General features: G+C 53.2%; 46 protein-coding genes (2 of these 46 cut by a window edge). 23 read left to right on the top strand and 23 right to left on the bottom strand.

Annotated features, from left to right (window positions below):
- A protein-coding gene (locus HPY30_13310; GenBank protein QYZ66880.1) for a virulence factor BrkB family protein crosses the window boundary here: on the bottom strand, window positions 1–1,094 show its 5' portion. 145 nt of this gene lie to the left of the window's left edge; the window shows 1,094 of its 1,239 coding nt (coding positions 1–1,094); it begins with the start codon at window positions 1,092–1,094; its stop codon lies beyond the left edge, outside the window.
- A gap of 112 nt (window positions 1,095–1,206) precedes the next feature.
- Here HPY30_13310 and arsC point away from each other — a divergent pair, with 112 nt between their 5' ends.
- From arsC to hda, 3 genes are read left to right on the top strand one after another with little or no spacing between them, the layout of a single operon-like run.
- Complete coding sequence (gene arsC, locus HPY30_13305; protein ID QYZ66879.1) at window positions 1,207–1,554, top strand: arsenate reductase (glutaredoxin); 348 nt, start codon at window positions 1,207–1,209, stop codon at window positions 1,552–1,554.
- Between the two features lies 1 nt (window position 1,555).
- Window positions 1,556–2,155: an NAD(P)H:quinone oxidoreductase gene (gene wrbA / locus HPY30_13300; GenBank protein QYZ66878.1), complete on the top strand. Its 600-nt coding sequence runs from the start codon at window positions 1,556–1,558 to the stop codon at window positions 2,153–2,155.
- 10 nt (window positions 2,156–2,165) lie between these two features.
- The gene (gene hda, locus HPY30_13295; GenBank protein ID QYZ68040.1) at window positions 2,166–2,849 is read left to right on the top strand and encodes a DnaA regulatory inactivator Hda; all 684 of its coding nucleotides are present in this window, start codon (window positions 2,166–2,168) and stop codon (window positions 2,847–2,849) included.
- 51 nt (window positions 2,850–2,900) lie between these two features.
- Here hda and HPY30_13290 read toward each other — a convergent pair whose 3' ends face one another.
- Window positions 2,901–3,455 carry a CDP-alcohol phosphatidyltransferase family protein gene (locus tag HPY30_13290; GenBank protein QYZ66877.1) on the bottom strand — a complete coding sequence of 185 codons (555 nt, stop codon included), beginning with the start codon at window positions 3,453–3,455 and terminating at the stop codon, window positions 2,901–2,903.
- 200 nt (window positions 3,456–3,655) lie between these two features.
- Window positions 3,656–4,780, bottom strand: coding sequence for a DUF2066 domain-containing protein (locus HPY30_13285; protein QYZ66876.1), 1,125 nt, complete (start codon window positions 4,778–4,780; stop codon window positions 3,656–3,658).
- Window positions 4,781–4,983: 203 nt separating this feature from the next.
- Here HPY30_13285 and purM point away from each other — a divergent pair, with 203 nt between their 5' ends.
- Genes purM through HPY30_13270 form a run of 3 tightly spaced genes read left to right on the top strand, consistent with a single transcriptional unit; the run spans window position 4,984 to window position 7,454 of the window.
- Window positions 4,984–6,057 carry a phosphoribosylformylglycinamidine cyclo-ligase gene (gene purM / locus HPY30_13280; GenBank protein QYZ66875.1) on the top strand — a complete coding sequence of 358 codons (1,074 nt, stop codon included), beginning with the start codon at window positions 4,984–4,986 and terminating at the stop codon, window positions 6,055–6,057.
- Window positions 6,054–6,722 (top strand): phosphoribosylglycinamide formyltransferase, encoded by a 669-nt coding sequence (purN, locus tag HPY30_13275; protein ID QYZ66874.1) that lies wholly within the window; start codon window positions 6,054–6,056, stop codon window positions 6,720–6,722. Before purM ends, purN begins: the two co-directional genes overlap by 4 nt.
- A gap of 3 nt (window positions 6,723–6,725) precedes the next feature.
- Window positions 6,726–7,454, top strand: coding sequence for a DUF3108 domain-containing protein (locus tag HPY30_13270; GenBank protein ID QYZ66873.1), 729 nt, complete (start codon window positions 6,726–6,728; stop codon window positions 7,452–7,454).
- 39 nt (window positions 7,455–7,493) lie between these two features.
- On the opposite strand, the gene HPY30_13265 is transcribed toward HPY30_13270, so the two are convergent.
- From HPY30_13265 to apbC, 5 genes are all read right to left on the bottom strand, one after another.
- Window positions 7,494–8,012, bottom strand: coding sequence for a dCMP deaminase family protein (locus HPY30_13265; GenBank protein QYZ66872.1), 519 nt, complete (start codon window positions 8,010–8,012; stop codon window positions 7,494–7,496).
- Window positions 8,013–8,057: 45 nt separating this feature from the next.
- Window positions 8,058–10,850: an EAL domain-containing protein gene (locus tag HPY30_13260; GenBank protein ID QYZ66871.1), complete on the bottom strand. Its 2,793-nt coding sequence runs from the start codon at window positions 10,848–10,850 to the stop codon at window positions 8,058–8,060.
- 302 nt (window positions 10,851–11,152) lie between these two features.
- On the bottom strand, window positions 11,153–14,518 hold the full coding sequence (locus HPY30_13255; protein QYZ66870.1) for a mechanosensitive ion channel: 3,366 nt from the start codon (window positions 14,516–14,518) through the stop codon (window positions 11,153–11,155).
- A 295-nt stretch (window positions 14,519–14,813) separates the two neighbouring features.
- The gene (locus tag HPY30_13250) at window positions 14,814–15,254 is read right to left on the bottom strand and encodes a hypothetical protein (protein QYZ66869.1); all 441 of its coding nucleotides are present in this window, start codon (window positions 15,252–15,254) and stop codon (window positions 14,814–14,816) included.
- Window positions 15,255–15,882: 628 nt separating this feature from the next.
- The gene (gene apbC, locus HPY30_13245; GenBank protein QYZ66868.1) at window positions 15,883–16,974 is read right to left on the bottom strand and encodes an iron-sulfur cluster carrier protein ApbC; all 1,092 of its coding nucleotides are present in this window, start codon (window positions 16,972–16,974) and stop codon (window positions 15,883–15,885) included.
- Between the two features lie 310 nt (window positions 16,975–17,284).
- On the opposite strand from apbC, the gene HPY30_13240 reads away from it, so the two are divergent.
- The 9 genes from HPY30_13240 to HPY30_13200 all read left to right on the top strand — a co-directional run bounded on the left by HPY30_13240 (window position 17,285) and on the right by HPY30_13200 (window position 28,203).
- Window positions 17,285–18,298, top strand: coding sequence for a fructose-bisphosphate aldolase class I (locus HPY30_13240; GenBank protein ID QYZ66867.1), 1,014 nt, complete (start codon window positions 17,285–17,287; stop codon window positions 18,296–18,298).
- A 266-nt stretch (window positions 18,299–18,564) separates the two neighbouring features.
- Window positions 18,565–20,031, top strand: a complete 1,467-nt coding sequence (locus HPY30_13235; protein ID QYZ66866.1) for a diguanylate cyclase — start codon at window positions 18,565–18,567, stop codon at window positions 20,029–20,031.
- A complete protein-coding gene (locus HPY30_13230) occupies window positions 20,028–21,719 on the top strand; it encodes a DUF3365 domain-containing protein (protein ID QYZ66865.1) in 1,692 nt (563 codons plus the stop codon). Before HPY30_13235 ends, HPY30_13230 begins: the two co-directional genes overlap by 4 nt.
- A complete protein-coding gene (locus HPY30_13225) occupies window positions 21,683–21,907 on the top strand; it encodes a HAMP domain-containing histidine kinase (protein ID QYZ66864.1) in 225 nt (74 codons plus the stop codon). Before HPY30_13230 ends, HPY30_13225 begins: the two co-directional genes overlap by 37 nt.
- Window positions 21,908–21,918: 11 nt before the next feature.
- Window positions 21,919–23,508, top strand: a complete 1,590-nt coding sequence (locus HPY30_13220) for a DUF3369 domain-containing protein (protein QYZ66863.1) — start codon at window positions 21,919–21,921, stop codon at window positions 23,506–23,508.
- 172 nt (window positions 23,509–23,680) lie between these two features.
- Window positions 23,681–24,001 (top strand): DUF4389 domain-containing protein, encoded by a 321-nt coding sequence (locus tag HPY30_13215; GenBank protein QYZ66862.1) that lies wholly within the window; start codon window positions 23,681–23,683, stop codon window positions 23,999–24,001.
- 61 nt (window positions 24,002–24,062) lie between these two features.
- Entirely contained in the window at window positions 24,063–25,073 is a 1,011-nt protein-coding gene (locus tag HPY30_13210) for a DUF2333 family protein (protein ID QYZ68039.1), read from the top strand.
- 251 nt (window positions 25,074–25,324) lie between these two features.
- Entirely contained in the window at window positions 25,325–26,476 is a 1,152-nt protein-coding gene (locus HPY30_13205) for a response regulator (GenBank protein ID QYZ66861.1), read from the top strand.
- Window positions 26,473–28,203 (top strand): EAL domain-containing protein, encoded by a 1,731-nt coding sequence (locus tag HPY30_13200; protein ID QYZ66860.1) that lies wholly within the window; start codon window positions 26,473–26,475, stop codon window positions 28,201–28,203. The genes HPY30_13205 and HPY30_13200 overlap by 4 nt, the downstream gene beginning before the upstream one ends.
- Window positions 28,204–28,251: 48 nt before the next feature.
- Here the strand turns inward: HPY30_13200 and HPY30_13195 are convergent, their stop codons facing one another.
- The 4 genes from HPY30_13195 to HPY30_13180 form a co-directional block, all read right to left on the bottom strand.
- The gene (locus HPY30_13195; protein ID QYZ66859.1) at window positions 28,252–29,436 is read right to left on the bottom strand and encodes an HDOD domain-containing protein; all 1,185 of its coding nucleotides are present in this window, start codon (window positions 29,434–29,436) and stop codon (window positions 28,252–28,254) included.
- 4 nt (window positions 29,437–29,440) lie between these two features.
- Window positions 29,441–30,811, bottom strand: coding sequence for a PAS domain S-box protein (locus tag HPY30_13190; protein QYZ66858.1), 1,371 nt, complete (start codon window positions 30,809–30,811; stop codon window positions 29,441–29,443).
- Between the two features lie 5 nt (window positions 30,812–30,816).
- Window positions 30,817–31,359 carry a heme NO-binding domain-containing protein gene (locus HPY30_13185; GenBank protein QYZ66857.1) on the bottom strand — a complete coding sequence of 181 codons (543 nt, stop codon included), beginning with the start codon at window positions 31,357–31,359 and terminating at the stop codon, window positions 30,817–30,819.
- 71 nt (window positions 31,360–31,430) lie between these two features.
- Complete coding sequence (locus HPY30_13180) at window positions 31,431–33,584, bottom strand: PAS domain S-box protein (protein ID QYZ66856.1); 2,154 nt, start codon at window positions 33,582–33,584, stop codon at window positions 31,431–31,433.
- A gap of 331 nt (window positions 33,585–33,915) precedes the next feature.
- Here HPY30_13180 and metG point away from each other — a divergent pair, with 331 nt between their 5' ends.
- From metG to HPY30_13140, 8 genes are all read left to right on the top strand, one after another.
- A complete protein-coding gene (metG, locus tag HPY30_13175; protein ID QYZ66855.1) occupies window positions 33,916–35,967 on the top strand; it encodes a methionine--tRNA ligase in 2,052 nt (683 codons plus the stop codon).
- A 349-nt stretch (window positions 35,968–36,316) separates the two neighbouring features.
- Entirely contained in the window at window positions 36,317–36,898 is a 582-nt protein-coding gene (rsxA, locus tag HPY30_13170) for an electron transport complex subunit RsxA (GenBank protein ID QYZ66854.1), read from the top strand.
- Between the two features lie 13 nt (window positions 36,899–36,911).
- Window positions 36,912–37,481, top strand: a complete 570-nt coding sequence (gene rsxB / locus HPY30_13165) for an electron transport complex subunit RsxB (protein ID QYZ66853.1) — start codon at window positions 36,912–36,914, stop codon at window positions 37,479–37,481.
- Window positions 37,482–37,490: 9 nt separating this feature from the next.
- Window positions 37,491–39,152: an electron transport complex subunit RsxC gene (gene rsxC / locus HPY30_13160; GenBank protein ID QYZ66852.1), complete on the top strand. Its 1,662-nt coding sequence runs from the start codon at window positions 37,491–37,493 to the stop codon at window positions 39,150–39,152.
- An 8-nt stretch (window positions 39,153–39,160) separates the two neighbouring features.
- On the top strand, window positions 39,161–40,201 hold the full coding sequence (gene rsxD / locus HPY30_13155) for an electron transport complex subunit RsxD (protein ID QYZ66851.1): 1,041 nt from the start codon (window positions 39,161–39,163) through the stop codon (window positions 40,199–40,201).
- Window positions 40,194–40,847, top strand: coding sequence for an electron transport complex subunit RsxG (gene rsxG, locus HPY30_13150; protein QYZ66850.1), 654 nt, complete (start codon window positions 40,194–40,196; stop codon window positions 40,845–40,847). Before rsxD ends, rsxG begins: the two co-directional genes overlap by 8 nt.
- The gene (locus HPY30_13145) at window positions 40,844–41,542 is read left to right on the top strand and encodes an electron transport complex subunit E (protein QYZ66849.1); all 699 of its coding nucleotides are present in this window, start codon (window positions 40,844–40,846) and stop codon (window positions 41,540–41,542) included. Before rsxG ends, HPY30_13145 begins: the two co-directional genes overlap by 4 nt.
- A 1-nt stretch (window position 41,543) precedes the next feature.
- Window positions 41,544–42,278 carry a 16S rRNA (uracil(1498)-N(3))-methyltransferase gene (locus tag HPY30_13140; GenBank protein ID QYZ66848.1) on the top strand — a complete coding sequence of 245 codons (735 nt, stop codon included), beginning with the start codon at window positions 41,544–41,546 and terminating at the stop codon, window positions 42,276–42,278.
- 388 nt (window positions 42,279–42,666) lie between these two features.
- Here HPY30_13140 and HPY30_13135 read toward each other — a convergent pair whose 3' ends face one another.
- The 11 genes from HPY30_13135 to HPY30_13085 all read right to left on the bottom strand — a co-directional run.
- Window positions 42,667–44,133 (bottom strand): M48 family metalloprotease, encoded by a 1,467-nt coding sequence (locus HPY30_13135; GenBank protein ID QYZ66847.1) that lies wholly within the window; start codon window positions 44,131–44,133, stop codon window positions 42,667–42,669.
- A 92-nt stretch (window positions 44,134–44,225) separates the two neighbouring features.
- On the bottom strand, window positions 44,226–44,612 hold the full coding sequence (locus tag HPY30_13130) for a hypothetical protein (protein ID QYZ66846.1): 387 nt from the start codon (window positions 44,610–44,612) through the stop codon (window positions 44,226–44,228).
- A gap of 29 nt (window positions 44,613–44,641) precedes the next feature.
- Window positions 44,642–46,015 (bottom strand): CHASE2 domain-containing protein, encoded by a 1,374-nt coding sequence (locus HPY30_13125; GenBank protein QYZ66845.1) that lies wholly within the window; start codon window positions 46,013–46,015, stop codon window positions 44,642–44,644.
- Between the two features lie 51 nt (window positions 46,016–46,066).
- On the bottom strand, window positions 46,067–46,753 hold the full coding sequence (locus tag HPY30_13120; GenBank protein ID QYZ66844.1) for a YqhA family protein: 687 nt from the start codon (window positions 46,751–46,753) through the stop codon (window positions 46,067–46,069).
- A 264-nt stretch (window positions 46,754–47,017) separates the two neighbouring features.
- A complete protein-coding gene (locus HPY30_13115) occupies window positions 47,018–47,488 on the bottom strand; it encodes a chemotaxis protein CheW (protein QYZ66843.1) in 471 nt (156 codons plus the stop codon).
- On the bottom strand, window positions 47,485–53,346 hold the full coding sequence (locus HPY30_13110) for a response regulator (GenBank protein QYZ66842.1): 5,862 nt from the start codon (window positions 53,344–53,346) through the stop codon (window positions 47,485–47,487). The genes HPY30_13115 and HPY30_13110 overlap by 4 nt, the downstream gene beginning before the upstream one ends.
- Before the next feature lie 108 nt (window positions 53,347–53,454).
- On the bottom strand, window positions 53,455–55,485 hold the full coding sequence (locus HPY30_13105) for a chemotaxis protein (protein ID QYZ66841.1): 2,031 nt from the start codon (window positions 55,483–55,485) through the stop codon (window positions 53,455–53,457).
- A 59-nt stretch (window positions 55,486–55,544) separates the two neighbouring features.
- Window positions 55,545–56,111, bottom strand: coding sequence for a purine-binding chemotaxis protein CheW (locus HPY30_13100; GenBank protein ID QYZ66840.1), 567 nt, complete (start codon window positions 56,109–56,111; stop codon window positions 55,545–55,547).
- The gene (locus tag HPY30_13095) at window positions 56,104–56,544 is read right to left on the bottom strand and encodes a response regulator (protein QYZ66839.1); all 441 of its coding nucleotides are present in this window, start codon (window positions 56,542–56,544) and stop codon (window positions 56,104–56,106) included. The genes HPY30_13100 and HPY30_13095 overlap by 8 nt, the downstream gene beginning before the upstream one ends.
- A 72-nt stretch (window positions 56,545–56,616) precedes the next feature.
- Complete coding sequence (locus HPY30_13090; protein ID QYZ68038.1) at window positions 56,617–56,976, bottom strand: response regulator; 360 nt, start codon at window positions 56,974–56,976, stop codon at window positions 56,617–56,619.
- 93 nt (window positions 56,977–57,069) lie between these two features.
- A protein-coding gene (locus HPY30_13085; protein QYZ66838.1) for a rhodanese-like domain-containing protein crosses the window boundary here: on the bottom strand, window positions 57,070–57,671 show its 3' portion. 130 nt of this gene lie beyond the right edge of the window; the window shows 602 of its 732 coding nt (coding positions 131–732); the start codon falls outside the window, past its right edge — the gene reads right to left on this strand; it ends in the stop codon at window positions 57,070–57,072.

The raw sequence follows: 57,671 nt of genomic DNA, 5'->3' as shown, positions 1-57,671 counted from the left end.
AGATCACTGAGTTTCACCTCCTGCAGGTTCCTGGCTAACGCCCAATTCTTCTCCTCTGTACGCAACACCAGTTTCGCCCCTTGCAGGATATACAGCGATGCCTCCAGGTGCTCTTCAGAGACTTCCGGTTCCCGCTTTGACAGGTCTTGGCATGAACGCTGCTCCCCCAGCATCTGCGCCTCCCGCAGATGGCCAATCAGACGAAGCGCCAACAGAAAGTTGCTACCGCGAGTGTTTAACCGCTCGTGCCAGTCGTCCCGAAAGATGCCGAGGCAGTAGGTAAACTCCGCCCCAAGCAGGGTCACCAGCCAAGAGAGGTATATCCAGATCAGAAATATCGGGATCACCGCCATAGCACCGTAGATTGCCTCGTAGGTGGGAAAATGGGTGACATATAGAGCAAAACCCCGCTTTGCACTCTCAAACAACAGGGCAGCGAGAATACCTCCTGCAAGGGCATGGCGCAGCGGCACCTTCCGATTCGGCACCACGGCATAGAGCAGGGTAAAAGCTAAGGCGGAGATAAGGACCGGGCTCATACTCAAAAAGCGTGAACGCAACTGCTGCACCGTCTCATCATCATTGAGAATCGGTATTGAAACCAGATAGGAAGTCACACCCACACTGACCACGATCAACACGGGTCCCAAAGAGAGGATTGCCCAGTAGACGATAAAGGTCGACATGGCCCCACGTTTCTTGCGCACATGCCAGATGGTGTTGAACGCCTTGTCGATATTGCCCATCAACATCAACGCCACCACCAGCAGGAAGACGAACCCCACACCAGAGAGCTTTGCCGCCTTGCTGCTAAAATTACTCAGATGCTCATGTACCACCTCTCCCGCTGCCGGAACAAAGTTCTTGAAGACAAAGTCCTCGATCTCCACTGCCACCCGCTCCGAGGCGGGAAAAACCGAAAACAGCGCCAGCATGACGGTCATCAGGGGAACCAGCGAGAGCAGCGTAGTGTAGGTCAGGGCTGCCGTATTCTGCACCCCCCCATCCTTGACGAAATGGTGCAACAGCAACGCACTGAACTGCCTGATGCGGTGCAGATAGAGACGGCCTCTTGCCGCAGGATCCATGCTCATGTCATTACCTTGCAAAGAGTAGATGAACAGTATGCCACCAACCTACGGCCGTGGGGAGACGTCGTCCTGAACGATGGTTACAATAGGCGTTTTTCAGCCAGAGAATAATCCAATGAGTGTGGAGATATTTCACAACCCCCGCTGCAGCAAATCCCGCCAGACCCTCCAGTTGCTGAAGGATAACGGCGTCGAACCTGAGATCGTGGAATATCTGAAAACCCCACCGAACCGGGATACCCTGGAACAGGTACTCGACATGCTCGGCATGGAACCCAGAGACCTGATGCGCAAGAAAGAGAGCGAATACAAAGAGAACAATCTCGCCGACGCTTCGCTGACCCGGGATCAGTTGATCGACGCCATGATCACCCACCCCAAACTGATCGAACGCCCCATCGTCATCAAAAACGGCAAGGCTGCCCTCGGCCGTCCCCCGGAACAGGTACTGGAGATCATCTGAGATGGCCGAGATTCTTATTCTCTACTACAGCCGCCACGGCTCCACCGCAGGGATGGCGCGGCAGATCGCCCGTGGCGTGGAGGATGTCTCCGGCGTGACAGCCCGCCTGCGCACCGTACCGGAAGTTTCCAGCGTCTGTGAGGCAACCGCCGAGGCCATTCCTGAGTCGGGGGCACCCTACGCCACTGACGCTGATCTGCAAGCGTGTGCTGGATTGATCCTCGGCAGTCCCACCCGTTTCGGTAATATGGCGGCACCACTGAAATACTTTCTCGACCAGACCAGTCGTCTCTGGATGACCGGCTCGCTGATCGACAAACCCGCAGCCGTTTTTACCTCCACATCGAGCATGCATGGTGTACAGGAGACCACACTGCTCTCGATGATGCTGCCGCTGATGCACCACGGCATGATCCTCATGGGACTGCCTTACAGTGAAACCGATCTGCTGCACACCAGAACCGGCGGTACTCCTTATGGTGCCAGCCACCTGGCCGGTGGAGAGAGCAATCTGCCCCTCAGCGATGAAGAAAAAACGCTCTGCCGCGCCTTGGGCAAACGAGTCGCGGCCAAGGCAGTGCAGCTCACATCCAACGATTGACCACGTCAACATCATGTCCAGTCAGCTTGCCTTGGGGATAGGGTTAAAACCTACGGTCAACTTCAGCGGCTTTATTTCCGGCCGTAATGGTGAGGCACTCTCGCGTCTGCTGACGGGAACCGATCCCTTCATCTATCTTTGGGGGGAGAGCGGTTCCGGAAAAACCCACCTGTTGCAGGCATCCTGTCACCAACAGGATGAGTCCGGCGGCACCTGCGCCTATATTCCCCTGGAACAAACCAGCGAGTTGGAACCCGGTATTCTGGAGGGACTGGAGACACTGGATCTGGTCTGTCTGGACGATGTGGAAAAAGTGGCCGGTGACCCGGCATGGGAGATCGCCCTCTTCAACCTCTTCAACCAGCTTCGGGAGCGTGATGCCCGACTGCTGATAACGGCAAACTCTGCGCCTGCCGGAGTGGACATCCATCTACCGGATCTCGCCTCCCGCCTCACTTGGGGCCCCTGCTACCACCTGCTGCCCCTGGACGATGATGGCCGCCTGATACTGCTGACCCAGCTCTCGCAGCAACGTGGCCTGGAACTTTCGAAAGACACCGCAAGCTACCTGCTGCACCGAATCCCCCGGGACATCGGTTCGATAACCGGTCTATTGGAACAGCTCGATCAGGCATCGCTCGCCGCGAAAAGAAAACTGACCATCCCGTTTGTCCGGGAAGTGCTTGGGTTATAGGGCCAACACCAAATACCCTGCACATCAGAAAACCAATGTGGGTGCCAACCATCAACTCCGCAACCCTTTCTCCTTCGCCTTGCGCGACCAGACCCAGACATAACCCACTCCGCTGGCTACCGTAGTGGCCAGCGTGCTCCAGACCAGGACTGAAACCAGCACTGCAGGAAGTGGATAGGGGCCTGCATCCGTCACCACGAAGATGACCAGCAATATCTGCAGCAGGGTGTTGAGTTTACTGATCAGACTTGGATCGGCCTGCAGTTCTTCGATACTGAAGTGGTAATAGAGCGCACCGCCAATAATCAGCAGGTCCCGGAATATCACCAGAATTACCAACCAGACAGGGACCAGTCCCAATGCACCGAGCACCAGAAATGAACTCATCAGCAGCGCCTTGTCCGCCAGGGGATCGAGCATCCCGCCGAGGCGGCTCTCCCAGCCGTAGTGTTTGGCCAGGAAACCATCCAGGCCATCGGAGATGCCCGCAATGGCAAATAACATCAGTGCCGCAGAAAACTCCCGCTCAAAAAGCAGCCACACGACTGGCACCGAGAGCAGTATGCGTAAAAAGCTGATGAGATTGGGTATGTCTCTGGGCTGCATTTTTTACAAATTATCAGGTGATACTGGACAGATTAATTTGTGCCCGTCCGAAAATTCATATCTAACCACAAAGAACACGAGAAGAGCACTAAGGTAAAGAGATTGATTAACCATAAATTTTCATCGTGTACTTCGTGCTCTTCGTAGCAAAAAACAGTGTTCTGGACGAATACTAATCAGTGAAGACAATCCAAACTGGCTCACTGCCGCAAACGGTAGTCGAGACTCTGCACATCGAAATCTTCCGGTGGCGACGCCTCTGCTTCCACCACCTCATCAGAGGTAACCACCGACTCCAACACACCGCCGAGTAGAATACCCCGCTCCAGTGCTTCACGCCCCCCCTGCACTCTGGCCAGAAAACTGACTTGTTCCGAACCCGCCGCCAACAGGTCCAGCTGCTCTATCATCACCAATGATCGCAGATAGTCTTTGACCAGAACATAGTCAGCCAGATTGAGCATACCTGAAACCCTTATCCGAAGTGCCTCAACTCCCTGAGAAGCACTCTGGGGTGCAAACCTGGCAGCCAACAGATCCACCGCCTGCTGCACTCCCTCGCGAGCCAGCGCCAGATCGCTCTTGCCTTGAATCTGCCACTGCTCCACTCCATCCGGCAGATAGAGCGTCCAGTCACCACTCCAGGCCTGGCCGCCCTGCCGGTGCAGACGGCCTGCCAGGATCACATCGGGCAGATAACGCTGGGAGGCACGACGAATGTTCTCTTCAAAATCGCCCCAGAGGTCACTTACCTGGAGGGCGTTTCTATCTTCGAGATCCATCAGCGGCATCACCACAGGTAGACCTCGCTGGTCCGCTGTTTCAGTCACCGTAGTTGCCAGTTCCGGCTCCATATCCTGCTGGTAGAGGGTGCGACGGCCTTTGGCATCACGAGTCAGCCAGACCAGCGTGGATGGCCGGGTGCCGCCCCAGACCGGCACGCTGGCCTCTCGCAGCAGGCGATTCACGGCTTTTTCATCAAAACGCACCCAAAGCAGCCGATCCGGCAGTGGGTTTTCCGGATCCACCACAGGTGCAGGATCATCCGATAGCGGCTGTTCCAGCATGCGGTAGCGGTACTGCTGAACATACCTGGGAGCCCTTTTCAGCCGCTTGGCAAGATCTTCCTGTTGTAACAGGTCGCGGTTGCCGGAGATCTTGATCAGCACCTGGCCAAAGGCCTCCCGCATGGCCGGTGCACGAGCTTGGGCACCCTGCCCCACCACCGGCACCGCCGCTTCGTAGAGTCCGGACACACGCTCCGCCACCGCTCCGGTACACCAGAGCAGAAGCAGTAATATCAGCCATGTCTGTTTAAAGATCATTGAAATATGGGTCCAGTTAAATTCATCTCAGCCGTTTTGACCGCTGGGATTCTATCGCGGAGCAGAAAGCCTGTCTAAGTCGTTAGTCTTCATCCGGAAACGGAAAAGCCGGACAAATCCTCCAACAGCAACTCTATCACGGTGTACCGGAAGATCTGCTAAAATCCCACGCCAACAGTAACCGCCCACCAGGGAGTCAACCTGTGGCCCAAGACAGTACCCGCAACAGCGAAACCCAACTCAGTTACCGGGATGCCGGTGTAGACATCGATGCCGGCAACAGCCTGATAGAACGCATCAAGCCTATCGTCAAAAAAACCTTCAGGCCCGGTGTGCTGTCCGGCCTCGGCGGATTTGGCGCGCTGTTCGAACTGCCCCTCGACCGCTATTCCGAGCCGGTACTGGTCTCCGGCACCGACGGGGTAGGCACCAAGTTGAAACTGGCGCTGGAACTCAAGCGCCACGACACCATCGGCATCGATCTGGTGGCCATGTGTGTCAACGACATCGTGGTGGCAGGTGCTGAGCCGCTCTTCTTTCTCGACTACTACGCCACCGGCAAGCTGGAGCTGGACGTGGCCACCGATGTGGTCAGTGGCATCGCCAAAGGGTGCGAACTGGCGGGCGCAGCCCTCACCGGCGGCGAAACCGCCGAGATGCCTGGCATGTATAGCGAAGGAGATTACGATCTGGCCGGTTTCTGCGTCGGCATCGCCGAGAAGCGCAAATTGATCCAGGGCGAACTGGTAAAGCCCGGCGACGTGCTGATCGGACTTGCCGCTTCCGGCCCACACTCCAACGGCTATTCGCTGATCCGCAAGATCCTCGAAGTGAGCGGCGCCGATCTTGCCGAGCCCATGGGTGAAGGGACGCTGGGCGAAGCACTGCTGGCGCCGACCCACATCTACGTCAAATCCCTGCTGGCGCTGATGGCTGAGGTTGAGATCCACGCCCTCGCCCACATCACCGGCGGCGGCCTACCGGAGAACCTTCCCCGCGTTCTGCCAGCCGGAAGCAAGGCAGTCATCGACAGTGACTCCTGGCAACTGCCGGAAGTTTTCAGCTGGCTGCAGTCGAAAGGCAGCGTGATCCAGTCGGAAATGCTGCGCACCTTCAACTGTGGCGTGGGTATGGTGGTCTGCATCGCTGCCGAAGATTCAGAACGTGCAATGCAGATGCTGAACGATTCCGGCGAGACCGCCTGGCGACTGGGACAGATCGAAACCAGCGACAGCGATGAACCGGTGGTCGAGATCAGCGGAAGCCTGGGTGCATGAGCGATAACCATAAACTGCCGCTGGTCGCCCTGATCTCAGGTGGCGGCACCAACCTGCAGGCGATCATCGACGGCGCAGTGGGCGATCTGCCGGTGGAGATCCGCGCCGTCATCAGCAACCGGCCCGATGTGTTAGGCCTGACCCGTGCAGAAAACGCCGGTATCCCTACCCGGGTACTGAACCACAAGACATTCCCTGACCGGGAGAGTTACGACCAGGCGCTGATCGAACTCATCGAAGAGTATCAGCCAGGGCTGGTAGTGCTGGCAGGTTTCATGCGCATCCTCACCCCCGGATTCGTGCGCCACTACGCCGGCCGGATGTTCAATATCCACCCTTCACTGCTACCGAAGTTCCGTGGCCTCAACACCCATCAGCAGGCCCTGGATGAAGGAGAGACCCTGCATGGCGCCAGTGTGCACTTCGTCACCGAGGAGCTGGATGGCGGCCCATTGATCGTGCAGGCCCAGGTACCCGTCCGGGATGGTGACGATGCCGGGACTTTAGCCAACCGTGTACTGCAGCGCGAGCACCTCATCTACCCGTTGGCAATACGCTGGTTTGCCCAGCAGAGACTGCGATTGGCGGAAAATGGCCAGGTTTATCTGGACAACCAACCGTTACAGCAGCCGGTCCTCTTCACGCCGGATCAGGAGATCGTCTGATCCATGAAGGCCACCGGATTCTTCCGCTACTGGCTGGCTGGTATCCCACTACTGTTGTGCAGTTCGCTACTCAGTGCGGAATCCCCCTTCCAGCTCAGATCCTTCGATGCCGGTTTTCAGGTCACCAACTACGGTGTACCCCTGGGAAGTCTGACGCTCCAACTCACCCTCACTGAGGATGGCAAATATCTCTATCATGCGCATACCCGTCCCGAACGACTGGTCGATTGGTTTCAGACCGACGAGGTTCAGGAGACCAGCGAAGGCGTGCTGAAAAACAGCGACATCGTACCCCACGCCTACGAATACCGGCTCGGCAACGGGGAGATCAGGAACCTGACCCGGCTCCAGTTCGATTGGCCCGAGCAAAGGGTCTGGACAGAGAGTGGCGGCACCCGCTGGTCTCAAGAGATCTCACCAGGCGTGCAGGACAAGTTCAGCCAACAGTTGGCGATCCGTTTCGATCTGGCCAAGGGCCGGCAACAGGTCAGTTACCAGGTGGCGGACGGCGGACGTCTGAAGCGCTATCAGTTCCGGGTGGTTGGCAGAGAGTGGATTCAGACCCCTCTGGGCCGGCTGAAGTGTCTCAAGGTCAACCGCAGCAAAGAGGGCCTGGCACCCGACTACACCATCTGGTTCGCCCCTTCACTCGACTACCTGCCGGTGCGCATCGAGCGGGATCGGTTCCTGGGCCGCTATCGCATGGAACTGAAGCAGCTGACGCTGAAATAATCTCCCGCAAATGACTTTCACTCCCAAGGCAAAGAAGACCTACAATCGCAGCAGCCGGCTCAATATCTTGGTAAAGAAGCCGCCAGGCGCCACGGTTATCTGCGCATCCTCAACATTGACCTGCCCCACTTCGTAACCTGTCATTTCGACTCCGGCTTCACCGTACATCTGTCGCGATAACTCGATATCATCGGCCCAGCGTGACAGAAAATCCTGGCTCGGATTGATAAACACAACCCGGCCAATCTCCTCCTGGATCAGCTTCGAGGCGCAGCGGGGACAGGGGGGATGCGTCACATAGACCGTGCAGCCGCGCAGATCACGCTTGGCGAAGATCATGGCGTTCTCTTCCGCATGAATGGTGAGATTCAGTTTGCACTCCCTGTCGGAGAGGCGAGTCTCCGCATCCACCACACCGGCCGCAAAGCCGTTGTAACCGAGAGAGATAATACGGTTGCCGTCCGTGATGACAGCACCCACCTGGGATGAAGGGTCTTTACTCCATCCGGAGATGTGAGCCGCCAGCCCGAGAAAACGGGTATCCCACTTCATACTCATGGATCATTTCTCCTGTTTTCTGTTGCTGTTTGGGGAGGGAAAGTATCACTCTCCGGACTCTTTCTTCTCCAGATATGCGACGTTGTCCGGCACCGGCTCTTCAGTCTGCCTATCTTCCTCCTGTTTGAAACGGCGGGCCACCCCCTCCTCCTCGCGCAACATTTCCAGCAACTCAGCGCCCGGCATGGGCGGGTAGAGCAGATACCCCTGCACCATGTGACACCCTCGCTGCTGCAGGAATGTCAGCTGCTCGAAGGTTTCCACCCCCTCGGCGATGACGATAAGTTGCAGGCTGTGCCCCATGGCGATAATGGTTTCAACGATGCTCTCATCATTGCGGTCGCGCCCCAGATCCTGCACGAAGCTGCGATCGATCTTGAGACTGTTGACCGGCATCTCCCGCAGCCGGGAGAGAGATGAGTGGCCAGTGCCAAAATCATCGATGGCGATCTCAATCCCCATTGCAGACAACTCAGCCAATTGACCCGAGGATTCTCCATGACTGTCCATCACCGTGGATTCAGTAATCTCCAGCACCAGGCGATCCGCCGGAAAATCACAGGCCTGTAACTCCGTACGCACCATCTGCACCAGTTCACGATGCCTGAATTGCCCCAGGGAGAGATTCACCGCCAGCTGAGGGCCGGAACCCTCTGAACTCAGCCACTCTTTTGCCTGTCGCAGTGCGGTTTTCAGCGCCCATGCGCCAAGGGGAATCACCAGCCCGGTCTCCTCTGCCAAAGAGACAAACTCATCTGGCGGGATCTCACCCGAGGCCAGATGCGGCCAACGCAACAACGCCTCCGCCACCTCAACGGAACGATTCGCCAGATCGATGCAGGGCTGGTAGTGCAGTGTCAGTTCATCCTGCTCCAGCGCCTTGCGCAGATCCCGCTCCATACGAAGACGCCGGTCCACCTCCGCATTCATGTGAGGTTCGTAGAATGCGACACGTCCACGCCCCTCCCCTTTGGCATGGTACATGGCAATATCGACATTGCTCATGAGCTGAACCGGATCGGTGCCGTCCTGCGGATACGCAGCCACGCCCACGCTCGCGGAGACATAGACTTCATAACCCTCCAGGTCGAATGGCTGATTCAGCTTATCGATAATCTTCCCTGCCACCTGGCTACCAAGGTTCATCACTTCAGCCCGGGAGGTCACTCCTTCCAGCAGTACAGTGAATTCGTCCCCACTCATTCGCGCAACCGTGTCCTCTTCGCGCAGACAGTCACGCAACCGCTCTCCCACTTGTTGCAGCAGCAGGTCACCCATCGCATGGCCGAGAGAATCATTCACCGGTTTGAAACGATCGAGATCGAGATAGAGCACCACCAGCTGCCGGTCCTTGCGCCCGGCGTTCTCCAGGGCCTTGTCGAGACGCTCATAGAACAGTACACGATTGGGCAGACTGGTCAGCACATCGTAATGGGCGAGGTGGTAGATGCGCTCATCAAACAGTTTCTTATCACTGACATCGTTACCGATGGAGAGGATCTCCACCACCCTCCCCTGATTATTGCGGACCGCCCGATTCGCCCAGGAGACCCAAACCCTGCGTCCATCCTTGCAGACATTCTCATTAATATTGCTGATATAGAAATCAGGATGCAGTGCGATATCCCGGATCAGGTCGGACAGATCCCGTCCTGACCCCGTCTCGGTATCAGGCACAATGCAATCCATTAAATGCCGGCCCACTACCTCCTGTTCGGAATAGCCGAAGAAACGCAGGGCATACTGATTGAAAAAGGTGATTTTCCCTTGGATATTCCAACGCAGAATGATGCTGTTGGCCGATTCAACCAGTTCTCGATAGTTCTCCTCACTGCGGCGCAACTCTTCGGTACGTTCCAGGAAACGCCACTCGAGTTTTTCATTGAGTTTTTCCAGTGCCTGTTGTGAAACCGTAAGTTGAGTACGGGTTCGTCGAGACTGATTTGTGAGAATCAACATCAACACAACACTAATCAGCAACCCGGCAGCCGCCACAATCCAGGCTTGTCTCCTTGCCTGCTCGAACAAGGTGGTCACGTCGACGAAGAGGATGATCTCGCCGATCTGCTGCTCCAGATTATCTCGCAGAGAGAGCCGCCTCAGATGATGGTTTCTGCCGGACCAGACGATATGCTCCGCATCGCTTCCCCAACCGGCAACCCGTTCCAGACTGGGGATCAGGGTCCCGGCAGCAGCCGAATTAAAGGAGAGGATTTGAGGTACTTCAAAAAACCGCTCATCCGGGTTTGAGATGACCACATCTGCGACCATCCCGCCATCCCGATTGATACCAACCAACAACGTTTCCTGAAACGTCTTTCCGATGTTGATCAGAACAGGCTCGATATTCGCGGTCAACAAGATTCCGCCAACAACCTGCCCCGCTTTACGCCTCACCCCGGCAACCCCCATCGACAGACTGCCTCGCGCCCCTGTGGTCAGTCCATACACAGGAAACTCACTGGCCAGGGCGTTATGCAGTAGCAGCTTGAAGGATTCACTTTGCGCCGGACGGGGCTGCTGCTCAGGAAACAACAGTGTGCCGGATGCATCAAAATACCAGGCCTGAAAATCCTCTTTCTCTTTTTGTGTTTCAATTGGGAATTTCAACGCTGCTGGAGTGCGGCTCAACGCTTCCCATCTGTGAAGCATGGCCAGACGGAGCTCAGATAGCCGTGAGTCATAGAGCTGTTGAAACAGCGCTGTCTGCCCATTGACATGGATAGACAAACCGTTCTGGAGGTGGAAATAGACGACCCCTATGGCCACCGCACCAAGCAGGAATACGGCCAGTATCGGCGGGGATAAAATACGCCAGTAGAATCCATTATTGTTCATTATTTGCAAGTCCCTAAATCCCATCCCTGGTGACTCTACGAGCCCGCCAAGCACTAATCCATCATGATCGATATACCACCATCAGACAAACAGATACGTTCCCGAGTTGAAAGAACGACTAATTTTCCTTGCTATTGGCTAGGGAGCCTCTGATCGATTGTCATTTCCATCCTTAGGTTCGTAAACGCTACATCCGTGTAGCACTACTCGAACGTAGTGAGAAATCTCATACCTCGAAATCTACTATGTACGCTGTAGTTTGAGATCTCTCCCTACGGTCGAGATGACAATAACCCAATCGATCAGAGGCTCCCTAGAGACTGAATGTTCTCATCGACACTACGCAAGTGTAGGTCACGCTGAGGAAAAGGGATCTCCACGCCATTTTCACGCAACGTTTTTTCCAGCGCCATGTGGAGATCATGGGTCAACAGACGGCGCTGGATTCGTTCCTTGACATGCACTGCCACCTGGAAGTCTAGGGAGCTGTCGCCGAAGCCCGTAAAAAAGACCGTCGGCTTGGGTTCATCCAGCACTAACGAATGTTCGGCTACCGTCTTGAGCATAATGCGATGGGCCAATTCAGTATCGGATCCATAGGCAATGCCCACCATAAAGGTAACACGGGTGACCTGATCGCTAAGGGTCCAGTTCACCAACGGCTCGATGATGAGATTCTGATTGGGGATGATCAACTCCTTGTTATCGAAATCCGTAATGGTCGTTGCTCGCATCCGTATCCGCTTCACCACACCACTGATTTCGCCGAGAGTAACAGTATCGCCAACCCGAACCGGCCGTTCAAACAGGACGACTATTCCAGATATGAAGTTGGCGAAGATCTCCTTCAGGCCAAACCCCAAGCCGACACCGACTGCCGCAACCAGCCACTGCACCTCACCCCAGCCAACGCCAACCAGGTTGATCGACATGACGATACCGACTGCCAGTATGAGGTAACGAATCAGACCGGAAACTGCGTAGCGATTGCCCTGCTCCACATGGAGAGGCTGCAGTAGCGCAATCTCCAGCAAGCCTGGCAGATTTCGCTCGGCAATGAAGGTCAACAACAGAACCAGAACAGCCAGTCCAACGTCCGCGAGAGTAATCGGTAAAAGTTGGCCACCCGCTTCAGCGGTTGTCATATGCTCCCAAATGGTAACGCTATCCAACACCCCTAGGGCCGGAGTGATCGCAGACCAGTATGTCCAGAGAATCAAACCCACCAAAACAGTAAGCGACAACCGCAACAGGCGACGGGTCTGGTCATTGATGGTGGCAAGGCCGATCTCAGGGATCTCGATCGCCTCGGGTGTAATCTCTCCTGTCTGCTCCACCAACCCCCTGCTGGCCCGTGAATCAATATCTGCCTGACGTTTGGCCAGTGCCCTGGCGAGAGCAAGACGCCGCTGCGCCACCAACAACCAGCGTACAGCAAGATAATAGATCAACAGTGCTACCAGAAGGATAATGAGAGAGCTGAATATCAGTCCGGCAACCCGCAGACTGGTGTAGTGATAACCTTGTGCTGCCAACATAACCAAGGCAAAGGGAATCAACAACAGTAGCGGATACCAGATATATCGACTGCGCCAGACGAGGCTCGTGGTACGGCGCTCAACGTTACTCTCTTTTAACCGAAGCACCCGCCAGATAAAGAGCAATAGAGCCAGCATCGCGACGCTGAACACCAGCCTGCCGATGGTATCCCGATAGAGGCCTGCATTGGATGATTCCGTCATCGCGACCAAAAATGCGACCCATACCATGATCGGGATCAACCAGGTAAGATTGCCGGATACACGCCGACGGGTTCTCGCTTTCCAGCGAAAATGGATCTCTGCCAGACCGTTGGAGACATAGAGTGCCTGCAGAAAGAGGAAGGCTGCCAGGATAAAGGCACTGCGCCTGAAGCCAAATCCTGCCGCCTCGACAAAGGCATCTGCCCGTACATGGCCCAGCAACCAACCTGCATAGGCCATCAGCACCGGCCAGGGCATGGCCAGCAGCAACGTGATAACCAATACGACCAGTGTGTAACTGAATCGATCCTGTTTGACCAGCCCTACCTTGGCGGCAATATCCCCCAAACGTTTTTTAAATCGGCGCCTGCCCACCAGCAACGCTGATGACAAGAGCAGCACAATCAGGGTGAATGGCGCAGACTGTATGGCAGTTTTTACCAAAGCCTGCAAGACGGAAAACCAATTTGCAGGGGAGAACAGAACCAACAATGGTTTGCCGAAAGCCCCGATCCACTGGAGACCCACCGGTTCCGCATTTGCGATCCACAATAGATTCTCATCCAGAAGCTCGTCGTACTTGTCTACACGATCGATAAGGCTCTGCTGCTCCTGGATCGACTCCCCCAACAACTGTATTTTGAGTGTATAGGCATCATCGAGTTTGTTGAGAAGTGCCTTCCGGTCTTCCATCAGCCGATGCAGCTCTCCGGTCAGCTGTTCCAGTTGGCTGGGGGATAGTGTTGCGGTCTCCTTCTTTTCGCTGGCGAGCAGCATCGCCACCACCTGTGCGATATCCTGCAGCTCGCTCAGCGACTCCTGAAGCCGGAATTGGGCCAATCGCGATTCATCCAGTTCACGCTGTTTCAGCGAGCGTTTTTTCTCATACGCTGCAACCTTGGGCAATTTGATCTGTTGGTTGCGAAGAAAATCCCCCAACTGTTGATCCAGCCGGGTGATTTCCAATTGTTGCAGGGAGCGTTGGTAGTTACGATCAATCTGCTGATATTGTGTCCGAATCGATTTCAGCTGTGCGGTCTCTTCCTCATTGGTCCGGCTCAACTCACTAAGCAAGCGACTCAACTCAGAATTCATCTCCGCCGCAGCAGTGATGAGGATATGCTTACCAACCGCCTCCTGCCTCGCCTGGGCAGCTTCCGCTTCCGCCGCCTTTGCCTCACTGGCATGTCGCCGATTGATCTCGTCTCTCCCTTCCTGCTCATATCGTTTGGTCATGACAAGCCGTTTTTCCAGCAACTGGCGTTTGGCCTGAAGCAGCTGCAAACGGAGGTCGTGACTCAAACGCTCATTGTTGAGCATCTCTATTTCTGCCAACAGCGCCATACGCACAGCTTGGGCGGTAACCTGCATGGCCTCGGTTGCTTCTTGGCTCTTATCTGCCGGCGGTGTCTTTCGCAGGGTCTCATCCACCTCTTCCAGGCGGGCATTGGCCAGAGAGAGCATCTGGCGATTTGATTCGGGACGGGCCAGCAATGTGCTGATGGATTGGACAAGTTCCGCCAATCTCCCGCCAAGACTGACGATTGCGGCACTCTCCTCCCTCACCCGGGCCTCCAACACAGTGTCCGGCAGCCCACCAAGCAACGACGCCGTCTCTTCCGTGGATTGGCTCACCAGCCCCTTGGTCTCGGCATGCAGCCGTTTGAGCTCTGCCGGCGTATCCACCTCCGCCTGCTTGAAGAGTGCTGTCTTATCAGCATACGCCTTCGCCGACTTCAACGAAGCAGCCGCCTCCCGATAGAGATTCAGCTCCATCTGGACCGCCTCATCCCTTGGCTCTTCCAACTTTTCCAGAAGGGATATCCTCTCCTCAATCTTTGCCGCCTCCAGCGCCTGCACCGGCGCGGGATCCAACAGAGATCCAAGGATCAGCAGGAACAAAAGCATTGGAAGGAAGCGGTGCATCCCATACCCCAGCAATAGCAATGAGAAATGACTCAGGCAATCAGAGTCTGATGACTTACTCTACAGAAAAGCTTGGCGTTCCACCGCCCCGCTTGGCGCCCATTGTGGTTTAGTTTACCAGTAGTGCATTCCAGCGAAACCAACCCTTGTCCACTATCGACCCTAATGTTACCAAAAGGTTAGTCGATCCTGGAAAATCGGGTCGCATAAAAAAACCCCTGAATGCCCTGAAACCAAGGACATTGCAGGGGGTTTGTGAGAGATTCTGGGGCGCTAGTTGGTCTGAACCAGTAACTCAGATTTCACTGACCGGAGCACCCTGCACCTGTTTTTCATTATCATATCTATCCTTGCTGTCGACCATCCTCTTGGAATCTTCCCACACTTCCTTACCCATCTTCTTGGTAGCATGCCAGGCTACACCCGACTTCTGCTTGGTCGCCTTCCAGGCTTTTCCAGAGGTCTCCTTGGTGGCATCCCAAGCTTCGCCTGATGTCTCTTTAGTCGCCATCCAGACATTTCCTGAGACCTCCTTGGTGACATCCCAAACTTCGTTTGATGTCTCTTTAGTCGCCTGCCAGGCATTTCCAGAGGCCTTTTTAGTGGCATCCCAGGCCTCTGAGCTAAACTGCTTGCTCTTCTCCCAGGCACTGGGATCATGCCCTTCGGCTTGGACGACAACCGCACAAAATGCAAGCAGACTGGCGCACACGATCCTCCAAATTTGATATTTCATTCTACTTCTCCTTCGAGGTATTTGGTGTGGACGGAATCAGATGGCATCAGCAACGACCTTTTTTCCTTTGACCAGGCGGGCAATGGTAGCCGCGAGGATCTCCTCCTCGAGGTGGGTTGCTTTCATAACGTACTTGTGGCGACGGGGGAGGAGAGTAGCGTGGATCTTTATCTGTATTAATCGCAGTCCCTACAGCGGCTCCCAGAGCACCTCCAAGAATGGCACCATCACGGCCACCGATCTCATTACCGATTGCCGCGCCTGTTGCACCACCTATGGCACCACCAATCGCCGCCTCTAGGGTCGAACTGTCCGCGTTCACCTCGATGGCAAGAAATGCAGTGATAAAAAACAAGTGTCTAAGCTTCATGTTCATATGATCCTAATCCAGAAAAACCGAATGCTCTTGTATTATCAGTACTAATCTGAGGTATTTTAGGAATCTGATCACAATCTGATTGGGAGACTGTTGGTAAATGAGAACATGTCGTACTCGTGGGCGTCGGCAGGAAAGGGGGGCAATTCCAGAGTTAATAATTACTCACTCAGTCTGAATCAGTTAGCTTGCCGCACAAAAAAGCCCGCATTACGCGGGCTTAGGTGATACCTGGGTATCGACTGATATTGATCAGTTATTCTGGATCACTATATTCGGAAACTTCGCCGCGTAATCCTTAGCCTGCAGCGAGAGTTTGGCGGCCGTCTTACGGGCAATCTCACGGTAGATCATGGAGATGCGTGCATCGGGCTCGGCTACCACGGTCGGCTTGCCGCCATCGGTCTCTTCGCGGATACGGATATCGAGAGGCAGTGAACCCAGCAGGTCGACATTGTACTGTTTCGCCATGGAGGAACCGCCACCTTCTCCAAATATATGCTCTTCGTGGCCGCAGTTTGAACAGATGTGAGTGCTCATGTTCTCCACGATACCCAACACCGGTACCTCTACCTTCTCGAACATCTTCAGACCCTTGCGGGCATCGAGCAGGGCGATATCCTGGGGGGTGGTAACAATTACCGCACCGGAGACCGGCACCTTCTGTGCCAGGGTGAGCTGAGTGTCACCCGTGCCCGGAGGCAGATCGACCACCAGATAATCAAGCTCTGACCAGTTGGTGTCATTGAGCAGCTGTTCCAATGCCTGGGTAACCATAGGACCACGCCAGATCATGGGAGTCTCTTCGTCGATCAGAAAACCGATAGACATTGCCTGGAGACCATATCCCTCCATGGGCTCCAGGGACTTGCCGTCCTTGGACTCCGGCTTGCCATCGATACCCAGCATACGCGGCTGTGACGGACCGTAGATATCAGCGTCAAGTATGCCGACGGTAGCACCCTCTTCGGCCAACGCCAGCGCCAGATTGACAGAGGTGGTGGACTTGCCCACGCCGCCCTTGCCAGAGGCAACGGCAATGATATTTTTGATATTATCGATCGGCTTGAGGGCCTTCTGTACAGAGTGGGCAGAGATTTTCCAGCCAGCGTCCACCTCGACGGCAACCACACCGTCCACTCCTTCTACCTGAGTCTTCACTGCAGCCGCAATATCATCCACACAACCCTTGGCGGGAAAACCGACCTCGACCGTCACCTTGACCTTGTCGCCATCAATATCAATGCCTTTAATGGCATTCGCGCTTACCAGGTCCTTCTCCAGATGAGGCTCGACGTAGCCTTTTATCGCCTCGTTGATCTGATCTTGTGTTACTTCAGACATCGCTGATTTCTCCTGCCGCCAGGCCACCAACGGCGCCTGAACTATTCACATAAAATTATGGCGGGCAATTCTACACCAAAATCACGAGAATATACCAAGTATTTTGCTGGGTTTTTGGCCTCCGCCCTCTCTCACGCTGTGAAAAGGCGATCTGGTCGGCCTGGAGTCAAATTTTAGAGTGCGCGCATTCCATACCGCTGAGTGAGACAGAAAACGCATCACCTATCGCTTCTCTACCACTCTGCCCTCAAGTAGTGACTATATTTCAGAATGATAGTTTTCATTTTCCCGGCAGGGAAGGAGCACAGCGATGAGTACGCAATCAGAACTCCAACAGACCATCGAGGACATGGTGGACGACCATCGGGGCATTCTAGCCGCAGATGAGAGCCACCCCACCATTGCCAAGCGCTTCAAGGCCATCGCTGTGGAATCCACTGAGGAGAGTCGACGTGTCTGGCGCACCCTGCTGTTGACCACTCCCGGATTGGGCGACTACATCTCCGGCACCATCCTGTTTGAAGAGACCCTGGGACAGCAGGGGGAGGAAGGCGCTCTTTTGCCGCAAGTGGCCTGGAAGCAGAAGATCGTCCCGGGCATCAAAGTGGACAAGGGTACAGCGCCACTCTCCAGGGCTCCGGGTGACCTGATCACTAAAGGTCTGGATGGACTGGGTGAACGGCTACAAGGCTACAAGGCGCAGGGCGCTCGTTTCGCCAAGTGGCGAGAGGTCTATCCCATCACCCGCTACAACCCCACACCGCTTGGCCGGCAGACAAATGCCGAGGTGTTGGCGCGCTACGCGGCAGTCTGCCAGGAACTGGGAGTGGTTCCCATCGTGGAGCCGGAGGTGCTGATGGAGGGTGAACACGACATCAGCCGCTGTGCTGAAGTCACCGAGCAGGTGCTGCATGCTGTCTTCCACGCCCTGCACCAACATCACATCTCTCTCGAACATATGATCCTCAAACCCAATATGGTGCTGCCGGGTAAGGCATGTCGACGAGCAGATCCGGATGAGGTGGCTGCAGCGACATTGAGGGTGCTGCGCCGGGCAGTGCCTGCCGCCGTCCCGAGCATTAACTTCCTGTCCGGCGGCCAGGACGATGAGGAGGCCACTGCCAATCTGAACTCCATCAACCAGCTGGGTGGGAATGCGCCCTGGCAGTTGAGCATCTCCTACGGCAGAGCTCTGCAACAGCCTGCTTTGCGCGCATGGATAGGCAAGACAGAAAATAGCGCCGCTGCCCAACAGGCCCTGTTAAAGCGGGCCAGACTCAACAGTCTTGCAAGAAAAGGTGAGTATGAACCTTCCATGGAGTAGCGTTTGACCCGACTGGTTAGGTGCCTATTGTACCCGGCCACCACTCGTCCCTGCCGCTTCGCCACGCCATGGCCCACTAGGGCCTGATAACACTATGCGATGGACGTGCAGGTACAGAAGCGATTGTTCACCCATATTCTAAAGAATCTATAAAAGCAGCCGCCTTTTATGGTTACTACCCATTCCTGAGTTGGAGCAGGGTGATTTTGCAGTCCGATTGGTAACTCTCTGGGGCTTCCTAGACAAGATACCGGGCAGCGCATGAAATGATGGCGATAGATTACATGGCGAACGCCGATAGCGGGTTTTCCTTTGCGGAAGAAACTGAGGATTCGAAGCATCTGGGTCCAGATGACACTCATCCGTGGAAAATATTGGTGGTGGATGACGAGGAGGATATCCACCAGGTAACACGTATGGTGCTTGGTGATTATCAGTACCTGGGACGCCCAGCCTTCATCATTGACGCCTACTCTTCCGAGCAGGCCATTGAGGTGATGCGGGAGCACCCTGATGTCGCCTTGATTCTTCTTGATGTCATCATGGAATCGGATACTGCAGGACTGGAACTGGTAGAGGTGGTTCGAAACAAGTTGGGGAACAGCGATGTGCGAATCTTCATCAGGACTGGACAGCCGGGGATGTTCAATCAGTATCAGATTGCCGCTCAGTACAATATCAATGATTTTAAAGACAAAGCGAACCTGACGGTTGAAAAGCTCTTTGCCTCTATCACTACGCTACTGCGTGAATATTACGGCCTGCAGGAGATGCGGCAACAGCAAAAAAATCTGCAAAACAATATCGATCAACTCAAAGCATTGGCGAATTTATTCCAGGAGACATCGTTGGCAACACTGGTCCTTGATGATCAGTACAGAATCAAGACGGTAAATCCTGCATTTGAAAAAGTGACCGGTTTTTCTGCTGAGTATGCAATTGGCAGGCGAGCTGACTTCCTCAAGTCGAACCGTAACGACCAGACCATTCTGAATGCAGCCTGGGAGAATCTGCTCGACAGTGGTTCGTGGGAAGGGGAGTTGTGGTGCGCAACGAAATCTCTCAACGACATCAATATCCGGCTCTCCGCTTCCGTAGTAAAAATAACAGATCACCACCATCGCGAAATTGCGATGCAGTTTTCAGATATCACCGACATCAAGGAACAGGAAAGACAGCTGTTGGAGCGGGCAACCCGTGATCCATTGACGTCATTGCCCAACAGAAATCTTTTTCTTGACCGTCTTGAGAATGCCATATCACTCTCTGAACGGGGTGGTCAGAGTGTTGCACTGCTATTTATCGACCTGGATTACTTCAAGAGTGTGAATGACAAGTTGGGGCACAAATATGGCGATCAACTGCTGATTGAAGTGGCGCATCGTTTGAAAAAGTGTCTTCGCCGATCAGATACTGTAGCCAGGGTAGGTGGCGACGAATTCACGGCTATTGCCACAAACACCAGTAACTTCGACCACATCGAAATAGTTGCGAAAAAAATTAATGTCGCAATAGCCAAACCCTTTGTTCTGGACGGGAAGGAAGTATACATCGCATGCAGCATCGGGATAAGCCGATATCCGGATGATGCTCAGGATATTGAATACCTCCTGCATACGGCAGACCTTGCTATGTATCATGCCAAACAGAAAGGAAGAAACACCTCTAGCTTTTTTCTCCCTGAAATGGATGGAGATACCGCCGATGAATCCTGCAAGGATGCTGATTCATGAATATTCTCGCATACAGGCGATTCTACTGGTTGTTCCCGCTACTGCTCTGGGGAAGCCTTTCCATACTGTCTGCTCTGTGGAATCTCTCCGGACTTGATGGCATGGCCGAAAGACTCGCTTATGAGAGAGCACAAAGCATGTTCAGACTGGTGCAGATGACACGGCTCTGGAATGCAAAACACGGAGGTGTTTATGTGCCAGTCAGTGAATCAACACCTTCAAATCCCTATCTGGAAGTACCGGACCGGGACGTGGAGACGTTGGGCGGTGTCAATCTGACCAAACTGAATCCAGCTTATATGACACGTCAGATAGCTGATGTGGCCAGAGAAAATAGCGGAATTCTTCTTCACATCACATCGCTCAACCCAATCAATCCAAATAATGTACCGGATGCGTGGGAGTCACAAGCACTTAATCTGTTTGAAAAGGATGTTCCGGAGATTCTGGAATATATCAGGCAAGATAGCAGCCAAGTCTACCGCTACATGGGACCACTGTTTACCAAAAAAGCCTGCATGAAGTGCCATGAGAAACAGGGGTATGAGGTGGGTGATGTGCGTGGAGGTATCAGTGTGACCCTGCCTGCCGAGCCTATTCTCTCGGCCCAGTCCACGGCGAGGTCTCAGGTTATTCAAATCCATCTGTCGGCATTCATTCTATTGACATGGACCACGCTGTTTCTGCTTTCCAAACTGCGCCAACAATGGCAACTGGTGAACGATACCAAGGAGGTGCTGGCAGAACGTGAGTATTTCCTGAGAAGTGTCACCAATGCAGTGGGAGAAGGCGTTGTCAGCATGGATCGACAGGGTACGGTGACTTTTGCCAACCCTGAGGCACTACGCATCCTGGGTTGGCGTGACTGGAGGTTGAGTGATGATGCGTCAGATGAAGCGTTGAAAGTGTTTAGTTTCAAGGCCTCGACAGAGTCTGTCACCCAGGCTGCTCTTACTGTGGAGACGCAGAAAGGAGAAATCGTACGTGTGAATGAGGCAGTGTTTAAACATCAGGAGGGCCATTCGATACCTGTCTCCTATGCATCTTCACCCATTTTTGAAGGGTCGGAATTCTCCGGGACAGTAATTCTGTTTCAGGATATTACCCTGCGCAAGGAGATGGAGAAGACTCTGGTGAGATCAGAAACCATGTCAGCTCTGGGTGGCATGGTTGCAGGTGTTGCACACGAGGTTAACACACCGATTGGCGTCTCTGTCACTTCAGCCTCCTATCTGCAAAATCAGACGAAAAATCTTGAGCAGACTGTAACAGATAACAAACTTTCACGTTCAGCTCTGGATAAATATCTTGATCTCTGCAAAGAGTCGACTGCCATCATCCTCTCGAATTTGCAACGTGCAGAGCGGATGATCAAGAGCTTCAAGCAGATTGCCGCCGATCAGGCCAGTGAACAGAAAAGCCGTTTTTGTCTGAAGACCTACATAGATGATGTCATTCGCACACTCAAGCCTGAACTGAAAAAAACCCAATTGAACATAGAGATTATATGCCCTGAAGATATCGAACTGGAGAGCTATCCGGGGGCACTTTCACAGGTTATTACCAATTTGATCATGAATTCTGTGGTGCATGGTTTTTCCCAAAATGGTGCAGGTAATTTACGCTTTGAAGTGATGATGAAGATAAGGTTGTGCAGATTATCTACAGGGATAATGGAAAGGGTATAGCCCAAGAGCACCTGAAAGATGTTTTTGCACCATTTTTCACGACTCGCCGGGGTAAAGGAAGTAGTGGTCTCGGACTGCATATCAGTCACAATCTGATCTACACGGTTCTCAAGGGTACGATCAGCGTTACAAGTAAACTGAATGAGGGTGTCCAGTTTGTTCTGGATATCCCCAAATCTCCTGAATGAGTGTTGAAATTATGATGAACATAGAAACCGGCAGTCAATCAGATGAACTCATGTTTGTTGACGAAGATGTCGCCAAACCTTCTTCCATCGGTAAGGCACTGGATCCCTGGAAGTTACTGATTGTTGATGATGAATCCGATATCCACCGGGTGACCTGTATGGTATTGGGGGACTTTAGTTTTATGGGGCGTAGCCTGGAGTTCCACCACGCCTATTCGGATGTTGAAGCAAGGCTGATGCTGGAACAGCATCCTGATATCTCTCTCATTCTACTTGACGTTGTCATGGAGCAGGATGACTCGGGTCTGAAACTGGTTGAGCATATTCGTAATGTGCTGAAAAATCGTTTTGTACGCATTATTCTGCGTACCGGCCAGCCAGGTTTAGTCCCTCTCAAGAAGGTCATTGTGGACTATGACATCAATGACTATAAGGAGAAATCAGAGCTTACCGATCAGAAACTTTACGCCACCCTGGTCGCCTCATTGCGGGAATACGATCATCTCGTCACGATCGAAGAGAATCGAAAAAAGATAGAACTTAATAAGATGGGACTGGAAAAGATCATCCAGGCCTCAAACTCTATCTTCGAGCTTTCATCTCTGCGTAATTTTGCACAGGGTGTTCTGTTGCAGTTTGAAAGCCTGTCTGGGGTGGATGTCCACTCCATCTATACCAAGGTTGATGGTTTTTCAGCGATACAAGAACGTAGTGATTTCAAAATTCTCGCAGGCACTGGCTACTATACAGATCATCTTGAGGAACCGGTGGATGAAATTCTCAAAGAAGAAGACCTGAACCGGATCAGGGACGCGGTTGGCCAACAAACCAATCAGTACGGTTCCGATTATTTTGTCTGTCAGGTTCAAAATAGCGTCGGCCAGACCCACGTGCTCTATGTTCATGGTAACAATTTATCAGTAAAGGGAGTCGACCGTGAATTGATTGAGGTATTCAACACAAATATTTCTGTTGCCTTCGAAAATCTGCATCTCACTCAGGAGATTGAACACACCCAGCATGAGATTATCTATACACTTGGCGAGGTAACTGAGGCCAGATCCTACGAAACGGGTTTTCATGTAAAGCGTGTGGGTGAATTTTCACGAATCATGGCCCGGCGCTACGGACTGGATATAAAGCAGGCTAACCTGTTGAAGGTGGCCGCTGCTCTGCATGATGTGGGTAAGGTTGGTATTCCCGATGCGATATTGAATAAACCTGGCGCTCTGACAGAAACAGAGTTCGATGTAATGAAAGAACACGCAGTGCTTGGTCATAAAATCCTTGGCAAATCAAAACGTGAAATGCTCAAGACTGCATCAGTCATAGCGCATCAGCATCATGAGCATTTTGATGGCAGCGGCTATCCTCAGGGGTTGAAAGCCGATGAGATAGATATATTTGCCCGTATCGTTGCAGTTTCAGACGTTTTCGATGCGCTGAGCAGTGATCGTATCTATCGCCCAGCCTGGAATGATGAAAGGATTTATAGCTATTTCCGGGAGCATCGAGGCAGCAAGTTTGATCCCGATGTCATTGATACCTTTTTTGATGCGCTGCCAGAACTGTTGGAGATCCGCGCGCTCTTTTCTGATTGATTTGTCATTCTCGCCTGCTGATCTGAGCGTTTCCATTTGTGACGACTCTACCAGGAAACCCCCTTGCATATAATCTCAGCAGAGAAGCAGCATATTTCTTCACGTACATATTGATAAGTTAAGTGCCAGGCCCCATATCCAAAGTTCACAAGCAAAAAAATGGATGGATCAAATGCCACAATCTATCAATGAAGCTCTGAAAGATGAATCAACCTGGAAACGCATCATCAGCATGCTGGTATTGGGTTTTGCCTATGGCGTCGCGGAAACCGTGCTGATCGCCCTGGTGGTTGCTCAGGTACTGTTCCGGCTGATCAGCGGCAAGACCAATGAGCCAATGAGAGCAATGGGAAAAAAGGCGGCTGATTATATCTACCGCATCCTTATGTTTCTGACCTACAACAGTGATTACCGCCCCTTTCCCTTCAGCGCCTGGTCGGATAATGCAAACTCAAATGTGATCGTGCCGCCTGCCACGCATGGCGCGGATTGAGAGAGTGGACATATTTCAGCGAGTCGTTCGGCAATTGGCATCTTGGTTCCAAAACCTGGTGATGTTGTACCACCCCAGAACCTTGCGGGAAAAAGGTTGGGGTTGGGCCGCTACAGTCGGCTTGATGACACTACTGGTCATCATGGCCGGCCTTAGCGTTTATTGGAGTCAGGAACCCGGTCCATTGGATATTCAAAAGGTCACCCGTGCCCAGCTGTCCCCGAAACTGGAACCGGTTACAGGGAGCTATACCACAGCCACTCTGATCGGCGTGATAGAGGTCCTGCTGGACAAGCCAGGGGGCTATCTGAGTAACGATGTCATGCTCCCGTCAGTATGGATGGACAATATGCCAAACTGGGAGTTTGGTGCACTGGTCCAGGTTCGGGATCTGGCACGCTCACTGCGGAACGACATGAGCCGATCTCAATCCCAATCGGTTGAGAACGAGTACCTGGCTATCGCCGAACCTCAATTCAACTTCAACAACGACTCCTGGATTCTCCCTGCGACCGAAAATGAATACCGCAAGGGCATTAAGACCTTGCATCAGTATCTGAATGACCTTTCAATCAATGCAAACCAGGGCACTCAATTCTACGCCAGGGCCGACAACCTGAGAGACTGGCTTTCCATCGTCGAAAAGCGGCTCGGCAGCCTTTCGCAACGCCTCAGTGCCAGCGTGGGGCAGGAGCGGGTAAATACCGACCTCGCCGGTGAACCTGACGCCACCCAGTCGACCAATACCCCTGACCGGTTGTCGATCAAGACCCCCTGGCTGGAGGTCGACGATGTATTCTACGAGGCCCGTGGCTCGACCTGGGCGCTGGTGCAGATTCTGCACGCCATCGAACTCGATTTTCAGGCAATCCTGAAAAAGAAGAATGCCCTGATCAGTCTACGCCAGATCATCCGTGAACTGGAGGCTGCCCAGCAACCGATATTCAGCCCCATGGTTTTGAATGGTCGCGGCTTTGGCTTTGTCACCAACTATTCTCTGGTGATGAGTTCCTATATCTCACGGGCCAATGCCGCAGTGATCGACCTGCGGGATCTCCTGCAACAGGGCTGAAAAATTTGAATCAGGATCACTGCTGTCAGGTAACCTGCCCAATCAAATGCCCCCTTATTCCATAAGAGTTAGGCGGCATGCTTGCCCTTCGAAGCCTCAACAGGCACGTCCAAAATCTCATAAAAGCCATTTTGATGAATAGAAGGATGATATCCACCTCTTCCCTACTAAATATCAGCTGATACTACTCAATTTTTCCGTCAAATGGCCGATTACCTTCGTTGTAGAGTCACAAATCAGGCCTGTAACGGATGCCAACAATCAACGATAAAATCCTGCTCGTAGACGACGACAGAAATCTTCTGGATGCCTTCAAGCGGCAATTCAGGAAAAAACTCAATCTGGTAACAGCAACCAGTGGCGCCGACGGCATTCAAGCGGTGCGGGATGACGGCCCCTTTGCGGTAACCATCTCTGACATGCAGATGCCGAATATGGATGGTATTGAGTTTCTCAGCAGGGTTCGCCAGATAGCACCCAATACCGTCCGTATCATGCTGACAGGTAATGCAAACCTTGATGTTGCGATAGATGCCATCAACGAAGGCAACATCTTTCGCTTTCTCAACAAGCCTGTAGAAACAGAGACACTTTACAAGGCCATCACTGATGGTGTTCGCCAATATCGGTTGGTCACGGCGGAAAAGATACTCATCACAAAAACATTGAAAGGTGCGATTGATCTGCTCACAGACATCCTCAGCCTAGTCAATCCTGCCTCTTTCAGCCAAGCTTCTCGTATAAAACGCCATGTGCGCACCATGGTTAACCACCTCTCACTGGAAGACGACTGGAACTATGAGTTGGCGGCAATGCTGTCGCAACTCGGCTTCATCACCTTACCGCCAGAATTACTGGGGAAACTCAACACAGGCAAGGAGCTGTCTGATACAGAGCGCTCGATAGTGCAGGGTCATCCACAAATTGCCGGTCGTCTGTTGAAACACATTCCCCGGCTTGAAACCGTTGCTGCCATGGTGGAACACCAGGCTGACGAGGGGAGCACTGTGGCGTTCAAGGAGAAACTCAATCAGGGTGAAAAAGGGGTAATGGGCGGACAACTGCTCAAGGTTGCCATCGCTTTCGATAACCTGTTAAACCATGGGGAGGCTGAAAAAGAGGCATTGGCCTTACTGAAAGACCTGCCTCAGGTCTACGATCCTGCACTGGTGAAAGCGCTGGCCGCTGGTGATGATGAGAGCATGGCTGTCAAAGTTATGAAACTACCGATCAGCAGATTGACACCTGGAATGCTACTGGATCAAAACATTCTATCCCACGGTGGAACATTGCTGGTGGCGAAAGGCCAGGAGTTGAGTCAGGCAATTATTCTTAGACTACAGGCATCAGAAAATAATGAGATCATCATTGGTCCGATCCAGGTAGTGGTAACTTCAACATGAAAGATAAAGTTCTCATAGTGGATGACGATCCGCTCATCCTCAAAGGCTACCGCCGGAGTTTGCGCAATCAGTTTATCCTGGATACCGCCAGCAGCGCCCGGGAGGCACTTACACTGATAGCGGACGGAAGCCCCTATGCAGTGGTCGTTTCGGACATGCGCATGCCCGGGATGGACGGTATGGAACTACTGCAACAACTGCATGAAGCCAGTCCTGATACCGTGCGTGTCATGTTGACTGGAAACGCCGACCAGCAAACTGCAGTGGATGCTGTCAATAAAGGTAAAGTGTTTAGATTCCTGACCAAGCCCTGCGACTCAAGTGAGATGGCAGACGTCTTACAGAAAAGTATTGAGCGCTTTCAAATGCAGCTCATCATGAAAAACCAGGGGAAGAGGGATGCCGAACGGATACAGCTACTCACCAGAAAACTATCCTATCAGTCACGCCATGACATTCTCACCGGACTAGCCAACCGCGGCACCTTTGAGCTCAGAATGGAGTCGGCTTTGAGTGCAAGCTACCGGGAGGGCCGCGAACACGCACTCTGCTATCTTGATCTGGATCATTTCCATGTCATCAACGACACTTGTGGCAATATTGCTGGAGATGAACTACTGCGTGAGGTCAGCCTGATACTCTCCACTCAGCGACGCCGAGGCGACTTGGTGGCACGCCTTTCCGGCGACCATTTTGGCATCCTGCTTAGTGACTGCCCACTGAGCGAGGCACAGCGAATCATCGAGACTCTGCATGACAAAATCAGACTGTTTCGTTTTCAATGGGAGGAAAAACAGTTCAGCCCCAGTGTCAGCATAGGACTGGTACCAGTTACCAACAACAGCGAGGATGTCGCATCACTGTTTGGCGCTGCGGAAACTGCCTGTAATGTAGCCAAGGATCAGGGTCGCAACCAACTCCATGTCAGCAATAATAATGACCAGGAACTGACCTCAAGATTGGGTGAAATGCAGTGGGTATCGAGAATAAACGCAGCTCTGGAAGAGGATCGTTTCCAACTCTACTATCAGACAATAACCCCCATCGGCAACAACCGTGAATCCGGTGAGCACCATGAGCTGCTGATACGCCTCAAGGATGAAGAGGGCAATATCGTTCCCCCGGGAGAATTCCTGAGTGCAGCAGAAAACTTCCATCTTTCCAGCCGATTGGATCGGTGGGTCATCAGCACGGCGGTGAACTGGTACCTCAACCACCCTCAAAGCCTGGCACGTCTCACCCTCTGTTCCATCAATCTGTCGGGACACTCCCTGGGTAAACCCGGGATGCTCAATTTTATCATCGATCAGTTCAACAGATCCGGACTGCCTACAGAGAAGTTCTGTTTTGAAGTCACCGAAACAGCGGCTGTTAGTCAGTTGAGCAGCACCGTGGAGTTCATCAGAATCCTCAAACAGGCTGGTTTTTATTTTTCCCTCGACGATTTCGGTACCGGCTTCTCCTCATTTGCCTATCTGAAAAACCTGCCGGTGGATTACCTGAAGATAGACGGCACCTTCGTGAAACAGATCGATCAAAACTCCATAGATCGGGCCATGGTAAAATCTATCAACGAGATCGGCAAGACCATGGGGAAAAAAACCATTGCGGAATTTGTCGAGAATGAAGCTATCAAACAAGAACTGATAACCTTAGGTGTGGATTTCATACAGGGCTACCTTATTGACAAGCCCAAACCACTGGATGAGCTGGCACTTATCACCTAATCTGTTAGAAATTGAATCCATTCTCTCTCCCGCCACTGAGGGAGTAATCTACTCCAAGGCCAGTTGACGCCAAGCTTCGATTCGATCTTCCATTCCGAGTCTTTGCAGATAATCGTGGTCGAAATCATATCCACCCGATACATCATCATTGGCTAGCACATCGGCTATGTGTACTGCTGTAAGCGTGCTGAATTCAGCATCCTGCAGGGTACTGGGATCATGATGAAAGGCCACAGCCGACACTACTCCCTCTGGCAAACCCCAGAGCCCAAGCAGATAGGCACCGACACCACCATGCGTTGTACCCAAAGCCACCTCTTCTGCATGATGCAGTCCAGCCAGTCCTCCATCCTGACTGGCCATCTGTAACTGCTGCAGCATCTCCGGCAAGTTCAGTGCCAGTATTAGTTTTCCGATATCATGTAGAAAACCAGCAAGCATGCTGTCCTCAACCACACTCTTTTCCGCCTGCTCAGCCACGGCAATACGTTTGGCGATGGAGGCGACTTTGCTACTGTGTACCCAGAGTCGATCGACTGAAAAGCCCTGCGACTGGAGTTTACTCTGATCACACTGGGAGAAAATACCAATAGAGAGCACCAACCCCTTGATGATATCCATGCCAAGCAAAGAGGCTGCATCCACTGGGTTCGTGATGCGGCGACCCAGACCAAAAAAAGCGGAATTAACCAGTTGCAAAACCTTGCTTGTCATAGCGAGGTCTTTTGCTAACATCTCCCCCACTGCCCGTACAGTGACGTCACTATCCTTCAGCATGTCAACAAGCTTCAAATAAAGGGAGGGAAGGCTTGGCAAAGACTCCATGCCGGAAATAAGCGCCACCAGTTTATCGTCATGGATCAGCTCTCTGAGCGCAAATGCACGGATGATTGCGCTTTTAAGATGATCAATATCACAGGGTTTGTTCAGATATTGATGAGCCGGCAACACCGACTTCATCACCATCTCCTTGTCGGATTGTCCAGAAAGCACAATACGCACAATATCAGGTTGAAGATGTACCAGTTCTTCCAACAATTGCGCACCATCCATACCAGGCATGCGCATGTCGGTCACTATCGCATCAAAAGGGTTGCTCTCCGCCAACTCCAGGGCCTCCTTGCCACTGCCTGCAAAAGCCATCTCCCACTCCTTTCTCTGACCGCGCAATGCACGCCTCAAGCCATTGAGCAGATCACGCTCGTCGTCCACAAACAGAATCCTTTTTTTCATATGTCTAACCCGTTTCCACACTGACCATATTGACGGGAAGCGTAATTGTAAAGGTCGTGCCGCGACCGATTTCGCTCTCCAAACCAATTGTTCCGCCATGCCGATCCACAATGGATGAGTAAGCAATTGCCAACCCCTGTCCAGTGCCTTTTCCCACTTGCTTGGTAGTGAAAAATGGGTCAAAGATTCTGCCGCTAATATCCTCCGAAACACCACAGCCCGTATCAGTGACCTTGATCTCGACACGTTCACCGCGTTTCAAGGTTCTAATAGTTATAGTTCCCAGGCTATCTGAATCATCCTCTGCCTGGTCTTCGATGGCATGAGCCGCATTAACGATAAGATTCAGAATGGCTTGATTCAGCTCTCCCGGCAGACAGGGTGTGGCTGGCAATGCTGGATCCAGCTCCAGCACCATCTCTGCAAAGTACTTCCACTCATTGCGGGAAACCTCCACGGTGCTGCGAATTGCCTGGTTGATATCGATACAACTCTTCTCTTCCGTCCCGGGGTGAGAAAACTCTTTCATCGCCCCAACGATTTTTTTGATTCGCTGCAACCCTTCCAATGACTGTTCGATCGCTTCAGGTATCTCTTCCTGGAGATAGGAGAAATCGATCTCATCTGCAACGGCCTTCGTCTCTTCAATCAACTCCTGGGTAAGCGCATTGGCTTCTGCTTTTTCAATCACACGATGATGGGAGGCACACAATCTTTTGATATCCTGAAAAACATCCTGCAGAAAACGGGTGTTATCACTTACGAACTGTGTCGGTGTGTTGATCTCATGGGCAATGCCCGCAGCCAGTTGACCTATAGCCTCGAGCTTCTGTGCCTGTCGCAATTGCAGTTCCATCTTTACACGTTCCAGCTCAGTCTGTTTTCGTTGGCTGATATCCCGGATCACCAGTATTAACAACCTGTGCTTACCAAGATACGTTTCACTGACAGCCAGATCCATGGGGAAAATGGCTCCATCCCGGCGCTTCCCCTGAATTTCACGGATCGTTATCTTGTTAGTTCTATCACAGGCAAACAGATCACCGATGGATCCTCCATTCATCTCATCGTTTTTCGTAAACAGGCTAAAATCAATCCCTACTGCCTCTTTCTGCGAACAACCAAAGATCATCTCAGCAGCATGATTGAACGACTCGATACGACCCTGATCGTCCACCGTTACAATTCCATCCACCGCAGCGTCCAGAATAGAGCTGCTGCGCTGCTCCTTCTCTGCCAGATCTCTGGCCAGTTGCTTTAACCCTACATTTGCATGGTAGAGCTCAAGACTTTTTTTTTCGAGGAGTTTTTCAGCCTGCTTTCGCGCCAAGCGTTCTCTTTCACAGCGACGGGTAAGGCGTTCTACTCGATCCATTTTAATCACTGCCGGGTTAATAGAAAGCGTGTTGAGTAACCATCCACAGCAGAGAGTTCCTCTCGCTCGAGAGTGATATCTTCATTGAAAAAAGCCAAACTCCCCTCTATCAATCCCTGAGCAAGATCAGCAAAGGGTCGCTTGGAGTGGTATGTCATTGACATCTGCCCTGACCCCGGAAAGTCACAAGTGAATTGTGGCAACTCTGCATCTGGGTAGAGCTTCCGCACCTCGACATGAATATGATCCTCAATACTCTGCAGGAAGGGGAACAGGGATTCAGCACCTTCAAGCAATTGTGGATAGGTGGCCGCCAAGCGGCCAAAAAGATGCCTTCCAAAAATTACAACGAGGTCAGATCCCGGCATTTTTGTCAGCTCACTGAGAGCAACAACAAGTTGTATAATCTCTTTATGATCATAGGTGCCAACGGAAGTGTAGGCACCTCCCGTAGCTGGACCGGCAAGTTCAACCATATCGTCTACCAGGTCGGCCCCAAACTCTTGTTCCACAAACTCCAAAAACTCTGAAAACACGATACCTTTCATACTTACTTCTCCAGCAGTTTCTTCAATGGGAGATCAACCATTGATCTCTTTCATTTGCCAACTCATCCACCTTAATCGTTCAGTGGCAGCCGAATAATAAATGTGGTGCCCTTTCCAATCTCGGTCTCGAACGTGAACTCGCCTTCGTGCTTGCCCACAATAATGTCATGACTCAGAGCCAAACCCTGTCCTGTTCCCTCCCCCACTTCCTTAGTGGTAAAAAAGGGATCGAATACATGGGGCTGAACATCCTTGGGTATGCCAGTTCCTGTATCACTGATACGTATCTCCCCCCAATCATCCAAGCACTCTGTTGACACTTTTATCACTCCCTTGCCGTCTGATCCATCGCCAACAACACCACTAATCGCATGGGCTGCATTGACGATGACATTAAGAATTACTTCATTGAAAGGTCCTGCAATACAGGGCACAGAAGTCAGGGAATCATCGAAAGAGGTCACGACATCCGCCTGGTATTTCCATACATTGCGGGAAACCATGATGGTACTTTCAATGGCTCGGTTGATATCAGTGGCCACCCGTTTCTCCGATCCAGGATGGGAAAACTCTTTCATCGCACGGACGATTTCGGCCACCCGACTGATACCCCCCAGAGTCTGCTCAATAGCGCTGGGAATCTCCTCCTGCAGGTAATCCAGATCGATATCTTCCATCGTCTGTTCCATTCTCTGCAGGACTTCCAGCGAAACGGCACTCTGCTTTGCTTCGGAGAAAATCACCCGTCCTTGGGTTATGACACGATTCATGTCTTCAAACGCTTCCAGCAAGAAACGCACATTGTCCCCAACGTACTGGATAGGCGTATTGATCTCGTGAGCAATGCCTGCAGCCAACTGTCCAATCGACTGCAATTTCTGCACCTGCTGCAGACGACTCTCTCTGCTCTTCTGTTCAGTGACATCTTCTCCAATCAGCAGAAATCCCGCGTGTACTCCGTTCAGGTCAACAGAAGGAGCTGCCACAACAGAGAGCAGGCCATTGATACCCTCAGCGTGTTGAAATCTGACATCAAAACGCTTTGTTTCATGGGATCCAGTCATACATGCGAGAATGTTCTCCAACATCTTTTCCCAATCCCACTTGATCCCGATCTCCATAATCTGTCGCCCCAGGACCTGCTCGGCAGAAAGACCAAAACAGTCCTCCGCTGCCTCGTTCCAATGGCTGATACAGTCATAACTGTCCACCCCGATCAGAATGCTTTTGATGGAGGCGAGCAATGCACTGTTCTGATTGTGTATCTTGACAAGCTGTTCCAGCGTCCGCCCATGCTGGATAATGCCAGCCAGCGTTTTCGCAACACCATTCAGAAAATCTCTCTCCTCATCAGTGATGGCATGACCTTGGTCCAGATAGAGTACGATCACACCAAGGACAGTATCCTTCGCAACAATCGGCACGCAGTAGTGACCATGATCCCGCATGCCTTCAAAGCGGATTTCATGTCTTTCATCGACACACTTGACATGAATCAGCCGCTTCTGTTCAGCGGCTCTACCGCAGAGACAGGTACCAAAAGGCACTTGGTTGCACATCATTGCGATTTTTTCTTCCAGTTGAGACTCGGCTACAAGATGCAGCATCTGCTGTTCTTCATCTGCCAGGAATATACCGCCTTTGTTCTGAATCTCGGCAAACGGGGCTGAAAGGATGATCTCCAGGCACCGCTGCAGCAGTTCGTCCAGAGGAAGATCCTGCAACGACAGATTGAGCAGTTCATTGATAATATGCCGATTCTGACTTCTCTGGTGCAATTCCCTGTAGGTAATCGCACGCTTGACTGCGTAGTTGATAACTCTATGTAGAATTTGCGGGTTGATCACCCCTTCATAGAGGCAGTCATCTGCCCCTGCCTCCACCCATTCCAACGCTAACGCCTCATCCGGATATTTTGAGATTGCGATAATAGGTGAATAGGCGAAGGCTTTGCGTAACACCGATATCGCTGAGGGAGTAGGCAGGTCGGCTAGCGTGGTTCCAAGCAAAATGATATCGAATAGCTGATGCCTGATCAGTTTTATCGTCTCATGCACAGACTCTGCAGACTGACAGGTCATGCTCAACGCTGACACATCTACAGGCTTTGATAGCGCAGCCATGAGCTCAGATACATAATCGGGATCATCATCTACAATAAGCACCCGAAGCTGTCGGACATTGTCCCCGCTGGCAGCCGGCCCAGGCAATTGAGTAAAATCCACACGCATTTCCACTGTTCTCGACGAGAGATACATCCAACCCAAAAACGATTTCCGGATCTATACCACCCAATCGACTGGAACAGCGAAAACTTTAACGAGGCAGATCGACTGGCCATCTCAGGTGCTGCCTTGGTGCTGACAGCCTGGCAACTCTGACTGAATCAGTTGTCATAACCTCAGATGGGCAACCTGACATCTGGCGATAAAGTCGCCCGACTGCTGGAGAGAACGTCCCCCATGCTCCTTTCTCCAGCCTAAATATGCGACAATGTTGCGCTTTCACCCTGCGCCGGGGTGAACTTGAAACCCGAGTCACCGGAACAGCTATACGATGAACGATACACCGCGCAAAATCCTCGTCACCAGCGCCCTGCCCTATGCCAACGGACCGATCCATATCGGCCACTTGGTGGAGTACATTCAGACCGACATCTGGGTACGATTCCAGAAGATGCGCGGAAACCAGTGCATCTACTGCTGCGCCGACGATGCCCACGGCACGCCGATCATGCTGCGTGCCCGGCTGGAAGGAATCGAGCCGGAACAACTCATCGCCCGGGTTGCCGAAGAACACCAGGCTGATTTCAGCGCCTTTCGCGTCGGGTTCGACAACTACCACTCGACCCACTCGGAAGAGAACAGAGTCTGCGCCACCACCATCTACGAACACAACCGGGATAGTGGACACATCGCGCGACGGGAGATTACCCAAGCCTACGACCCGGTGGAGAAGATGTTCCTGCCGGACCGTTTCATCAAAGGCACCTGTCCCAAGTGCGGGGCGGAGGATCAGTATGGCGACAACTGCGAGGTCTGTGGCGCCAGCTACTCCCCCGCCGAACTGATAAATCCTGTCTCCGCCGTCTCCGGCGCCAAACCCGAAGAGCGCAAATCGGATCACTACTTCTTCAAACTGGCCGATTTCGAGAAGATGCTGCAGAGCTGGACCAAGGGCGGCCACCTGCAGGCGGAGGTCTCCAACAAACTCGACGAGTGGTTCGAGACCGGTCTGCAAGAGTGGGATATCTCCCGTGACGCGCCCTATTTCGGCTTCGAGATTCCCGATCATCCCGGTAAATATTTCTACGTCTGGCTCGATGCCCCCATCGGTTACATGGCAAGTTTCCGCAATCTCTGCGACAAGACCGAGGATCTGGACTTCGACGCCTTCTGGAAGCCGGATGCCGACACCGAGCTCTACCACTTCATTGGCAAGGACATTATCTATTTCCACGCGCTGTTCTGGCCGGCAATGCTGCACGGCGCCGGTTTCCGCACTCCCAGCGCCATCTTTGCCCACGGTTTTCTCACCGTGGACGGCAAGAAGATGTCAAAGTCCCGCGGCACTTTCATCAAGGCCAGCACCTATCTGGATCATCTGAATCCAGAGTATCTGCGTTACTACTTTGCCGCCAAACTCAGCTCAGGCGTCGATGACATCGACCTCAACCTGAAGGACTTCGCCCAACGGGTAAACTCTGACCTGGTGGGCAAGGTGGTCAACATCGCCAGCCGCTGTGCCGGTTTCATCAAGAAGCGTTTCGACGGCAGGCTTTCCGACAGCCTCTCCGAGCAGGCCCTGTTCGACGAATTCATCGCTGCAGGCCACACCATCGCAGAACACTATGAGAAACGGGAATTTGGCCATGCTGTGCGCGCCATCATGGGACTTGCCGACAAGGCCAATCAGTACATCGACGAGAAACAGCCTTGGGTGATCGCCAAGGAGGAGAACAAGGACCAGGAACTGCACGACATCTGCTCCATGGGCATCAACCTGTTCCGTGTGCTGATCGGCTATCTCTCTCCCATCCTGCCAGGCACAGCAGAGAAGTCCGAAGCTTTCCTGCAGGTGGAACCGCTAACATGGGACAGACTCGCTATCCCACTTACCGGACACCAGATCATAAAGTTCAAACCGCTGATGACCCGGGTCGATGAAAAACAGATCGATGCCATGCTGGAACACTCCAAGGAAGACTTGAAGGAAGAGGGGGCAAAACAGACAGCCGAACCAGCACAGGCCGCCGGTCCCCTGGCCGAGAACCCGATCGCCGACACCATCGAATTCGACGACTTCGCCAAGCTCGACCTGCGTATCGCAAAGATCGTCGAGGCCAATCCTGTGGAGGGCGCTGACAAGCTGCTGCAACTGACGCTGGATATCGGCGGCGAAACCCGCAACGTCTTTGCCGGTATCAAGTCGGCCTATCGTCCAGAGGACCTGCAGGGCAGGCTGACGGTAATGGTGGCCAATCTGGCGCCGCGCAAGATGCGCTTTGGTCTCTCCGAGGGCATGGTGTTGGCAGCCGGTCCCGGCGGCAAGGACCTCTTTATCCTCAATCCGGATGAAGGCGCGCAGCCTGGGATGAAGGTTAAATAATCCTGATGTAGGATGCGGTGAGCTTGCGAACCGCATCGTTCGAGGGTTTCCTGACCCAATTGATGCGGTTCGTACCTCACCACATCCTTCAGGTTTGATTAGGGACAGTTGCCGGTTCCGCTACGCTTGAACCGGCCTACGAACCCAGCTAAGTTGCGGATCATCAAGGAATTGAAGGCTCCACCAGCCCATAATGACAATGGAATCCAGCCACAGATGAACAAAGGGACCTCTGAACGGAAACAGCTCCTGCAAATAACCTATAACCTGATAGTTGTTTCCATTGGCCCGGTTGCCTATTCTTAGACGGATGTTTGATTTTTGTGCTAACAGGCCCTGACACCCATAGATGAAAGAGTACGCCCTCATCCTAATCAGCACCGTCCTGGTGAACAACTTCGTATTGGTGAAGTTTCTGGGACTCTGCCCCTTCATGGGCGTCTCCCGCAAGCTGGAAACCGCCACCGGCATGGGGCTGGCCACCACCTTCGTGCTCACACTTTCATCCGTTTGCGCCTATCTGATCAACGAATATCTCTTACTGCCCCTCGGGCTGGAGTTCCTCCGCACCATTGCCTTTATTCTGGTGATCGCGGTAGTGGTGCAGTTCACCGAGATGGTGATGCACAAGACCAGCCCGATGCTCTACCAGGTGCTCGGTATCTTTCTGCCCCTGATCACCACCAATTGCGCCGTGCTCGGCGTCGCACTGTTGAATACTCAGGAGCAACACAACTTCGTCGAGTCGGCCCTCTATGGATTTGGTGCTGCCGCCGGTTTCTCCCTGGTGCTGGTCCTCTTTGCCGCGATACGCGAACGGGTCGCCGTCGCCGACGTTCCTGAACCCTTTCAGGGCAACGCCATTGCGTTGATCACTGCAGGTCTGATGTCCATGGCCTTTATGGGTTTTGCCGGCCTGGTGGCCAACTGAGAGCGATGAAACCATGTTGATCGCCATTCTCACCATCACCGGACTCGCCACCGCTTTCGGCCTGCTGCTGGGTTATGCCAATATCCGTTTCCATGTGGAGGGCGATCCGGTTACCGATCAGATCGAGGCACTGCTGCCCCAAACTCAATGTGGTCAGTGTGGCTTTGCTGGCTGTCGCCCCTACGCAGAGGCCATCGCCGGCGGGGAATCTGAGATCAATCTATGCCCTCCCGGTGGCGAAGCCACCATGATTGCCCTCTCCGACTTGCTGGGACGCGATCCGGTACCACTCTCCGAAGAAACCGCAGAAGAGAAACCCAAGGCGATTGCACTGATCAAAGAGCAGGAGTGCATCGGCTGCACCCTCTGCCTGCAGGCCTGCCCAGTGGATGCAATCATCGGTGCAGCCAAACAGATGCATGTGGTCATCGTCTCCGAATGCACCGGCTGCGAACGCTGCCTGCCACCCTGTCCGGTGGACTGCATCGTGATGGAACCGATTTCACAGGAGAGCGGTGGTTGGCGCTGGCCTTTCCCGGACAATGAACACCCCGGGATCGTCTCGGCACCACAGTCGCGGTAGACCAGCAGCATGTACGTTGAATCAAGCAAAGGAAAGATACGGCGGTTATGGGATTTCCATGGCGGCCTGCACCTGCCGGATAACAAACGGCAGTCTCTACAGACTGACCTCACATCCGCCACAATGCCTGCTCGGCTGATCCTGCCGCTGCGCCAGCACATCGGCGAATCCGCGATCCCTCTGGTAAAACCTGGCGACCGGGTGCTGAAAGGGGAAAAGATCGCCGACAATACTGCTCCCGTCTGTGCACCCATCCATGCCCCCACATCGGGAATCATCAAAGGCATCGAAGCGCATCCAATTCCCCACCCCTCTGGTCTGAACGGCCCGGCGATAGTGCTCGAAGTTGACGGCAAGGACGAGTGGGCCGATCTGCCGGCGCCAATCAACGACTTCCAAAATGTTGATAAAAGCTTGTTGCTGCAACGGGTTCGTGAGTCGGGTATCGTCGGTTTGGGCGGCGCCACATTCCCGGCAGCGATCAAGCTCAATCCAGGCAAAGCGATCAAGACCCTGATCATCAACGGTGCCGAGTGCGAACCCTTCATCACCTGTGACGACCGGCTGATGCAAGGGGCTCCTGACCGGATACTGAACGGTGCACGCATCCTGCAGCACATTCTCGGCGCGGAAGAGTGTCTGATAGGTATCGAGGACAACAAGCCAGACGCCATCAGCACCCTGCGCAGCCACCTCACAGACGACGATTCGATTGAGGTAGTGCGCATCCCCACCCTCTATCCCAGCGGCGGCGAGAAACAGCTGATCCGTATCCTGACCGGGCAAGAGGTGCCCAGCGAGGGCTTACCCGCTCAACTCGGTGTGATCTGCCACAATGTGGCCACCGCCGCAGCCATCGCCGATGCGGTACTCGAAGGACGGCCGCTGATCTCACGCTTAGTGACCCTTACCGGTGAAGGCATCGCAAACCCTTGCAACATGGAAGTGCCTCTTGGTATCACAGCAGCCGACCTGATCGAACAGACCGGCGGCTATACCGGTAAATCATCGCAGTTGATCATGGGCGGCCCGATGATGGGCTTCAATCTGTCCACCGATCAGGTTCCGATCACCAAGGGCAGTAACTGCCTGCTCGCCCCCAGCGAAGAGGAAGTACCTACCACGGGTTCCGCACTCGCCTGCATCCGCTGTGGCCGCTGTGCCGAAGTCTGCCCGGTGAATCTGTTGCCCCAACAGATGTACTGGTTCAGTCGAGCCAAAGAGCTGGAGAAGGTTCAGGACTACAATCTTTTCGACTGTATCGAGTGCGGCTGCTGCTCTCACGTCTGCCCCTCCCATATCCCTCTGGTGCACTATTTCCGCTTTGCCAAAACTGAAAGCTGGGCTAAGGAAAAGGAACTGCAGGCAGCAGATCACGCCAAGAAACGGCACGATTTCCGTATCGCCAGGCTGGAGCGGCTCGACGCGGAACGAAAGGCCCGCCTGCGCAAGAAGAAGGAAAACCTCGGTAAGAAAAAACCGGTAAAACCGGCCGCCAAGGGGGAGGATGCAAAAAAGGCAGCCATCGAAGCCGCGATGAAACGGGCTGCAGCAAAAAAGGCAGCCCAGCAGAGTCCACCCAAGAACACAGATAATCTGACACCGGCTCAGCAGAAGCAGCTCGATGCGGTCGATAAACACCGTGCTGAAACAACAGCCGACCAGGAGTGATTTACGGAATGCAGTTTCAGACCTTCAGTTCCCCCCACACCCGACGGCCCAACAGTGTCGACAAGGTGATGCTGCAGGTAATTCTTGCGCTGCTGCCTGGCGTGCTTGCCATGACCTGGTATTTCGGTCCAGGCGTATTGGTCAACATCGTCATCGCGACGCTCTCGGCAGTGGCCTTCGAGGCGCTGGTGCTGAAACTGCGCAAGCGGCCGGTGATGCCCACCCTCTACGACCTCAGTGCCGTAGTCACCGCCATCCTGTTCGCCATCGCTGTGCCACCACTGTTGCCTTGGTGGCTGACAGTCATCGGCATGGCCTTTGCCATTATCATGGTGAAGCAGCTGTATGGCGGCATGGGCTACAATCCCTTCAATCCAGCCATGGCCGCCTACGTGTTATTGCTGATCTCCTGGCCGATCCCCATGACTAGCTGGCTGCCGCCGGTGGTACTCAGTGCCAACCCGCTGGATTTCATGCAGATAGTCAGTGCCATCTTTACCGGATCACCACCCACTGGACTCGAGTGGGATGCCATTACCATGGCAACACCTCTGGACGAAATGCGCACCAATCTCGATCAGGGTCACATGATCAGTGAGATATTCCAAAGTCCGCTCTGGGGCGATTTTGGTGGTCAGGGCTGGGAGTGGGTCGGCAACTGGTTTTTGATGGGTGGCCTCTGGCTCATCTACAAACGCACCATCACCTGGCATATCCCCCTGGCCTTCTTTGCAGGCCTGACTGGGCTGGCGATGATCACCTTCCTGTTCGATCCGGAAAGTTATCCCTTCGCCCTGTTTCATGTCTTTAGCGGCGGCGCAATTCTCGGGGCCTTTTTTATCGCCACTGATCCGGTGACTGCCTGTACAACCAGAAAGGGTCAACTGATCTATGGTGTGGCCATCGGCATGCTGGTCTATATCATCCGTACCTGGGGTGGCTACCCTGATGCCGTGGCCTTCGCTGTACTGCTGCTGAACATGGCGGCCCCCACCATCGACTACTACACCCGGCCACAAGTGTTCGGCCATGGGGATAATCATGGTTAGACATCCAGTAGTGATTGCGGGCTCGATTCTGGCCATGTTTGCCGTTGCCGGCAGCACACTGGTTGCCTTCACCCATGATTTCACCAAGGACCGCATCGCCGCCAACGAGCGGGAGACCCTGCTGCGCAGCCTGCGCGCCATGGTGCCCTCCAACACGGTGGACAATGACATGACAACCGACAGCCTGACCGTCAATGATCCAGAGATGCTCGGCAGTCCAGAGACCGCCGTCTATCGCGGCCGTTTGATGGGACAACCGGTGGCCGCCGTACTAACCTCAGTGGTACCCGGCGGCTACAGCGGCCCAATCAAGCTGCTGGTAGCCGTACGTTACGACGGCACATTGGGTGGCGTTCGCGTCATCTCCCATAAAGAGACACCGGGACTCGGAGACAAGATCGAAGAGTCACGCTCCGACTGGATCTACAGCTTCAACAACAAATCTCTCATCGATCCAAAACTCCAGGATTGGAAGGTCAAACGAGACGGCGGCGTCTTCGATCAATTCACCGGCGCCACCATCACCCCTCGCTCTATCGTCGAGGCAGTCAAGAAAACCCTACTCTATGTCAAAGACCATCGTGATGCGCTCTATGACAAAAAAGCCGCCTCTGATCCAGAGCCACAAGGGAATAAGAAGCCATGAGCAATAGCGGATTAGGCCGGATCATCAAAGATGGGCTCTGGGGCAGCAACCAGGCACTGGTCGCCCTGCTCGGTCTCTGCCCCCTGCTGGCGGTGACCAACACCGCAATCAACGGCTTGGGGCTTGGCATTGCCACCACCGCAGTGCTGGTGGCTTCCAACGGCACGGTATCGCTGATCCGCAATCTGGTCAGATCAGAGGTGCGGCTGCCGGTATTCGTACTGGTCATCGCCTCCTTCGTGACCGCCATCGAACTGAGCATGAACGCCTACTTCCACGAACTGCACAAGATCCTCGGTATCTTTATCCCTCTGATCGTCACCAACTGCGCCATCATCGGTCGTGCTGAAGCCTTCGCATCCAAAAACAACCTGCTGCGTTCGCTGGTGGATGGCCTGAGTGTCGGTGTGGGTTTCACACTGGTATTGGTCACACTGGGTGGCATGCGCGAATTGATCGGCCAGGGCACACTTTTCGACCAGGCCCATCTGATGTTCGGTGCCGCCGCTGAGGGCATGAGTCTGTCACTGGGCAGTGATTTCCAGGGCATGCTGCTTGCGATCCTGCCACCAGGGGCATTCATCGGTCTGGGCCTGATGATTGCAATAAAGAATCTGATCGATAAACGGCTGGCACAGACAACTGCGACAAAACCTGAGGCCATCGAATCCGGAGCTGAAGCCGGCACGTCCTGAGATGCGTATCCCCCGCATCTTTACCCACCATGATCTTGCCGACACCGGTTCGGTCACTCTGGAGAAGGAACCCTCACGCCACCTCGGCCAGGTGCTGCGCCTCAAACCGGGTGGAGATGTCGTGCTTTTCAACGGTAACGGCAATGAATATGCCGCACGTCTACTAACATGCCAGAAAAACGCCGTTGAAGCTGAATTAACCCACTGTCTTCGGCATGAGGCGCCCCCACCGTTGCACATCCATCTGACCATCGGCATCTCCCGTGGCGAGCGCATGGATTTTGCACTGCAGAAATCAGTGGAACTCGGCGTTGCTGAAATCCAGCCAGTCTTTTCTGAACGCTGCGTGGTTAAATTGGACCACAAACGGCTTGTACGGCGCATGGATCATTGGCAGAAGATCATCATCAGCGCCTGTGAACAGTCCGGACGCTGTCATATCCCCATCCTGCATAAGCCAGTCGGCTATAGTTCCGCGATTGAAAACAGCTCTGCCGGACTCCGTTTATTACTTGATCACCGAAGCGATCTCACGCTAACAAACCTGCCAGCTGCCAAGGAGGATGTGCAGCTACTAGTTGGTCCGGAGGGTGGACTCTCCGGTGAGGAGAGAGAGATTGCAAAAGAGAGGGGGTTCACCGGCATCAGGCTGGGACCCAGGGTGCTGCGTACCGAAACCGCCCCACTGGCAGCCATCTCAGCCATGCAAATCCTGTGGGGGGATTTTGCCGACTGAAGTGAGCCGGCCAATCAGTTACCTAACGAAAGTGCGGAAACCACAGAATCGCAGGACGTGCTGAGCATAGCGATACGCTAGGAGGCTGTCGGGTTTATCCGTTTGATGCGACTAATCCGCAGGAGCGGATTGAGCAGCTCTGCTGCCCCCGAAGGGGTGAAGGGCAGGATGCCCGTAATAAAATCACTGGGGGCGAATCAAATCAGTTTACCGAACGAGGCGATTAAATGAACAGGAGTCCATTTGACGGCGAAGCCACCGCAGGGTGCGAGGCAGGACGCCGAGCATCAATAGTGGACCTATTTAACGAGTCCGATAAGCTGAGTTGATCGTCATCCAGGGATTTGCAGCCAAACAGTGTTAAACCCGACAGTCTCCTAGTGCTGCATCATATCGCCGGACGCCACATCCCCTTCTTGGCTTCATCACAACGGGTGATCAGTTTGGCTTTTCCCGTCGCAATGCAAAGTAGCGACAGCTCACTGGCCTTCTGCCCCAATTTCTGCCTGGTTGCAATCATACGCGGTAGATACTCCACATCCTCTTTGAATGTCTCACTCAGCGCCTGTTGAAACGCAAGGCTGGTCTTGAACTCTCCCTTCTTGTAGGCAATATCGGATAGCATGCTGTAGGTATTATATGGCGCCTGGCCCGACTTATAGGCTTTCGTAAGATTCGTTACTGCCGATTTACCCTTGTTCTGATAATACCGCACCTGAAACATCACCATGCGGGTGTATGGATCATCGGAACAACTTCCACTTATGCCTTTCAATCCACTCGCTGCAGCCTTCGTGAGTATGCCGGGTTTTTCCTTGGCCTGAAGCATCAAATCGTTCGCCTCATACGCATGCTTATAGCATGCGATAAATTTGCGTGAAGACGCACTCTTCATAACCGTCAAAAAAGGCTTCTCAATGAACGCCGGTCGAGCCCGGTCAGGATGGGAGGCCCGGACATATTTTCTGATCTGCTTGCGCCGCTCTTTTGCATCCTCATGGCTGTGGCTCAACTGATCTTTGAGATCATCCGATACATTGCTCAACAGCTGATTAAAATCAATCTTCAGCTCTGGACTGCTTTTTGGAGATTGAGTGGTGACCACAGGATTGCGTTCGACAAACTCCACCCTTTTCTGGGCGGTGAATTCGATCAACTTCAGGACCTCAAGCATCGCATCGCCATTATAGCCGGCACGAATCAGCAGATCGGCTCCCAGGTAGTCTGCCTCATTCTCCTGTCCCCGATTCCAGTTGGGGAAAAAAGCATTCTTCAAGGCCCAGTCAGCCACCTTTAGCTTCGCGTAATCTGCTGCACCTGCCTTCCCCTTTCCGACTGCAACCTGCAGATAGAGATCTGAATAATCCAGCAGACGTTCGCTGACGACACTCAGTGTTTCCTTTTGATGGTGCTCCAATATCAGATGAGAAAGTTCATGACCCAATAACGCAGCCAGTTGATCCTCGTTCTTCAGTTTCAATAGCGTTCCCAGTGGAATGGAGATGACACCGTTGGGCAACGCCTGCGCGGCAAAATCCGGGCTGGGTGAAATATAGACATGGGTCTGGATTTTTCGGCCGGGCCAGGCAGTAAGCAGTTTATCCTTGACCCCGTTTAGGTACTTCTCGAGCTCTGAAAGTTGCGCCACACCTTCTCCTGCGCGGCGCAGTAAAAGAATATCCTGTTGGAAGCCGCCGCTATCCCCTGCAGACTGTTCCGTCTCCATTGCAGCCTCTTCCGCATCCTGCTCGGCTGTCAACTGGTCGAGCAGCGTGCCCTCAAGCCCCGAGGTTCGGTCTGAGAGTCCGACGGCCCTGCCCACACTACCGACAGCGGAACCGACTGATTCCTTCACCGAAGTAAAAAAATCTCCAATCCCACCATGACTTGCGCTGGAAAACAGGAGAGGGATGCAGAAGCCCAGGAGGGGGATCATTAACCTTCTTTTTATGGACATGACTCACCCACCCCACGAAGACCATATTGGCGCCGATCGCTGGCCTGTGCAATAGCGGCCCGGTGACAGTCATTTCGCTTCAGGTTTTGCAAATCACCTGTCAGAACATCGCTCTGGTTAACCCAAACCTCTTTTCCCTCCGGCGTCCGGATCTTCAGGAAATTACTCTGATCTTTGGCGAGAACAGTGATTGGCGGCTCTCCCAGCCCGTCGACGGATTGATAGCGATATTTTCCTGCCTCGCGCACCTCGACCTCATCACTGTCAAAGCCAACGATTTCACGGGGAGGCGATTCGGCTCTGACCGGAAACGCCAACAAGAGCGCGCAAGTCAGGATGAACAATAATCCAAGGTGATGGGGTTTTTGTCTGTCCATAGTTTTTCCATTTCTGACCAAACTCAGAATTATTTTAGTACACGCTCAATGGTTATCACCACTCGCTTAGTGAGTTCACTGTTAACAAATTGCCCGACAATACCGAGCAATGCGAGGTAACCAATTGAGTTGAGCGGCTCATATCGCAGGACCAAAAACATACCACCCGCAAGAACCAGAATAGCAAATATCCCGGATGCCACAACCAGGCTGCGCGAATACTCCATCCATTTGTTGTTAACTCTGCCTTTCATGTCGATAAAAAGCAACAAAAGAGAAATTAATCCCGCTACGACAACCCAGGCCCATTGATTGAGCCGGTCCAGTTCCTCATTGGCTGCTCTGACCACATCCTGGCCATCTGACATCAGGTTGTCCAATGCCATGGCGTGCAACATTACCCCTGGTAGCAAGCCATGAACGGGGGAGCGGACGATATCATGGAGCCCCTCCAAATGGAGGCCATAAAGGACAATTTTGTTTTCTACCAATGACCGAAGCCGCTCCTTCTGTTCAGGCGTACCCAATTTATCGAAATAGAGCAGATCGTCGGCGAAAAGCACCTGCTGGTAGGGACAGGGAACCTCCAGCGCCTGCTCGTCGTCATAATCGACAAAGTCATTTACCAACCCCCAGAAGAGCTGCCGCGCCATTTCAGCAATATCGTCCTGTTTCCCGGAACAAACATCGGTAATAACTTCAGGGAAGGGCGGCGGTGCAGGGCGGCTCCCCCAACGCACTGACAGAGCAGTCCCCTCGACGGCCGGACTCTCATTCAGCACATCTTTTGCACAACTATCCAGTGGAGAATCCCCGAGACAGGCAAGCCGATAGAGTTCATAGGCCGAGGTATAGCGCCCCCCATCACGCAGGGGATAGCCTTTTTCATACCCTTCCCAGCCGTTGACTGTCAGCCCGAATTTCGAATCCAGACTTTTCTGTATTGGAGTCAGCTCCTCATCGCTGTAACCACCGGCAAAGAGATAACGTGTTTTGAAACGCTCCTGGACCCGTTGCAGGCGGCGTTCCATACGCGGCAGACTACTATCAATACTGCGTTCTTTTTTGAAATAGACATCGACAAAAACAGCGCGCGCATTATAACGACCCAGGCGTTCCAAAATGACGCCATGATCCTGATAGAGCAGTGGCCACTCGTTGGCACGGATGGCTCCCTGACTGTGGAGTGCATCGATTGTCCGGTCATTCTGCAGTACAACCAGAATATCCTTCTGGGCCGACGATTGGTAAAGGGGAGCCATCACTTTGTAGAAAGCATCCTGTGAGGCCTGATCGGCGACATCTCCAAGACCGAAAGGGTTAAGCGTCAAAATACCCACCCCGAGGAAGGAGTAAAACAACCAGCGCACAACAAACAGCGCAAATGTTTGTTTATCAGGCATCAGAAGTTTCCGCGAGCCAATTGATGCAGCCGCTTCAACAAACAGTGTTCATCAAAAATCATAAGGACCGGCAGGCCTGTCAACAGCCTTCCTGTCAGGTTCTCTACCACGGTGGATATTGATTTGAACACTGGAGTGGCTCAGGAAAAGCGTCAACGCAATCATCACCAGTACACCACCCAGTTTCAGCATGGCATCCAACGCATAGGTCACATCTTCTGCCTCCGTGGCACTGACGTTAATATCCAGCGAGAGACCATAAGAGAATAGTTTGACGATAAGTACCATCAGAATCAGTTTACCCAGCTTGCTCTTCAGGTGATCGATGTCATCAATTTTGAGAATCTGACCTTTGATCTTCTGGTATTCAGCATCCTTTTTGCTGCCGGAATATTTTCCCGGCAGACCTATCTCACTGATGAACAGCTCATAGATTCCATAGGTAAAGACCATAAAAATCGAGGCCATCAATACCGCATCTATTGCCTCAACAGAGGTTTTGATGACTGTAATTTTCCAACCGGACGAGCCGATGTCACCAAGCAGCTTAACCAGGTGGGTGAATTCAACCAGCATGAGGCCCAACCATATGATAGAAACGCATAGAGAGACCAATACAGAGAGGATAGCAAGGTGCCGCATCCCCCAAAGGCCGGGTTCAACTTTGTCATCAAGAAAACTCTCCCAACGTTCCAGACGGCTCTTGTCAGGCTCCTGACTTGTTTTATTTGATTCCACGCCAACCCCCCCCTTATTTATTGTTAATCCTTATTAAAGACACATCTTCAGGAAGGATTAATTAATTGTCAATTCGGGCAGGGCGAAAAATCCAGACTTAAGCAGGAATCAAGACTATTTTGAGACATTATTTGGGTGGTATTTGGCACACTCCACCCAAGAAATGATTTCAGCAGAGAGGTGTGTGGTGCAGAGTCAGGATGAAAAGCGCAAGGAAGTCAGAGGGAGAAATCGATCAGTATGGAGTCGCAGAACAGACACGAGTTACATCTGTGCCAAGGCGTCCTGAACAAGTAACTCCAACTCATCGAGGTCAGGAATAAGCGCTGATTCACCACCAACGATTACCGGTTTCTGTATCACAACGCCCATATCTTCATCTGTAGAGGCGGGCAAAATATTGTCACTGGTTACACGCACCAAACGGGGGATTGCCTGGGCAACCAAACCAATGTACGGCAGTTCCTCATCGCCATTCAGGGTGTGGGTCACGATTATTCGGCCACGATGACCGGGCGCTTGAATCGATTTGTCCAATAACCCGTCAATAGAAACCACTGGAATGTCATACTGCCGCCACTCAATAAATCCAAGCAGCCAGTTTGGCAGATTCGCCTGTGGCTCAGGTTTCCGGTAGCCGACCACTTCCGCCACTGCGGCATTCGGCAGTAACAGCCGTTCCGATTCGAGCGGGATCAGAACGCTTCGCACCTCTGATGAGACAGCTTCACTCATGCACTGCCTTCCGCCAGTACTTCATTGATGTTCTCCAACAGATCGCTCTCCTGGTATGGTTTGCCGAGGCAGCGTTTTACACCAAGATCGAAGGCACGCTGACGGTGTTTTTCACCAACGCGAGAGGAGATCATGATGATAGGAACCTTTTTGTAATCAGCTGAGTTGCGCATATGACGCGCCAACTCGAAACCATCCATACGTGGCATTTCGATATCCAGCAACATGATATCGGGCACCTGTTCCTGCAACAGTGCCACTGCATCCACCCCATCTTTGGCGGTCACCACATCCATTTCATGACGTTCCAGGAGGCGGGTGGTGACTTTTCTCACCGTAATTGAGTCATCCACGACCAAAACCCGCAGTCGTTCTTTTCCAGCCCCAGCAGGAGCAGCCTTGTCAGCATCCGGCACTGCAAGCGCGTGGGCAGCACCCAGGCGTACCAGCGTACCGATATCAAGGATCAGGGCCACCCCCCCGTCCGCCAGAATTGTTCCACCGGTGATCCAGGGCACACTGCTCACTTGCTTGCCCAACGGCTTCACTACAATCTGACGCGTACCCAACAATCCGTCAACCTGCAGTGCCACCTGATGTTCACCTGTGTGAACAAGCAACATGGGGAACCACTTGGTGCTCTCATGCAAATCGGGGGCACCCGCCATCATCAACTGCCCCATGTTCTCGACTTTGTAGCTTCTGCCAGCGTAACTGTACCCCACCTGCTCACCAGCATAGCAAGCACTCAATTCCTCGTGACTGATTCTGACCACACCCTCTACACTGCCGTGGGGAATGGCATAGACCTCTTCGCCGATCTGCACCAAAAGCGCATCTGTGATGGCCAGGGTCAGCGGCAGTCGAATGGTAAAACTGGTGCCGCGACCAGGCTGCGAGTCGATGCTAAGCGTACCGCCCAGCTGCTTTACCTCACTGGTTACGACATCCAGCCCCACGCCGCGGCCAGCAATCTGAGTCACCTCGTCTGCTGTAGTAAAACCGGGCATCAACACACACTGCATCAGATCATCGTCACTGATCTCCGCATCCTTGACAATCAGGCCGTGGTCAACAGCCTTGACCTTGATGGCATCGATATCCAGTCCACGTCCATCGTCTGAGATTGTCAGTACGATGTCGGTTGCTTCCCTCGCCATGTAAAGCGAGACTACACCTTGTTCGCCTTTTTCAGTTTGGGCACGTTCAGATGAATTCTCGATCCCGTGGGAAACCGCGTTGCGCAGCAGATGCTCCAAGGCGGGAATCATCCGATTGAGTATGCTTCGATCCATCTCGCCATCGGCGCCGAAGCTATCGAGACGCGCCTTTTTCCCCAACTGATCGGCAGTCTGCCGAACCACGCGCTGCAGCCTGGGCAACAACTGCGCAAAGGGAACCATACGGGTGCGCAACAGTCCATCCTGTAGATCGGTGGAAATACGCGACTGCTGAAGCAACAGTGTGTCTGTCTCACGCTGAAGATCGTCCATCAGGTGATAGATACTGTCGAGATCGCTAACCGTTTCAATCAGGGCTCTGGAGAGCTGCTGCATATTGGAGAAACGATCGAGTTCCAACGGATCGAAAGCCGCCTTGTCCCCATCATCCTTCTCGTAGTCGTCCCTTTCCCAACGATAGAGAATCTGGGCTTCCGTCTCTATCTCCAGCTTGCGCAGCTGATCGTGCAGACGGGACACGGTCTGCTCCAACTCAGTCAGGTTAAACCCGAGCACACTGTTCTGTTGCTCCAAACGGGTGCGATAGATACTGATCTCACCGGCATTATTAACCATGCGATCCATTAACATGGAGCTGACACGCACTTGGTCTCGGGCCGGTCGAAAGATCGAGCCGGACTCATCCACCTGGGGCTCGACATCAGTCTCACCCTTGAACAGAGAGAAGGCTTTCTTCCAGACATCAGCTGACGACACACTCTCCTGCAGAGGCTCCATCTCGTCAGGCTGCGCTGCCTTCTCGTCAATACCCGGGGATGGCGCTTCAGCCTCCTCCGTTTCCGGCCAAGTCCGTTCGCCATCAACCTCAGCCAAACCTATTTCCGACAGCAGGCCATCAAGCTCACCTATCAGATTTTGAGGTTGATGTACCCTGCCGATACTGCCCACCTCATCCACCTGGGTGGCCAATCTGTCCAGTGCTTGGCGCGTCAGATCAGTAACTGTTTCGCTAGCCTGCAGCTGACGTTCAGCTACACCGGTAAAAACAGTCTCCAGCGCATGACTGAGATCCCCTACGGGCAGAATGCCAGCCAGTCGCGCACTCCCTTTCAGGGTATGAAGTGTGCGTTGAATATCATCAATAAGCGTGTCGTTTTCAGAATCTCCCATCCACTGCTGGTAGGTGGATTCGATGGATTCGAGCAGTTCTCTCGCTTCCTCAACGAAAATCTCGATCAGCTCCGGGTCTTCGCCAACCTCGAACAGCGGCTCTTCCTGCATAAGTGGCAGAGAGAGGTCTTCAAGGCCAACCTCGGCTGCAATATCCTCTTCACCACCTTCTACGGAAACCGGTGCAAGCTCAATCGCCTCGGAGATTTCAGCCTCTTGAACATTGCCCTCCATCTGCCCATCCTGCCGGGCTTCAGACGTTTCCTCTCTGACCTCTTCTTTTTCGAGCAGTGCGTGAGCGTGGTCGAGACGATGCAGAAAATCCTCGGTCTCCGGTTCCTGCAGTTTATGGTCAAGAAGCCACGCCAGTAGACCACGGATATATGAAGCACCATCATCAATAAAGGCAACTACCTCCTCATTGGTAACCTGATGGTGAGACATCAGCGAATTCACATAGTATTCGAGCGCCTTGCTCAGACCCGCTATGGATGTGACGCCTGCCATGTGAGCACTGCCGTGCAGGGTATGAAAAGCGCGTGAAACCTTTTCGGTCAGCGGCATGCCTTCGGCGCTCGCTTTCGCCTTTCTAACAAACTTATCCAGGGTTTTGAGATGCGCCGCCGACTCCGCTTCAAAAATCTCTAGCAGTTCGGTATCGAGTTCAATTTCCAGATCCGCGGCAGGCACCACTTCCTCTGGCGCTTCGGCTTCGGCTTCGGCTTCGGCTTCGGCTTCGGCTTCGGCTTCGGCTTCGGCTTCGGCTTCGGCTTCGGCTTCGGCTTCGGCTTCGGCTTCGGCTTCGGCTTCGGCTTCGGCTTCGGCTTCGGCTTCGGCTTCGGCTTCGGCTTCGGCTTCGGCTTCGGCTTCGGCTTCGGCTTCGGCTTCGGCTTCGGCTTCGGCTTCCAGGGAAGCGTCGACAATTGATTCTTCTATTGCTACTTCGTATCCGGAAACCTCGTCTCCTGTAGTATCCAGATGGGCCAAAGCTTCATCGATCTGATCCAGTGCCGGTGATTCCACCACTGGTTCAGTAGAATCAGCATCCTCTGACGCTTCAATACCAGCCACTTCAAGCAGATCTGTATCGACGAGTATCTCTTCCTCAGCGGATGGGTAGTGCGAAGAAGGAGTGGACTCCTCCCCATGCTCGGGCAGCGGTTTCACCTCTTCCGTTTTGGCAGTTGCAGATTCCGCCGCACGCCCTTCGGACAGTGCGAAAGCGCGATTGATAACAGCATCGACATCAACTGTCGGCAACACCGAGCGTTCCTGACAATCGATGAGCTCCGGCATTATATTCTGCACGGTATCGAGCAGATCGAAAATCTCGGGGGTAACCACGATGGTCTCGTCGATCACCCGGTTGATCATATTCTCTACCGACCAGGCCAGTTCACCAATGATCTTTGCACCCACCAACCGCCCACTACCTTTCAGGGTATGGAACGAGCGACGAAAAGTGATGAGGGCATCTTTGTCATCATGATTCTGCTGCCAACGAGGCAAGTATTCCTGGATAACCTCTAGCTCTTCCCGCGCCTCTTCAATAAAAATTTCCAGGATTTCGGAGTCGATATCCTCGAGCGCGGGCTTGTCTGCCGACGGAATCGGGATCTCCTGGGTCGACGCTTCGATCTCAGCCTGTTCCACTTGCTGGGAGATGACATCTACAGGGGATGGGACCTCCAGGGCTTCAACCGGAACGGCTTCTTCAGTTTCTGACTCCTCGTCAGGAATTATCTCCGGGGATACTGGGAGGGGAACCACCGGTGCCGGCACATCGCTAACAGCTTCAGCCTTTTCAGAGGGCAGTGCGCCACGCGTCTCAAGTAAGCCGGCCAGTGCCGCTCTTGCAATGCTGACTATCTCATTTCGGTCACCAGCGCCGTCGATCAGAGATTCGAGGAAGTATTCAATACTGCTTATGACATCAGCCAATGAGTTCAGCTGTTGGCGCTCTGGAATCTGTCCATCTTCTATAAGGTGAGCGCGGATAAAGTCTGCCGTCAGGCCAAGTATCCGTGCGGGCTCAACCAACCCAAGCAGATTCAGGGCGCCGTAAACCCGATGAAATTCATCATAGACATCCTCAAGCACCGAGGCATCATGTGCCGTTTCGGTATAGCTGATGATCGCCTCTTTGGCTTTCGCAATGTCCACTTTTGCTTCGCGAACGGTCTGCCTGACCAGGCTTTCATATTCGCCCTGGGGCAGATCCTGTCCCCAGCCGCCATCATCGACTACGTGATCGATGGAGGCCTTTCCACTGTGAATATTGCTCAGAGACGATTCGACAAACAGCAGGTCGCCCGCCATTTCCATCAGTTCAAACTCTTCCGGCTGAGTCTCCCGTTCAACAATAGAGTGGACGCGGTCAGCCTGCCGAATCAGGCGGGTACGAAGAGCACCTTGACCGATCATACCAAGGGTGTCCCCCAACTTGCGCAGGGGAGTCTCCATCTTCGCCAGCGCACCGGGTTGGGACTGCTCTCCGCGCATGAACAGGTCAAGGATATCCTTGACGTGGGTAAGTTCAATGTGGATAGCATCCCGAACCGACTCGGCGAGATCCTCATTCGCCCCGGTCAGGCCCTGCCTGCCCAGCGCCAGATCAGCCTCGCTGGGCAATACCTCATTCAGATGATAGGCCTCTTTGACCTCCTGAATACGAGGATTGCCGGAATCTGCGCGAGCAACATAGTAGAGAAGATTTTTTAAAAGATCTTTCGGTGGGTCATTCACTAATGACGACTCACCTTCATCCACGATATGTTTGAGTTGACGGTCCAGCTTGCCAAACAATTGTTTGACAGCGATACCGGAATCGATGGTGAATTCACGCAAACCCTGGATTAGCGCGCCGGCAACCCACATAAGGCGATGGACCTGCTCAGTCCCGGCACTACGTTCCAGCTCGTCGACCACATCCTGTAGATAGCTCCAGCCTTTCTCAACATTCAGTTTGCGGTACCAGTTGAGTAGACCGAGATGGAATTTGTGCCGTGAACGGCGGGCCAATGCAGGCAGATCCTCATTGGGCTCCCCGGTGATACGGCCAACCACCGAGACATCATCCAGATCAGGATTGAACAGCGCAGCCTCAGAAAGCAGCGGTGCCTCCCGCACGGCGCGGAGATCATTCAGCAGTGGTAAAACGATGAACGGAATGTCCGAATCACCGGATTGCAGTTTTTCCAGATAGTCAGGCAGCTGTATCAGCGCCAGCATCAAGGCTTCGGCAGCGTCATCGATCTGCCGCACCTTTCCGCTATACATCGCCCGTGCGACCTGCTCCATCTCTTCCGCAAGCATGCCGGGGCCATAAGCCTGAACCATCTGCAACACACCAGATATCTGGTGTAGCCGATCGGCGCAAACTTCCAGGGATGAGGCCTCGCCCTCGCCTTCGATCCGTTCCTCAAGCGCCTGTCGCGCCTGACGAAGGGTCTCGTCAATCTCCTCTTTGACCCAGTTCAGGGCGCCAAAATCGTGAATGTTGGTCACAAGCGTACCTCAGTAGCCCATTCACGTATCGCAAAAAAAACTTTGCTCAGCATTTTGCCCCTAGTATCCCTAACCGCCATTGAACTGAATAGATGAAACGCCCCGCCTTTACGGGAGGCGGAAACCGGCAACAGTTTTCTGCAGTTCATCAGAGAGATCAGCCAGCTCTCCGATGGATTGCGCGGTCTGGTTGGTGCCATCAGATGTCTGGGTAGTAATCTCCTGAATAACCGCCATGGTGTCATTAATCCTGGCTGACTCATCGGATTGTATCTTGGCTGAACCTGAAATTTTCTCCGTCAAATCTGAGATATACTGCGAAACGTTCTCGATCTCCATCAGGGCTTCGCCGGCATCCTCTGCGAGTTTGGCACCTTTCACCACACCCGTGGTACTGGCTTCCATGGAGATAACCGCCTCGTTGGTATCTGCCTGGATGGTTTTAACCAGCGCCTCGATCTGCTTGGTTGCGTTGATTGAACGCTCAGCAAGCCGCTGTACCTCGTCCGCAACCACCGCAAAACCGCGACCCGCCTCACCTGCCATCGCCGCCTGCATAGCAGCGTTCAGGGCCAGAATATTCGTCTGATCAGCAATGTCATCGATCAGCTCCACGATATCCCCGATCTCCTGGGAGCTTTCACCCAGTCGCTTGATTCGTTTCGAGGTCTCCTGGATCTGCTCACGGATCGAATCCATGCCCTGGATGGTGTTGCGCACGGTGTCAGCGCCCGTGTTGGCGATATCAACCGAGCGCTTCGCAACCTCCGCCGACTCCGCTGCATCCTTCGTCATCTGATCGATTGCAGTCGTCATCTCCTTGATGGAGGAATTTGCCTGGGTAATCTGCTCCGCCTGATGCTCACTCGCTTCTGCAAGATGCATTGCGGTTGCGCGACTCTCCTGTGTCGAGGACGAGACCTGTTCCGAGGTGGCATTGATGGTGGTAACCAGCTCCCGCAAGGCCTCGATAGCATAGTTAATGGAGTCAGCAATGGCACCGGTAATATCCTCGGTGACGCTGGCGGTCACGGTCAGGTCACCATCCGCCAAATCGCCCATTTCATCCAATAGACGTAGAATCGCCTTCTGGTTGTTTTCATTCAGCTGCTTACTCGCTTCTTCACGCCGGCGGGCATCAACAACGAGCTGCACGCCCAACAGGATTAGAAACAGTGCTGCTGCGGCGCCGAAAAGTGCCACCGCGCCTGGACCAGCCTTGATACCAAGCAACTGAAATCGTCCGGGAGATTCACCAAAGACCTTGATCAGCTGTTCCGCTTTGTCACTGGTTCGGTCACTGACCTCATCGACCGTAGATGCCGCCTCAAGTGCCGGCAGTACCGCCGGAATACTGTCGATAATCTCTTCTGCATGATCGTTGATCGTGCCGAACAGGGTGGCAACATCCCGTAAACTGGCTTCTGCGGCAGGATTCGTTACTTTTTTCACGCCCAAGTCAGGATCACCTTCCAACAACCCGTCCAATACACGGCCAAAACGATCGCCATCCCGGCTAAACTGGTCAATGGCTGATGCTGTCTCCTGTCCCCCAAGCAATACTGCATTCACCTTGGTATCGATTCGCTGTGCCAACATCAGCTGTTCAGTGGCGATATAAATTTGACGTGGCGACGCCTGCTCGTTGATCAGGCCCTGCACAACCTCATTTGAGAGATCCTGCAGCTGAGGAATAAATTCTGAAATGACGCTGGAAAACTCGCCAATTGCCAAGGTGGGTTCTTTCGCGGCAAGAATTTCATCCGCATTCTGGCGTAACTCAAGCCAGGTATTTTCGACCTCACGAAGGGTTGGGCGCATTTCGTCCGGCGCTGGAGGCAACCCTTCTGAACGTGCGCCATTCTTGAGCTCCCACATGATCTGCTCAAAGCGGTCCCGGACGCCCTGCAGGGAACTGAATGCCTGTCGCTCGCCACGAGCAGCCAGGAGGGAAAATTTAGCCAGTCGCTGAGCCAGAATCCTCTGTTCAGCGGCTCTTAGCAGGTACTGTTCGTCAAACGACTCTTGCCTGGTGGTATGCACAAAGGTCAACAGCGCCAGAACCAATGACACCAACAGTAGTACGGAAAGTACCGTTATGGCCCTGTTTGACGGTGATTTAGCACCTCTTACTTTCATTACTCTTTCTCCTGAAAGCGCATCTTCAAGCCCCGCTGCAAGCGGTGCATGACACGGACTTACACGGCCGCAACCTGAAAAGCAGGATCCTGCGCCAATGAAAACAGACTTAAAACCGGCCAGACTTCACCATCCAGGTCAAATCCAAACCGTACATATTTTTCCATATGACCAACAACACCATGATTGGCAATTGCCATCGTTTCGCTGAAATGGCGCATACCCACCATTTCACCCACCAGGACACCGGTAAAAACGTCATGATGAGCAAAAACCAGTACCCGGCTGCGCCGGCCACGGTCTGTTTTATTTCCGACAAGATAGGATTGCAAGTCGATAACGGGAATCAAATTGCCGCGAACATTTGCCACACCCAACATCCAGGATTTCGTTCCAGGGACCGGGGTAATATTGCTGGGATAGTTAAGGATCTCTTTTATCTCATCGAGTGGAGCAACCAGTCTTTGCTCGCCAACGAAGAACATTACGCCTTCCCACTGCGCCTCGGCCTGCTCCTGCTGAGGAAGGCCCCGGGCAAACTCTCTGCTACGATGTTCGATAACCTGTAAAAGCTGCACCAGCTCTTCAGGATCATCAAACATAGGATCAGATAGCATTTCAGCCATTCAGCAATACCTTGATCTTGGCCAACAGGTCTGCAGGCGCCACCGGCTTGACTAGGTATTCACTGGCCCCCTGGCGTTTCCCCCAACTCCGATCCGTCTCCTGATCTTTCGTAGTCACCATGATCACAGGAATTTTCGCGGTCCCCTCATCGTTCTGTAACTGCCGGGTAGCCTGAAAACCATTCAGTATAGGCATCACCACATCCATCAATATCAAATCCGGATGTATGCGCTTTGCCGTATCGACACCCTCCTGACCATCGCGCGCCACCTGAATCTGAAAGCCCTGCTTTTCCAGGATCTTCTTCAGAACATGCACCTCCGTCGGGGAATCATCCACGATCAATATCGTAGCCGCGCTTGCCCCAGGTACCACAGTAGCCTGATCAAGCTCTTTTGGAGTCCTGTCTCTGTTAAAAAATCTTCTTATCATCGATATAAAGCGCCGAAAGCTCTTTTGCTCGCTGGCCGCAGTCTATGCGACCCCCATGATTATTACTCTGAATCAGGCTGCCTTAGTGGCATATCGCCTAATCGCACCCAAGAGTTCATCCTTTGTAAAAGGCTTGGTCAGGTACTGCTCAGAACCAACAATACGCCCGCGCGCCCGGTCAAAAAGGCCATCTTTACTGGAGAGCATGATGACAGGAATGTCTTTATAAACTTCATTATGCTTTATCAGCGCGCAGGTCTGGTAACCATCAAGGCGCGGCATCATGATATCGACAAAGATAACGTCGGGATGATGGTCAGCTATCATCGCCAGCGCCTCAAAGCCATCGATAGCGGTCATAACTTCACAACCGGCTTTTTTCAGAAGACTTTCAGCAGTACGTCGGATGGTCTTACTGTCATCAATGACCATCACCTTGACCCCTGAAATATCCGTCTCCGTATCTTCAGCACTCAACTTGACATCCTCTCGATAATGGGGCGGCGCAGCACATAATTAGGCCAGCTATTTGTTAGGAATCACAGTTGTCAGGCCCCACAACTGCCACAACTGCATACCTCCCCGGTAGTAAAAAAGCCTTTCCGGTGGATATCCCACCTTCAATAGCCCCTTTATCGCCCTGGGAGACTGACCACAAGATGGGCCATTACACCACAACACCAAGTCCTTGGCTTTGGAAAAATTCCATTTACCGCTCTTCAACTCCCCACCCATGAACCCCATCTCTTCCATTTTACGGGTAAAAAAACCTACGCTGGAACGCCGTGTGACACCAAACGACTCCAGTGCCTTCACCATTTCAGGGGCATCCACCTCTTTGGAAAGAGTGGTAAAAGGGATATTGACAGAGCCGGGTATAGTTCCACGCTGAAACCACTGGGGAGTTCTGGCATCGATCAGCAGCCCCTCTCCATCCCGCAATTTTGTCTCCATAAACTCGAAGATCTCGACTTCACCAATGGTCGACACCCGAGGATCAGCCTGCTCCGGCCTGATACAAAACGGCGGACATTTACGCACCGTCTTGGCAAAATAACCCTTGAGTTCGTAGTCGGGATCCTGAACCCGCTGAACCTTTATGGAACGTCCCTCATGCATGACATGAA

The sequence above is a fragment of the Gammaproteobacteria bacterium (ex Lamellibrachia satsuma) genome (genome assembly GCA_019623805.1).
Classification (GTDB): Bacteria; Pseudomonadota; Gammaproteobacteria; order Chromatiales; family Chromatiaceae; genus QGON01.
Note: the sequence above shows the minus strand (reverse complement) of the source record. Positions and strands in the feature narration are given on the sequence as shown.

Coding starts and splice junctions, on each gene's coding strand:
- arsC (QYZ66879.1), top strand. CDS start 1,207: ATGAGTGTGGAGATATTTCACAACCCCCGCTGCAGCAAATCCCGCCAG.
- wrbA (QYZ66878.1), top strand. CDS start 1,556: ATGGCCGAGATTCTTATTCTCTACTACAGCCGCCACGGCTCCACCGCA.
- HPY30_13290 (QYZ66877.1), bottom strand. CDS start 3,455: ATGCAGCCCAGAGACATACCCAATCTCATCAGCTTTTTACGCATACTG.
- HPY30_13285 (QYZ66876.1), bottom strand. CDS start 4,780: ATGATCTTTAAACAGACATGGCTGATATTACTGCTTCTGCTCTGGTGT.
- purN (QYZ66874.1), top strand. CDS start 6,054: ATGAGCGATAACCATAAACTGCCGCTGGTCGCCCTGATCTCAGGTGGC.
- HPY30_13270 (QYZ66873.1), top strand. CDS start 6,726: ATGAAGGCCACCGGATTCTTCCGCTACTGGCTGGCTGGTATCCCACTA.
- HPY30_13265 (QYZ66872.1), bottom strand. CDS start 8,012: ATGAGTATGAAGTGGGATACCCGTTTTCTCGGGCTGGCGGCTCACATC.
- HPY30_13260 (QYZ66871.1), bottom strand. CDS start 10,850: ATGAACAATAATGGATTCTACTGGCGTATTTTATCCCCGCCGATACTG.
- HPY30_13255 (QYZ66870.1), bottom strand. CDS start 14,518: ATGCACCGCTTCCTTCCAATGCTTTTGTTCCTGCTGATCCTTGGATCT.
- HPY30_13250 (QYZ66869.1), bottom strand. CDS start 15,254: ATGAAATATCAAATTTGGAGGATCGTGTGCGCCAGTCTGCTTGCATTT.
- apbC (QYZ66868.1), bottom strand. CDS start 16,974: ATGTCTGAAGTAACACAAGATCAGATCAACGAGGCGATAAAAGGCTAC.
- HPY30_13240 (QYZ66867.1), top strand. CDS start 17,285: ATGAGTACGCAATCAGAACTCCAACAGACCATCGAGGACATGGTGGAC.
- HPY30_13235 (QYZ66866.1), top strand. CDS start 18,565: ATGATGGCGATAGATTACATGGCGAACGCCGATAGCGGGTTTTCCTTT.
- HPY30_13230 (QYZ66865.1), top strand. CDS start 20,028: ATGAATATTCTCGCATACAGGCGATTCTACTGGTTGTTCCCGCTACTG.
- HPY30_13220 (QYZ66863.1), top strand. CDS start 21,919: ATGATGAACATAGAAACCGGCAGTCAATCAGATGAACTCATGTTTGTT.
- HPY30_13215 (QYZ66862.1), top strand. CDS start 23,681: ATGCCACAATCTATCAATGAAGCTCTGAAAGATGAATCAACCTGGAAA.
- HPY30_13210 (QYZ68039.1), top strand. CDS start 24,063: ATGTTGTACCACCCCAGAACCTTGCGGGAAAAAGGTTGGGGTTGGGCC.
- HPY30_13205 (QYZ66861.1), top strand. CDS start 25,325: ATGCCAACAATCAACGATAAAATCCTGCTCGTAGACGACGACAGAAAT.
- HPY30_13200 (QYZ66860.1), top strand. CDS start 26,473: ATGAAAGATAAAGTTCTCATAGTGGATGACGATCCGCTCATCCTCAAA.
- HPY30_13195 (QYZ66859.1), bottom strand. CDS start 29,436: ATGAAAAAAAGGATTCTGTTTGTGGACGACGAGCGTGATCTGCTCAAT.
- HPY30_13190 (QYZ66858.1), bottom strand. CDS start 30,811: ATGGATCGAGTAGAACGCCTTACCCGTCGCTGTGAAAGAGAACGCTTG.
- HPY30_13185 (QYZ66857.1), bottom strand. CDS start 31,359: ATGAAAGGTATCGTGTTTTCAGAGTTTTTGGAGTTTGTGGAACAAGAG.
- metG (QYZ66855.1), top strand. CDS start 33,916: ATGAACGATACACCGCGCAAAATCCTCGTCACCAGCGCCCTGCCCTAT.
- rsxA (QYZ66854.1), top strand. CDS start 36,317: ATGAAAGAGTACGCCCTCATCCTAATCAGCACCGTCCTGGTGAACAAC.
- rsxB (QYZ66853.1), top strand. CDS start 36,912: ATGTTGATCGCCATTCTCACCATCACCGGACTCGCCACCGCTTTCGGC.
- rsxC (QYZ66852.1), top strand. CDS start 37,491: ATGTACGTTGAATCAAGCAAAGGAAAGATACGGCGGTTATGGGATTTC.
- rsxD (QYZ66851.1), top strand. CDS start 39,161: ATGCAGTTTCAGACCTTCAGTTCCCCCCACACCCGACGGCCCAACAGT.
- rsxG (QYZ66850.1), top strand. CDS start 40,194: ATGGTTAGACATCCAGTAGTGATTGCGGGCTCGATTCTGGCCATGTTT.
- HPY30_13145 (QYZ66849.1), top strand. CDS start 40,844: ATGAGCAATAGCGGATTAGGCCGGATCATCAAAGATGGGCTCTGGGGC.
- HPY30_13140 (QYZ66848.1), top strand. CDS start 41,544: ATGCGTATCCCCCGCATCTTTACCCACCATGATCTTGCCGACACCGGT.
- HPY30_13130 (QYZ66846.1), bottom strand. CDS start 44,612: ATGGACAGACAAAAACCCCATCACCTTGGATTATTGTTCATCCTGACT.
- HPY30_13125 (QYZ66845.1), bottom strand. CDS start 46,015: ATGCCTGATAAACAAACATTTGCGCTGTTTGTTGTGCGCTGGTTGTTT.
- HPY30_13115 (QYZ66843.1), bottom strand. CDS start 47,488: ATGAGTGAAGCTGTCTCATCAGAGGTGCGAAGCGTTCTGATCCCGCTC.
- HPY30_13105 (QYZ66841.1), bottom strand. CDS start 55,485: ATGAAAGTAAGAGGTGCTAAATCACCGTCAAACAGGGCCATAACGGTA.
- HPY30_13100 (QYZ66840.1), bottom strand. CDS start 56,111: ATGGCTGAAATGCTATCTGATCCTATGTTTGATGATCCTGAAGAGCTG.
- HPY30_13095 (QYZ66839.1), bottom strand. CDS start 56,544: ATGATAAGAAGATTTTTTAACAGAGACAGGACTCCAAAAGAGCTTGAT.
- HPY30_13090 (QYZ68038.1), bottom strand. CDS start 56,976: ATGGTCATTGATGACAGTAAGACCATCCGACGTACTGCTGAAAGTCTT.